The sequence below is a fragment of the Phaeobacter sp. LSS9 genome, assembly GCF_003443595.1.
In the GTDB taxonomy this organism is placed as follows: Bacteria; Pseudomonadota; Alphaproteobacteria; order Rhodobacterales; family Rhodobacteraceae; genus Phaeobacter; species Phaeobacter piscinae.
Genome location: NZ_CP031956.1, coordinates 2327687 through 2384140 on the forward strand (window position 1 = coordinate 2327687; position 56454 = coordinate 2384140).

General features: G+C 59.9%; 55 protein-coding genes and 1 pseudogene (2 of these 56 only partly in view). 29 read left to right on the forward strand and 27 right to left on the reverse strand.

What is annotated here, in order from left to right:
• The 6 genes from D1820_RS11205 to D1820_RS11230 all read right to left on the reverse strand — a co-directional run.
• A protein-coding gene (locus D1820_RS11205) for a pitrilysin family protein (RefSeq protein ID WP_118069059.1) crosses the window boundary here: on the reverse strand, positions 1–213 show its 5' portion. 1212 nt of this gene lie to the left of the window's left edge; 213 of the gene's 1425 nt are visible here — the first part of the coding sequence; its start codon is at positions 211–213; the stop codon falls past the left edge of the window.
• A gap of 293 nt (positions 214–506) precedes the next feature.
• Positions 507–1022, reverse strand: coding sequence for a DUF3035 domain-containing protein (locus D1820_RS11210; protein WP_118069060.1), 516 nt, complete (start codon positions 1020–1022; stop codon positions 507–509).
• A 53-nt stretch (positions 1023–1075) separates the two neighbouring features.
• Positions 1076–1558, reverse strand: a complete 483-nt coding sequence (gene lspA, locus D1820_RS11215; RefSeq protein WP_040170172.1) for a signal peptidase II — start codon at positions 1556–1558, stop codon at positions 1076–1078.
• Positions 1559–1629: 71 nt separating this feature from the next.
• The gene (purH, locus tag D1820_RS11220; protein WP_118069062.1) at positions 1630–3219 is read right to left on the reverse strand and encodes a bifunctional phosphoribosylaminoimidazolecarboxamide formyltransferase/IMP cyclohydrolase; all 1590 of its coding nucleotides are present in this window, start codon (positions 3217–3219) and stop codon (positions 1630–1632) included.
• A gap of 23 nt (positions 3220–3242) precedes the next feature.
• Positions 3243–4985, reverse strand: a complete 1743-nt coding sequence (locus D1820_RS11225) for a heparinase II/III family protein (protein WP_118069064.1) — start codon at positions 4983–4985, stop codon at positions 3243–3245.
• Between the two features lie 133 nt (positions 4986–5118).
• On the reverse strand, positions 5119–6384 hold the full coding sequence (locus D1820_RS11230; RefSeq protein ID WP_118069065.1) for an RsmB/NOP family class I SAM-dependent RNA methyltransferase: 1266 nt from the start codon (positions 6382–6384) through the stop codon (positions 5119–5121).
• Between the two features lie 89 nt (positions 6385–6473).
• Between D1820_RS11230 and D1820_RS11235 the strand changes: the two genes are divergently transcribed.
• Complete coding sequence (locus D1820_RS11235) at positions 6474–6677, forward strand: DUF1674 domain-containing protein (protein ID WP_118069067.1); 204 nt, start codon at positions 6474–6476, stop codon at positions 6675–6677.
• A 23-nt stretch (positions 6678–6700) separates the two neighbouring features.
• Positions 6701–7036 carry a putative quinol monooxygenase gene (locus D1820_RS11240; RefSeq protein WP_118070152.1) on the forward strand — a complete coding sequence of 112 codons (336 nt, stop codon included), beginning with the start codon at positions 6701–6703 and terminating at the stop codon, positions 7034–7036.
• Between the two features lie 3 nt (positions 7037–7039).
• On the opposite strand, the gene dapB is transcribed toward D1820_RS11240, so the two are convergent.
• Complete coding sequence (gene dapB, locus D1820_RS11245) at positions 7040–7861, reverse strand: 4-hydroxy-tetrahydrodipicolinate reductase (RefSeq protein ID WP_118069069.1); 822 nt, start codon at positions 7859–7861, stop codon at positions 7040–7042.
• 114 nt (positions 7862–7975) lie between these two features.
• On the opposite strand from dapB, the gene rbfA reads away from it, so the two are divergent.
• From rbfA to rpsO, 6 genes are all read left to right on the forward strand, one after another.
• Positions 7976–8371, forward strand: coding sequence for a 30S ribosome-binding factor RbfA (gene rbfA, locus D1820_RS11250; RefSeq protein WP_040170160.1), 396 nt, complete (start codon positions 7976–7978; stop codon positions 8369–8371).
• Complete coding sequence (locus tag D1820_RS11255; RefSeq protein ID WP_254683303.1) at positions 8368–9126, forward strand: phosphodiester glycosidase family protein; 759 nt, start codon at positions 8368–8370, stop codon at positions 9124–9126. The genes rbfA and D1820_RS11255 overlap by 4 nt, the downstream gene beginning before the upstream one ends.
• A 131-nt stretch (positions 9127–9257) precedes the next feature.
• The gene (gene truB / locus D1820_RS11260; protein ID WP_040170158.1) at positions 9258–10163 is read left to right on the forward strand and encodes a tRNA pseudouridine(55) synthase TruB; all 906 of its coding nucleotides are present in this window, start codon (positions 9258–9260) and stop codon (positions 10161–10163) included.
• 43 nt (positions 10164–10206) lie between these two features.
• Positions 10207–10725: a DUF1643 domain-containing protein gene (locus tag D1820_RS11265; protein ID WP_118069071.1), complete on the forward strand. Its 519-nt coding sequence runs from the start codon at positions 10207–10209 to the stop codon at positions 10723–10725.
• 102 nt (positions 10726–10827) lie between these two features.
• Positions 10828–11874 (forward strand): calcium-binding protein, encoded by a 1047-nt coding sequence (locus D1820_RS11270; RefSeq protein WP_118069072.1) that lies wholly within the window; start codon positions 10828–10830, stop codon positions 11872–11874.
• A 212-nt stretch (positions 11875–12086) separates the two neighbouring features.
• A complete protein-coding gene (rpsO, locus tag D1820_RS11275; RefSeq protein ID WP_024098682.1) occupies positions 12087–12356 on the forward strand; it encodes a 30S ribosomal protein S15 in 270 nt (89 codons plus the stop codon).
• An 84-nt stretch (positions 12357–12440) separates the two neighbouring features.
• Here the strand turns inward: rpsO and D1820_RS11280 are convergent, their stop codons facing one another.
• Entirely contained in the window at positions 12441–14057 is a 1617-nt protein-coding gene (locus D1820_RS11280; protein ID WP_118069074.1) for a class I SAM-dependent methyltransferase, read from the reverse strand.
• A 353-nt stretch (positions 14058–14410) separates the two neighbouring features.
• On the opposite strand from D1820_RS11280, the gene pnp reads away from it, so the two are divergent.
• Positions 14411–16549: a polyribonucleotide nucleotidyltransferase gene (gene pnp / locus D1820_RS11285; RefSeq protein ID WP_040170150.1), complete on the forward strand. Its 2139-nt coding sequence runs from the start codon at positions 14411–14413 to the stop codon at positions 16547–16549.
• A 185-nt stretch (positions 16550–16734) separates the two neighbouring features.
• On the forward strand, positions 16735–17388 hold the full coding sequence (locus D1820_RS11290) for a glycosyltransferase family 25 protein (protein WP_254683304.1): 654 nt from the start codon (positions 16735–16737) through the stop codon (positions 17386–17388).
• Between the two features lie 89 nt (positions 17389–17477).
• Here the strand turns inward: D1820_RS11290 and D1820_RS11295 are convergent, their stop codons facing one another.
• A complete protein-coding gene (locus D1820_RS11295; RefSeq protein ID WP_024098686.1) occupies positions 17478–18128 on the reverse strand; it encodes a peroxiredoxin in 651 nt (216 codons plus the stop codon).
• A 322-nt stretch (positions 18129–18450) separates the two neighbouring features.
• Between D1820_RS11295 and D1820_RS11300 the strand changes: the two genes are divergently transcribed.
• Complete coding sequence (locus tag D1820_RS11300; protein ID WP_118069077.1) at positions 18451–19890, forward strand: aldehyde dehydrogenase family protein; 1440 nt, start codon at positions 18451–18453, stop codon at positions 19888–19890.
• A 75-nt stretch (positions 19891–19965) separates the two neighbouring features.
• On the opposite strand, the gene D1820_RS11305 is transcribed toward D1820_RS11300, so the two are convergent.
• The gene (locus D1820_RS11305) at positions 19966–20439 is read right to left on the reverse strand and encodes a glyoxalase superfamily protein (RefSeq protein WP_040170142.1); all 474 of its coding nucleotides are present in this window, start codon (positions 20437–20439) and stop codon (positions 19966–19968) included.
• Between the two features lie 360 nt (positions 20440–20799).
• Here D1820_RS11305 and D1820_RS11310 point away from each other — a divergent pair, with 360 nt between their 5' ends.
• Both D1820_RS11310 and D1820_RS11315 read left to right on the forward strand, forming a co-directional pair.
• Positions 20800–21303: a VOC family protein gene (locus D1820_RS11310; RefSeq protein ID WP_118069079.1), complete on the forward strand. Its 504-nt coding sequence runs from the start codon at positions 20800–20802 to the stop codon at positions 21301–21303.
• 70 nt (positions 21304–21373) lie between these two features.
• A complete protein-coding gene (locus D1820_RS11315) occupies positions 21374–22231 on the forward strand; it encodes an alpha-1,2-fucosyltransferase (protein WP_118070156.1) in 858 nt (285 codons plus the stop codon).
• Between the two features lie 12 nt (positions 22232–22243).
• Here D1820_RS11315 and D1820_RS11320 read toward each other — a convergent pair whose 3' ends face one another.
• Positions 22244–22897 (reverse strand): RluA family pseudouridine synthase, encoded by a 654-nt coding sequence (locus D1820_RS11320; protein ID WP_014881379.1) that lies wholly within the window; start codon positions 22895–22897, stop codon positions 22244–22246.
• A 138-nt stretch (positions 22898–23035) separates the two neighbouring features.
• On the opposite strand from D1820_RS11320, the gene D1820_RS11325 reads away from it, so the two are divergent.
• Both D1820_RS11325 and D1820_RS11330 read left to right on the forward strand, forming a co-directional pair.
• Positions 23036–23449 (forward strand): nuclear transport factor 2 family protein, encoded by a 414-nt coding sequence (locus D1820_RS11325; protein WP_118069080.1) that lies wholly within the window; start codon positions 23036–23038, stop codon positions 23447–23449.
• A gap of 116 nt (positions 23450–23565) precedes the next feature.
• A pseudogene (locus tag D1820_RS11330) lies at positions 23566–24060 on the forward strand (SGNH/GDSL hydrolase family protein); the annotation flags it as partial.
• 108 nt (positions 24061–24168) lie between these two features.
• On the opposite strand, the gene rarD reads toward D1820_RS11330, so the two are convergent.
• The 9 genes from rarD to D1820_RS11375 form a co-directional block, all read right to left on the reverse strand.
• Complete coding sequence (rarD, locus tag D1820_RS11335) at positions 24169–25062, reverse strand: EamA family transporter RarD (RefSeq protein WP_118069082.1); 894 nt, start codon at positions 25060–25062, stop codon at positions 24169–24171.
• A gap of 181 nt (positions 25063–25243) precedes the next feature.
• Positions 25244–27694 carry an FAD-dependent oxidoreductase gene (locus D1820_RS11340; protein WP_118070157.1) on the reverse strand — a complete coding sequence of 817 codons (2451 nt, stop codon included), beginning with the start codon at positions 27692–27694 and terminating at the stop codon, positions 25244–25246.
• 108 nt (positions 27695–27802) lie between these two features.
• Complete coding sequence (locus tag D1820_RS11345) at positions 27803–28831, reverse strand: GlxA family transcriptional regulator (protein ID WP_118069084.1); 1029 nt, start codon at positions 28829–28831, stop codon at positions 27803–27805.
• The gene (locus tag D1820_RS11350; RefSeq protein WP_118069085.1) at positions 28812–31259 is read right to left on the reverse strand and encodes an FAD-dependent oxidoreductase; all 2448 of its coding nucleotides are present in this window, start codon (positions 31257–31259) and stop codon (positions 28812–28814) included. Before D1820_RS11350 ends, D1820_RS11345 begins: the two co-directional genes overlap by 20 nt.
• Before the next feature lie 16 nt (positions 31260–31275).
• A complete protein-coding gene (locus D1820_RS11355) occupies positions 31276–31647 on the reverse strand; it encodes a GFA family protein (RefSeq protein ID WP_118069087.1) in 372 nt (123 codons plus the stop codon).
• Positions 31644–32273, reverse strand: coding sequence for a LysE family translocator (locus tag D1820_RS11360; RefSeq protein WP_118069089.1), 630 nt, complete (start codon positions 32271–32273; stop codon positions 31644–31646). The genes D1820_RS11355 and D1820_RS11360 overlap by 4 nt, the downstream gene beginning before the upstream one ends.
• Positions 32273–32869: a helix-turn-helix domain-containing protein gene (locus D1820_RS11365; protein ID WP_371311701.1), complete on the reverse strand. Its 597-nt coding sequence runs from the start codon at positions 32867–32869 to the stop codon at positions 32273–32275. Before D1820_RS11365 ends, D1820_RS11360 begins: the two co-directional genes overlap by 1 nt.
• A gap of 173 nt (positions 32870–33042) precedes the next feature.
• Positions 33043–33498: a GAF domain-containing protein gene (locus tag D1820_RS11370; protein WP_102897945.1), complete on the reverse strand. Its 456-nt coding sequence runs from the start codon at positions 33496–33498 to the stop codon at positions 33043–33045.
• A 95-nt stretch (positions 33499–33593) separates the two neighbouring features.
• Positions 33594–34766 carry an acetyl-CoA C-acyltransferase gene (locus tag D1820_RS11375; protein WP_118069090.1) on the reverse strand — a complete coding sequence of 391 codons (1173 nt, stop codon included), beginning with the start codon at positions 34764–34766 and terminating at the stop codon, positions 33594–33596.
• A 93-nt stretch (positions 34767–34859) separates the two neighbouring features.
• On the opposite strand from D1820_RS11375, the gene D1820_RS11380 reads away from it, so the two are divergent.
• The 3 genes from D1820_RS11380 (at position 34860) to D1820_RS11390 (ending at position 37472) form a co-directional block, all read left to right on the forward strand.
• On the forward strand, positions 34860–35204 hold the full coding sequence (locus D1820_RS11380; protein WP_096872824.1) for an STAS domain-containing protein: 345 nt from the start codon (positions 34860–34862) through the stop codon (positions 35202–35204).
• Between the two features lie 34 nt (positions 35205–35238).
• Positions 35239–35685 (forward strand): ATP-binding protein, encoded by a 447-nt coding sequence (locus tag D1820_RS11385; protein WP_118069092.1) that lies wholly within the window; start codon positions 35239–35241, stop codon positions 35683–35685.
• Positions 35686–35897: 212 nt separating this feature from the next.
• Complete coding sequence (locus tag D1820_RS11390; RefSeq protein ID WP_118069094.1) at positions 35898–37472, forward strand: gamma-glutamyltransferase family protein; 1575 nt, start codon at positions 35898–35900, stop codon at positions 37470–37472.
• A gap of 90 nt (positions 37473–37562) precedes the next feature.
• Here D1820_RS11390 and hspQ read toward each other — a convergent pair whose 3' ends face one another.
• On the reverse strand, positions 37563–37889 hold the full coding sequence (gene hspQ, locus D1820_RS11395) for a heat shock protein HspQ (RefSeq protein WP_014876215.1): 327 nt from the start codon (positions 37887–37889) through the stop codon (positions 37563–37565).
• 245 nt (positions 37890–38134) lie between these two features.
• Here hspQ and D1820_RS11400 point away from each other — a divergent pair, with 245 nt between their 5' ends.
• From D1820_RS11400 to D1820_RS11410, 3 genes are read left to right on the forward strand one after another with little or no spacing between them, the layout of a single operon-like run.
• Complete coding sequence (locus D1820_RS11400; RefSeq protein WP_118070161.1) at positions 38135–39070, forward strand: tetratricopeptide repeat protein; 936 nt, start codon at positions 38135–38137, stop codon at positions 39068–39070.
• Between the two features lie 27 nt (positions 39071–39097).
• Entirely contained in the window at positions 39098–39739 is a 642-nt protein-coding gene (locus tag D1820_RS11405) for an LON peptidase substrate-binding domain-containing protein (RefSeq protein WP_118069095.1), read from the forward strand.
• Entirely contained in the window at positions 39736–39942 is a 207-nt protein-coding gene (locus D1820_RS11410; protein WP_102897950.1) for a Trm112 family protein, read from the forward strand. The genes D1820_RS11405 and D1820_RS11410 overlap by 4 nt, the downstream gene beginning before the upstream one ends.
• 90 nt (positions 39943–40032) lie before the next feature.
• Here D1820_RS11410 and D1820_RS11415 read toward each other — a convergent pair whose 3' ends face one another.
• Positions 40033–41259: an FAD-dependent monooxygenase gene (locus tag D1820_RS11415; protein WP_118069097.1), complete on the reverse strand. Its 1227-nt coding sequence runs from the start codon at positions 41257–41259 to the stop codon at positions 40033–40035.
• A gap of 89 nt (positions 41260–41348) precedes the next feature.
• On the opposite strand from D1820_RS11415, the gene D1820_RS11420 reads away from it, so the two are divergent.
• From D1820_RS11420 to D1820_RS11435, 4 genes are all read left to right on the forward strand, one after another.
• On the forward strand, positions 41349–42677 hold the full coding sequence (locus D1820_RS11420) for an amidase (RefSeq protein WP_118069099.1): 1329 nt from the start codon (positions 41349–41351) through the stop codon (positions 42675–42677).
• Between the two features lie 108 nt (positions 42678–42785).
• Positions 42786–43964 (forward strand): aminotransferase class I/II-fold pyridoxal phosphate-dependent enzyme, encoded by a 1179-nt coding sequence (locus D1820_RS11425; protein ID WP_118069101.1) that lies wholly within the window; start codon positions 42786–42788, stop codon positions 43962–43964.
• Between the two features lie 114 nt (positions 43965–44078).
• A complete protein-coding gene (locus D1820_RS11430) occupies positions 44079–47240 on the forward strand; it encodes a DNA translocase FtsK 4TM domain-containing protein (protein WP_118069102.1) in 3162 nt (1053 codons plus the stop codon).
• Between the two features lie 64 nt (positions 47241–47304).
• Positions 47305–47892, forward strand: coding sequence for an outer membrane lipoprotein carrier protein LolA (locus D1820_RS11435; RefSeq protein WP_118069104.1), 588 nt, complete (start codon positions 47305–47307; stop codon positions 47890–47892).
• Between the two features lie 69 nt (positions 47893–47961).
• Here D1820_RS11435 and D1820_RS11440 read toward each other — a convergent pair whose 3' ends face one another.
• From D1820_RS11440 to D1820_RS11450, 3 genes are all read right to left on the reverse strand, one after another.
• Complete coding sequence (locus D1820_RS11440; RefSeq protein ID WP_014881399.1) at positions 47962–48549, reverse strand: hypothetical protein; 588 nt, start codon at positions 48547–48549, stop codon at positions 47962–47964.
• 127 nt (positions 48550–48676) lie between these two features.
• Positions 48677–49465, reverse strand: a complete 789-nt coding sequence (locus tag D1820_RS11445) for an exodeoxyribonuclease III (RefSeq protein ID WP_118069105.1) — start codon at positions 49463–49465, stop codon at positions 48677–48679.
• A 280-nt stretch (positions 49466–49745) separates the two neighbouring features.
• Complete coding sequence (locus tag D1820_RS11450; protein ID WP_024098715.1) at positions 49746–50432, reverse strand: response regulator transcription factor; 687 nt, start codon at positions 50430–50432, stop codon at positions 49746–49748.
• Between the two features lie 195 nt (positions 50433–50627).
• On the opposite strand from D1820_RS11450, the gene ribA reads away from it, so the two are divergent.
• Positions 50628–51716: a GTP cyclohydrolase II gene (gene ribA, locus D1820_RS11455; protein WP_118070163.1), complete on the forward strand. Its 1089-nt coding sequence runs from the start codon at positions 50628–50630 to the stop codon at positions 51714–51716.
• A 35-nt stretch (positions 51717–51751) separates the two neighbouring features.
• The gene (locus tag D1820_RS11460; protein ID WP_118070165.1) at positions 51752–52243 is read left to right on the forward strand and encodes a L,D-transpeptidase; all 492 of its coding nucleotides are present in this window, start codon (positions 51752–51754) and stop codon (positions 52241–52243) included.
• 27 nt (positions 52244–52270) lie between these two features.
• On the opposite strand, the gene D1820_RS11465 is transcribed toward D1820_RS11460, so the two are convergent.
• Positions 52271–52927 (reverse strand): YggS family pyridoxal phosphate-dependent enzyme, encoded by a 657-nt coding sequence (locus tag D1820_RS11465; protein ID WP_118069107.1) that lies wholly within the window; start codon positions 52925–52927, stop codon positions 52271–52273.
• A 112-nt stretch (positions 52928–53039) separates the two neighbouring features.
• Positions 53040–53981, reverse strand: a complete 942-nt coding sequence (locus D1820_RS11470; RefSeq protein WP_118069109.1) for a porin — start codon at positions 53979–53981, stop codon at positions 53040–53042.
• Positions 53982–54261: 280 nt separating this feature from the next.
• Here D1820_RS11470 and D1820_RS11475 point away from each other — a divergent pair, with 280 nt between their 5' ends.
• Positions 54262–54750, forward strand: a complete 489-nt coding sequence (locus D1820_RS11475; protein WP_040170090.1) for a DUF3576 domain-containing protein — start codon at positions 54262–54264, stop codon at positions 54748–54750.
• Between the two features lie 105 nt (positions 54751–54855).
• Positions 54856–56454, forward strand: the 5' portion of a protein-coding gene (leuS, locus tag D1820_RS11480) for a leucine--tRNA ligase (protein WP_118069111.1). 975 nt of this gene lie beyond the right edge of the window; the window shows 1599 of its 2574 coding nt (coding positions 1–1599); the start codon lies at positions 54856–54858; the stop codon falls past the right edge of the window.

The window sequence follows — 56454 nt, forward strand, 5'->3', positions numbered from 1 at the left end:
ATGGTCTTCGATCACCACGACCTGCATCCCATTACCAAGGACAAAGCTGGTGACCATATCGCTCGCGTCGGATTGAGCGGCAGTGTCCTGCGCCTGCGCGCCCTGAACCAGCCCTGAGGCTGTCAAACCAGCACTGTCCAGAGCAACAAGGGCCGCGACAATGGCGGTGGCCCGGGTGATCCGCCGGATCACAGGCTTCATAGGGGGGATCATTCGGTGATCTCCTTTTTGCGGTACGCCACCGGCACCACAAGCACCGGTCGCGTCAAAATAGACTCATGCAGCCGGTCAGATCCCGCAGCCTGCCCTGACGGGCGATGCAGCGCGACCCTGTCCGTGTGGTCTGCGGTGCAACAGAAACAAGTCCGATCCAACAACATATCAATGGCAATCAGCCCGAAAACCGGACCGACATCGCTAACGTCAAACTACGCTCTGGAGGGGCATGTGCAAGAGAAATGGCGTTTTTGTGATCGCCCGGAGCCGCTGGTTCGGCCTGTTCGGCGTTACTCTGCCGGTGGGGCTGACGGTGTCTCAAAACCCGCACGGCGGAAACGTTCGCTGACCTGATCCGGCGCGATGGCCTCGCGCTTGTAGGCCTCCTGGTAGCGGTCGACCGGGAACAGTTTGAACCGCGCGGTGCGGTTTTCACGCTTGCGTTTCTTCGCATCGCGCGCCGCGAGATCCGCGCGGACGTCGGGGTCGACGCCATAGCGGCTCACGGCGGTGACCAATGCGCCGTCGCTGGCGGGAATGCCCTCACCGGGCACCAGCGCAGCCGGGTTGCCGCCAAGCACGGCGACGGCTTCACCCTTGGGGTTGCGGTCGGTGAGATTGGCCGCGCCGGGTGTGGGCTGTGGCAACGCCTGATAGCTGGTCGGCTCGGCCAGTGGCTTGGCAGGCAGGACCATGAATTCATCCGGGCCGGTTCCGGCCGGGCGCAGATCGCGCAACCCTTTTTGCCCGCAGGCAGATACGGCCAGCGCGCCCATCAGAACAATCACACCAAAAGGGATCCGCATGACCCGTTACTCCTGCCTGTTTGAGCCGCTTTTATCGCATTTCCCCAGCGAGGTCACGCAGGGTTTTTCTGCCGCCCGTCAAATAGGATCAAGCCGGCCGCACCCGCAAAGATGAAGATGTCCGCCACGTTGAAGACAAAGGGATTGTTGATGCCGCAGCAGGACATATTGAGGAAGTCCAGCACATACCCGTAAAGCAGTCTGTCCACCACATTGCCAAGCGCGCCGCCGATCACCAAACCGGCTGAAAGCTGCATCATGCGCGCATTGGCAGGCAGCCGCGCGATCCAGACCACCAGCACCACGCAGATCACAAGTGACAGACCAATAAGAACCCACCGCGTAGTATCAGTGCCATCGCCGAACAGACCGAAATTGATGCCGGTATTCTCGCCATAGCGAAACCGCAGCAGCGGTGGCAGCACATCAATGCCGCCGCGATTGGCCACATCCATGACCCGCACCACCAGATATTTGCTGATCTGATCGGCAAGCAGCGCCAGTATCGCGGCCCAGATCATCACTTTGGCTCGCATTGTGCGGCCCCCTTTGCCCGGAATTTGAGGCGAGATCGGGCCAAACCCGGCCCGATCTGCGTTAGCCGCGTTTAGTGTCGGAAGTGACGCATGCCGGTGAAGACCATTGCCAGTCCTGCGTCATTGGCGGCCTTGATGACCTCATCGTCGCGCATGGAACCACCGGGCTGGATCACGCAGGTGGCACCGTTTGCCGCAGCTTCCAGAAGACCGTCCGCAAAAGGGAAGAATGCATCGGAGGCAACCGCAGACCCTTTTGCCAAGCTCTCCGGCAACTCCAGCGCATCAGCCATCCGCTGCGCCTTCACGCCTGCAATGGTGGCGCTGTCCAGGCGACTCATCTGGCCGGCGCCGACACCAACGGTCTGGCCAGATTTGACATAAACGATGGCGTTGGATTTCACGTGTTTTGCAACCTTCCAGGCAAACAGCAGATCCTGCATCTGCTCATCGGTCGGGGCCTTCTCGGTGACCACCTTCAGGTCGTCCATGGCCCGGTGACCGACGTCCTTGTCCTGCACCAGCATTCCGCCAGACACCTGACGGGTGGTCAGACCCGTGTCCTGCGGGTTGGGCAGACCATCCGTCAGCAACAGACGCAGGTTCTTCTTGGCGGCAAAAATTGCCTTGGCCTCATCCGAAGCACCGGGGGCGATGACCACTTCGGTGAAGATCTGCACGATCTCTTGCGCGGTTTCGCCGTCCAGCGGCTGGTTCAGAGCCACAATCCCGCCAAAGGCAGAGGTGCGGTCGCAGTCGAAGGCCTTTTGGTACGCATCTTTCAGCGTTGTACCACGGGCAACACCGCAGGGGTTGGCGTGTTTGATGATCGCCACGGCCGGGCCATCAGCGGGTGCAAACTCGCTGACCAGTTCAAAAGCCGCATCGGTGTCGTTGATGTTGTTGTAGGACAGTTCCTTGCCCTGCACCTGCTGCGCGGTGGCGACGCCTGCGCGGGCGGAGCCATCAAGGTAGAAGGCCGCCTGCTGATGCGGGTTCTCACCATAGCGCAGGGTCTGCGCCAGCTGTCCTGCCACGGCACGGCGGCGCGGCGCCTCAAGATTCAGTGCGCCCGCCATCCAGTTTGATACTGCCGCGTCATAGGCGGCCGTACGGGCGTAGGCATTCTGCGCCAACCATTGACGGAATCCATAAGAGGTCTGCCCATCATTGCGATCCAGCTCTGCCAGCAGCGGTTCGTAATCCTCGACATCGACCACAACGTTCACGAACAGGTGGTTCTTGGACGCCGCACGGATCATTGCCGGGCCGCCAATATCAATGTTTTCAATGCAGGTGTTGTAGTCGCCGCCCTTGGCCACGGTGTCCTCAAACGGGTAGAGGTTCACCACCAGCAGGTCGATGGCGCCGATCCCATGCTCTTCCATCGCGGCCACATGTGTGTCGTTGTCGCGCAATGCCAGCAGCCCGCCATGCACCATCGGATGCAGCGTTTTGACCCGACCATCCATCATTTCCGGAAAGCCGGTGATTTCGGAGACATCCTTGACGGTCAGCCCTGCGTCGCGCAGCGCCTTGGCCGTGCCGCCGGTTGAGAGCAGCTCAACGCCGCGTGCCGCCAAGGCCTTGCCCAGGTCGATCAGCCCGGTCTTGTCGGATACGGAAAGCAACGCACGGCGTACGGGGTGAAGGTCAGTCATGGCAGGGCAGGTCCTTTTCAGGCTCAGTCGGTTAACGCGGGATCATCCCGGTTCAGGTCTCGCACGGCAACGGCAGTCTCCTGCGCCTTACTGAGCGTCCACCGGATGCGCGTGGCATAGTTCATTGCCCGCCCGGAGAGAACGATCTGTTTTGCCGCACGCGGCTTCAAGCGGGTTTTTTCCAGGTATACGCTGGGTTCCAGCTTCAACTCGCAGGTTCCATCATGACGGAACACCCAGATCTCCCCGCTCTTGAGCGCCATGGATACTGCTGCGCCCCCCAAGTCAAGGGCTGCGTCCACATCCGGGTGCAGATGCAGCCGGATCTCAAAGCCAATACCGCCCAGCGAATGGGCGTCCATCGCCTTGTCGAAACGACGTTTGTTGCGGGTATCCAGCGCCAGCAACATGTCCTCACCAGCCAGACCACGGCCATCCACCGCCAGTTCAAGCGTGCGCGCATGGGTCAGGCCGAAATGGCGTTCATAGCCATTGTGCCCGCCCTGAAAGCGATAGCCGTCTTCCAGATCAGAAACATCCAGCAGCACGTTGTCGGGCGCCTCGGTCATGATCTCATGGCCGCTGCCGCGTTCCGGCGGGGCCAGTCGGGCGCTGGAATGCCCTTCGATACAGAGCGTGGAATGGGACGGTGTTGCCCGCCCCGCTCGGCGCCACTCAACACCAAAGGTTTCGCCCGAGCCGCAGTTAACGATCAGCGGGCGACGACCGGATGTCAGCTCAAACGCCAGGGTGGAGGCATGACCATTCCAAGAGGCGCGCCCCGTCGGCGGCACAGACGCATCAATGATCACCGAAGTGCGCCGCCCGGACAGGCGGGCATAGCCCATCGCCAAACCATCGGCGTGGCGCGTGGTGACATGGCTTGCCGCAAGCGCATGATCCAGCCGCCCCTCCAGCCCGCGACCACCGCCGTGGAACCGCGCGAGACCGCCATCCGCATGACGCAATGTGCGCAGGGTCGGTGCGATCCGCTCAATCGCGGCCAGTTGCGCGGGTGGAACGCCGCGTCCGGCATCCTGTAGCGCAGCCGCAGCCCAGGTCAGCAGGGTAAAGACCTCCAGCAGCTCCTCAGGATTGCGGGTCGGCAGGCCTCCCTGATCATCAATCTGGCTGGCGCATTCCTCTGCCAGGGCCTTCAGAGCGGGATCGACCTGATCCTCATGCCCCTTGAGCGCTAGCCCCGCGTAGATCAACCCGGTGAGTGCCTCAAAGCGGGGCAATCCGGGGGAGGCCCCTTGCCAACGGCGGGAGAGGAACCAGGTCTGGCGGGACAGGGCCCCGAAGAAGGCCTCCGATTGTTCGGCGGTGCGGGCCGCCAGCAGGAACAGCGCGTGGTTGATCCAGCGGATCACCCGACGACCGGTCAGATCCGGCGACCAGCCCGGCCCGCTGCCGTTGCCATGGGTGTCGATCCATCCCCAGACCCAGAGCTGTGCCTTTTCCCGGGCCCGAAAATCACCAACAGCGGCCAGATCATCAAGCCAGGCAAACCCGTGCCGTTCTGCATCAAAAGCGAGATCGGGCGCCACCACATCCCAGAGCCCGGTGGTCGGCGATTCGACGAGGTAACCCGCAAACAGAAGATTGCCCGCCACCAGTTGACGACCGCGGGCAAAGCTGCCGATGGTGCGCGGCTCAGGCTGCGACACAAAGGCCGTGGCGCCGGGCTGCCGTCGCGCGCGCCGTGCGTAAAAGCGGTTCAACAGGCGGGTGCCGCGCCGCGCCATTCTATCGTATCGGGACATGCTCTCTTGCCTCACGCCAGAGATTTTTTCCGGGGCGTTTTGCGCTGAGCATAGCGAGGCTTACAGGCCAAGTCACCGATAATGCGGCAGGCGACCAGATGGCCGGGCGGCGAAGGACCGCCGAGACCTGAGGTCAGGCCGCGCCCTTGCGCAATTCCGCCATGTAGAAACCGTCCATACCGCCCTGATCCGCCCAGTAATCAGGTCGCAGACGCAGACCGCCTTCTTCTGTGATCCAGTCGGGGTCGATGCCCGCGACCGTGTGGATCCGATCGCCGACCGACATATCGGGAAACATCTCAAGCGCATCTTCAACCTGGCATTCGCCCTCATCCGGCAAGAGCGAACAGGTGCAGTAAATCAACCGTCCACCCGGTTTCACCAGGCTCCAGGCATGGGCAAGCATCTGTGCCTGCAATTCAATCAGCGCGCCAAAGCCACTGCCATCCTTGGCATGGGGCAGGTCCGGGTGACGGCGGATCGTGCCCGTTGCGGAACACGGCGCATCCAGCAGGACGGCATCATATTGGCCGGTCTGTTCCAGCGCATCACCGACAACCACCGTGGCGCTGAGGCCGGTCCGGTCAAGGTTCTCCGACAGGCGCGCCATCCGACCAGCGGATTGATCCACGGCCGTCACATTCGCGCCAGTGGCTGCGATCTGCATCGTCTTGCCCCCCGGCGCCGCGCAGAGATCCAGGACCGATTCGCCCGGCTGTGCCGCCAGCAGCTGCGCAGGCAGCGCGGCAGCGGCATCCTGTACCCACCAGTCACCCGCCTCAAATCCCGGCAGGCCAGAAACCTGAACCGATCCATGGAGACGGTAAGACCCGGTTGGCAGGCGGGTTGCCTCCAACGCCGACAGATCGGCACCAGGTTTCGCCGACAGATCAAGCGGCGCGCCCGCCAGATGAGCCGCCTCAATCGACAGCATCGCAGGTGCGCCCCAGGCCTGAGACAGTGGGCTGCGCAGCCATTTCGGCAGGCGCGGGACCCGCAGCTTGGCCCATTCAGCAGGCCCCTGATCCGCCACCTTGCGCAGAACCGCGTTGACCAGTCCCTTCAGCTTACCGTGGCGGCGGTGACGCGCGATGATGTCCACCATCTCGTTTACCACCCCATGTGCGGCCCCGCCCTGACACAGTTCGACGGTGCCAATACGCAGGGCGTTGTGGACTGTCAGCGGCGTCGATTTCTTCAGATGTTTCTGCAGGATCCGGTCCGCGCGCTCCAAATTGCGCAGCGTGTCTGTAGCCAGTCGCTGACTGCGCGCCCGCTCCTCTGCCGGGAGCTTGTCCAAGGCGCCAGCGGCATAACATTCAGACAGCAGCTTGCCCTCTCCGAGCACCTGATCCAGCAGATGAATAGCGCGGCGGCGGGCTTGGCTTGCGTTGGACATGCGGGTCTCCTGATAGAGGGCAGCGGCGCGATGGGTTGTCGCCGCCGGACGCGGGCGTATATCATAGAACGACAACAAGGGAACCCGGCATGAGTGACGCTGACAAAACCAAAATCGATCCGGCAGCAGATCTGCCGCCCGCCGCCCAGCGGGCGCTGGCGGAAGCCGCAGAACGGCGCAAGGCCGCTGAGGCCGAGGCGGCCAATCGCCCGGTTGAGCTGGGCGGTCGCGATGGTCCCGATCCCGCGCGTTACGGCGATTGGGAGAAAAAAGGCATCGCCATCGATTTCTGACGGTGTCGCCGCAGGAGGCCTGCATGATCATCGAGATCCGCCGCTACAGACTGCACCCCGGCAAACGCGAAGCCTTTATTGACATCTTTGAACGGGTGAACAGACCGGCATTGCGCGACGCGGGCATGCTGGTTTTTGGCCCGATGCGCGATCTTGAGGATCCGGATGTCGTCCACTGGATGCGCGCCTTTGCAACGCTATCAGACCGCGAACGCATCAAGGATGACTTCTATGACGGGCCTGTCTGGCTGAAAGAGCTGGAGCCCCAAGTGATGCCATTGATCGCCCATTTCGAAGCTTCGGTGCTGGAAACCACCGAAGGGTTCGAGACGTTCAGCGGCGCCGCATCCCTGCTCTGAGGATCAGAGGCCCAGCACATCCAGCATGTCGTATTGACCGGGTTGCTTATCCTGCCCCCAAAGTGCGGCCTTAATCGCGCCGCGGGCAAAGATCGCACGGTCCGTCGCCAGATGGCGCAGGACGATACGCTCTCCCTGGCCGGCAAACAGCACGTCATGTTCCCCGACAATATCGCCACCCCGAATGGCGCTGAAACCGATATCACCGCGCTTGCGCGCGCCGGTGATGCCATCGCGCCCGCTGTCGCTGACATCTGAAAGCACCACGCCGCGCCCCTCCGCAGCGGCTTCGCCCAGCATCAACGCGGTGCCGGAGGGGGCGTCGACTTTGTGATGGTGATGCGCCTCAATCACTTCGATATCAAAATCCTCATCAAGGGCGGCGGCGACCTTTTTGGTCAACTGGGCCAGCAGGTTCACGCCAAGGCTCATATTGCCAGCGCGCATCTGCACCGACCGGCGCGAGGCCGGTTCCAGCTGGGCGATCTCTGCGTCGCTCATCCCGGTGGTGCCAATGACATGGACAACACCGGCCTCGGCCGCCAACCCGGCAAAGGCAATAGTCGCCGCTGGGCTGGTGAAGTCGATCACGGCCTGCGCCTTGGCAAAGGCAGCAGCCGCATCGTCGGTCACTGTCACACCGATTTCAGAGCCGCCCATAGCCAGCCCGACATCCTTGCCGACCCAATCGTGGCCTGCCCGCTCCACCGCGCCGATCAGATGCGCGCGGGGATGATCCGCAACCGTCTTGATCAGCATCTGCCCCATGCGCCCAGAGGCGCCGGTGATCACGATGCCGGGTGTATCCGTGCGGGAAGCTGTCATGTCAGGGGTCCTTAGGTGTTGCGCTGGATCGCGGGTGGTCTGTTTCGGGCTGGTTTTGTCCTAACCGCTTGTGCTGCGCTTGGCAAAGCCCCGCTTTCGGCATAAATCGGATATATGGCTAAGAACAAACTCCAAGAGGGCTCAGGGCCCTCACAACGTCAGCTCCGCGTCGGCGAATTGATTCGCCGCGCCTTGTCCGAGATCTTTGCACGCGGTGACCTGCATGATCCCGAATTGAACCGGCTGTCGATCACCGTTGGTGAGGTTCGCACCTCGCCCGATCTGCGTATTGCCACGGCTTATGTGCTGCCGCTTGGCGGCAAGGGGCAGGAAGACACGCTCAAACTGATGGCCCGCAACAAGGGCGAACTGCGTCGGATGATCGGCAAGAAGCTGGCACTGAAATTCACGCCGGAACTGCGATTCCAGCTGGATGACACCTTTGACCGGATGGATGACACCCGCCGGATGCTGTCGCAGGACGCGGTGCGCCGCGATATCGGCGAGTGATTCGCTGGGCGGTGGCTGTGGTGTTGGCCCTTTGGGCTGCGCCCGCGGCGGCGGTGGACTGCCGCGACATCGCCTATGACGGCAATCGCTACACGATCTGCGAGGTCGACGTGGCCGAAGATGAGCTGCGCCTGTTTCTAAAAAACGACGCGGGCGAGATCTACGGTCATTTCTCGACAATCGAAAACGATCTGACTGCCAAGGGGCAGAGTCTGCCCTTTGCCACAAATGCCGGTATGTACCATCGCGACCGATCGCCCGTCGGATTGTACCGGGACAGCGACGGCGAGGAGATGCGGCTGATCACAACCCCCGGTCCGGGCAATTTCGGACTGTTGCCCAATGGGGTGCTGTGTATCGGCGCTGCCCGCACGGATGTGATCGAAACGCTGACTTTCGCCGAGACAGAGCCATCGTGCCGCTATGCCACGCAATCCGGCCCGATGCTGGTGATCGACGGCGCGTTGCACCCGCGGTTTCTGCCGGACTCGACCTCGTATTTCATTCGCAACGGCGTCGGCACCAGCGCCGACGGCCAGCGCGTGGTCTTTGCCATCTCGCGGAACGCTGTGACGTTTCACCAGTTTGGCAGCCTGTTCAGGGACCATCTGAAGCTGCCAAGCGCGCTCTATTTTGATGGCAATATATCGCGGCTCCACGCGCCGCAGATCAACCGCAGTGATGCCGGTTTCATGATGGGGCCAGTGGTGGGCGTGGTGGCAGACGGCACCAAGAGCGACGCGGCGACCAACTGAGCCAACCACACGCGTTGGACCAGCCCGCGCCGCAGTTGGCCGACGGTTTCGCCACCTCCCGCGATTGACAGCCCGGGATGGCTGGGCTACCTCGCGCGCCTCTCTCACCGACGATGACATTGGGGTACGATATGGGACGCAAACGCAAAGGGCGCGATATTTCCGGCTGGCTGGTGGTCGACAAGCCTGCGGGGCTGACGTCCACTGCGGTTGTCAATAAGGTCCGCTGGGCCTTTGATGCGAAGAAGGCAGGCCATGCCGGCACATTGGATCCCGAGGCAACCGGCGTTCTGGCAGTCGCCCTCGGCGAAGCCACCAAGACCGTGCCTTATATCACCGATGCGCTGAAGGCCTACACCTTCACCGTGCGTCTCGGTCAGGCGACCAATACCGATGACGCCGAAGGCGAAGTGATCGCCAGCAGCGACACGCGGCCAAGTGATGAGGACATCGTGGCGGCGCTGCCGCAATTCCTTGGTGATATCATGCAGGTGCCACCAAAATTCTCAGCGGTGAAAATCGACGGCCAGCGCGCTTATAAGCTGGCGCGCGACGGTGAAGACATCGAACTGGCCGCCCGCCCATTGTGGGTTGAGGAGCTGATCCTGGTGGATCGTCCTGACGCTGACCATGTCGTGTTGGAAATGACCTGCGGCAAAGGCGGCTACGTGCGGTCCATCGCGCGGGATCTGGGCGCCGCGCTTGGGTGTCAGGGCCATGTCAAATGCCTGCGCCGGATCTGGTCGGGGCCGTTTGACGCGGAGGATGGCATCAGCCTTGAGACGTTGGATGAAATGGCCAAATCGCCGGATCTTGATGGCTATCTGCGCCCGCTTGAAGAAGGGCTCGCCGATCTGCCGCAGCTGACCTGCACACCTGAAGGCGCGGCCAAGCTGCGCAATGGCAATCCCGGAATGGTGCTCGCCTCCGATGTTGAATACGGCGAGGAAGCCTGGGCCTCACTGGATGGTCTGGCTGTTGCGGTTGGACACTACAAGGCCGGCGAGCTGCATCCCAGCAGGGTCTTCGTCCGCTAGGCTGCGGTTGACAGCGGCGCGAGGTCTGGGCACGACGGGCACCATGATCCATCGCAGCCACACCAAGGGCGACGCGCCTTCAAACGCGGTCTATTCCGACTGCGAGCAGTATCGATATAGCCTCAGCCGGATCTGGGATCCGGCGGGGACACGGGTGATGTTTGTGATGCTCAACCCGTCCACCGCAACTGAGGTGCAGAACGATCCAACGATTGAGCGCTGCGAAAGACGCGCGCGCACCTTGGGACATGGCGGATTTCGCGCCACCAATATCTTTGCCTTTCGGGCCACCGATCCGCGCGACATGAAACGCGCAGCGGACCCGGTTGGCCCTGATAATCTGGGAATAATTCTGGAGGGTGCGGCCTGGGCGGATCAGGTGATCTGCGCCTGGGGCACCCACGGCGCGTTTCGTCAGCAAGGTGATCAAGTTGCGGCGGCGCTTGTCGAAACCGGTAGGCCGTTGTTTCATCTCGGACTGAGCAAGGCCGGTCATCCCAAACACCCGCTCTACATTCGCTACGACCAGAAACCTGAACCCTGGCGGCCCAAGTCGGCATAAGATCTTGCTAACCATCGCTTTCGATTTGGTTTGATATACAACCATTGCGTGTTCAATACTAATCATGCGGGTGTTCCGCGTGTTTGGTAAGGGGTCGCCGGAATGTTGATGCTGGCTGCAATGTTGGGGGTCGCCGCTGTTGGTGGCATCTTGTTGATTGACGAGGGGGGCGATGACCCGGACAGCCCCGACACCCGTGAAGGCAGCGACGATGATGCCGCAAAGGGCAGCACCGGTGAAACCGTCTCTCTTGACGCATTGGTCTCGACTGGGACCGCTGCAAGCGATCAGCTTGGCGGTGGTGATACAGATGATCTTCTGCAAGGCCTTGCGGGCCATGATCAGCTGAACGGCTACGCCGGCGATGACGGCGTGCAAGGCGGCGACGGCAATGACACACTGCACGGCGGTGAGGGGGACGACACACTAGAGGGCGGCGCCGGGGATGATCTCCTACACGGAGACTATGGCGATGATCTGCTGGCCGGGGATGATGACGATGACAGGCTGTTTGGCCACTTCGGTGAGGATTTGCTTGACGGTGGCGCAGGCGATGATCAGGCTCACGGCGGTCAGGACAATGATACGCTGGTCGGGGCTGACGGGCGCGACGCGCTGCACGGGAACGACGATGATGATCATCTAACAGGTGGCCAGGGACAGGACACGCTGTTCGGCGGCACTGGCGATGATCGCCTGGTCGGCAATGATGATGGTGACACCACGGATTATCTGAACGGTGGTGACGGCGATGACACGATACTTGCCGGGGCCGGTGACATTGTGACCGCTGGCACTGGCGCCGATAGTATCCTTGTTGGCGCTGGTGATTTTTATGTCAGCGAGGACACAAACGGGGACAATACGGACCCCACCGCTCCCATCGATCTGTCCGATTTCAATAGCAATGAGGACCAGCTGGTTGTCATCTGGGACAAATTCGGCTCTGACACACCTGTCGTTGACGTGAGCAGCAATCCAGATAGCCCCGGTGAGCATATCGTGACCATCGACGGCGAGGAGGTGCTGCGCGTGACCGGACCGGCGGAACTGGCAGCCTCCGACATACTGGTCGTAGATCAGGACGCCGCGATCCGCTTTGGCGTGATGGCCAATGAAGCTGGCAGCGGCGGGCTAACGCTCGGCTAATCCAGGTCTCGTCAGGCCGACATCCGCTGCGCTGACTGAAACCACTCCTCAAAACCTTTTGCTATTTCCGAAGAACCTGCGTATACGCGCGACCTGTTCAACGGCACTGCGACTTTCTACGGAAAACTGCGTTGCCCGAGACGCCTCCATGGGCCTGTGCTGGACGACATCCCGGCCTGCGCCATTCACACAAACCTTCAAAGGAGACCCCGATGTCGATCACTGCTGAAGAAAAAGCCCGCTTGATGAAAGAATTCGCAACCAAAGACGGCGACACCGGTTCCCCGGAAGTCCAGGTTGCAATCCTGACCTCGCGCATCAACACCCTGACCGAGCACTTCAAAACCCACAAGAAGGACAACCACGGTCGTCGTGGCCTTCTGAAAATGGTTGCTCAGCGTCGTAAGCTGCTGGACTACACCAAAGGCAAAGACGTGGCCCGCTATCAGGACCTCATCAAACGTCTCGGCATCCGTCGCTAAACGCGACGACCAGACGGTTGAAGATCAACGCCCGCGCCTTTTGGCTGCGGGCGTTTTTCGTTGCACTGGCTGATCTGCGGGCTGCTAGGCGACGGCGCCGCGCTGTGACGTAGCGGCCGTCGGATGGGCCGTCTCCGCTTGCGATGGTGCGTTCTTGACCAAGCTCACGCCAAGACCTGCAAGAATGTCCAGGCGCCGCGCTGCAAAAGCATGGGCGCGGGCGCGCAGGACAGCAAGGTTTTCCTCAGCCAGCTCCAGCACCCGGCCATCCTGTTCCAGCCGCTGTCCCTGCGGCTCAAGAATTCGCCAGACGAAGCTCGCCCAATCATGTGGCGCCTGATGCCCCTCGCTTTGAGCCAGAAGGAACAGCTGCTCCATTCGGTCAACCGCGACACCGCCCCCCGTCACCGGGGATGCCAGGAATCCCAGACGCTCGCTGTCCTCAGCATTCTTGCAAACCGCCATATTGAAGTCGCGGCACCGCGCAATCCGATCCGCATATCCCGCTTGCGGCAAACAGGGCACGATATAGCCCGCACCGGTCAGAATCGTCAGCATCCGCGTAATGTCGCCCCAGGTCATATCTGAGAACACCCCTTGCTCCAGCAAGGCACGAACGGTGTGCTGCCCATCGGCCAAAGCCTGCAAAACAGGCTCGTACTGGCTCGCTTCCAGCGCGATATCGCCCTTGCGCCAGCTGATTTTCAACGGGCCGGTTCCATAATGGCGCGCCAGCGCGAAGGAGGTCTGAAACCACCCCCCGACGCCGCCACGTTGTGTCTGTGGCAGCCACCCCCGTACAAAAACATCTGCGCGGAACTGCTCGTTTAACAGAATGTCACGCAATCCCTCGCGCCTGATCACATTGCTTTCTTCTGCGAGCAGCGCCTGCTGTGGCGCGCTGAGGCAGATATCGTCGATGTGATCTAAAGGATTCGCCGCCCCCATGAACTCCAGTTTTGCCTGCGCCAGATCTTCTGCAACATCGGCAAAATGAAACGGGGTCCAATCCTTGTTGAAGAACTCATGCGCCAAGTAGTTTCGCGACATCGATTTCATCTCGCTCAGCCGGGTCAGCTGGCCCGGATTGGATGCAAAGAAACCAGCCCCGGCCTGTTTCAATTGCTCGGCAAACCCCAAGGCTTCGTCAATGCGCTGCTCCAGCGGCCCGCTGCTCTGCGCCGCGCGATCTGCCAGCAACCGGCGCAATGGCATCGACGGCGCCCAACCCGGTTGTGTGTTGTAACTGATATAGACCAGCCCACCCGGTTTCAGACGGCGAGCGATGAAGCCGGTGATCCGTTCCTGATTCTCGCGAGAGACCCAGCTGTAGACGCCATGGAGCGCAATCACGTCAAAGCTGTTTGGCAGGGTTGCCTCCTCCTCGAAATCCTCAAAGGACCTTTCGTAGAAGGTGACATTGGGCACCGCGGCCTCCCGCGCCAGTCGATGTGCGCCAGCGATATGCGCGGGATTGAAATCCATGGCATGTACATCAACATGCGGGTTTGCAGCGGCCAGCAGATTGGCGGTGAACCCCTGCCCACAGCCCAACTCACAATAGGTTAGTCGGTTGTCATCCAACCCATGCCGATGCCCCCGCGACAACGCAGCAAACGCCAAGCGCGATGGCGTCATCTCATGAAAGAAATCATGTGTATAGTCGAGCTCGGCAACATAGCCGGAGGTCCAATCGTTCATTCAGCACCTGTTCATTCGTGGTGGGGGCGACGGCGTCTTGCCCTTCTGGGGTGCGCAAAGTTTTCATAAAAACGCTGAGGATCTGGTTAACGCACCGGTATTTTTGGAACTCGCCGTCGGCGCTGGTGCGCCCTGCGGTATGGGGCGTGGGGCGAAATCTCTGAGAACCGGCATCACCAGCGCTTGCCCTTTCAATCTGTGCAAAAATCCTGTAAGGGCGGCCTATCTGAGACGTGCTGCCAAGACCCCGGCAGTCGAAAGAAAGATAGAGAGGGGTCGGCGGCAATGGGGCCGCCACATCAAACGGGAGACCCGGGATACGCCCGGGAGTGCTCCCAGCTAGGATAAGCTGAATGTTTAACGTTACAAAGAAATCGATGCAGTGGGGCGAAGAGACGCTCACACTGGAGACCGGCAAGGTTGCCCGTCAGGCTGATGGCACCGTGATTGCCACCCTGGGCGAGACCTCGGTCATGGCAAATGTCACCTTTGCCCGCCAGCAGAAACCGGGTCAGGACTTCTTCCCTCTGACCGTCCACTACCAGGAAAAATACTACGCTGCGGGCAAGGTCCCCGGTGGTTTTTTCAAGCGTGAAGCACGCCCCACCGAAAAAGAAACGCTGACTGCGCGTCTGATCGACCGTCCGATCCGCCCGCTGTTCGTCCCCGGCTTTAAGAACGAAGTTCTGGTGATGTGCACCGTGCTGAGCCACGATCTGGTCAACGATCCTGACATGGTCGCCATGATCGCAGCCTCTGCGGCGCTGACCCTGTCCGGCGCACCCTTCATGGGTCCAATCGCAGCTGCGCGCGTTGGTTTTGAGGGCGGCGAATACGTTCTGAACCCGACTGTCGACGACATGCAGGACCTGCGCCTGAACCCTGATCAGCGTCTGGATCTGGTTGTTGCCGGCACCAAAGATGCCGTGATGATGGTTGAATCCGAAGCTTACGAGCTGACCGAAGCTGAAATGCTGGGTGCGGTGAAATTTGCTCATGAGCAGATCCAGCCGGTGATCGACCTGATCATTTCCCTGGCAGAAGACGCGGCGAAAGAGCCGTTTGACTTCCAGCCGGCGGACTATTCCGAGCTGTTCGCTGTCGTGAAAGCCGCTGGTGAAGAGCAGATGCGCGCTGCATTCGCAATCACCGACAAGCAGGAGCGCACCGCCGCTGTTGCCGCTGCCCGCGACGCGATCAAAGCCTCGCTGACAGAAGAACAGCTGGAAGATGCCAACCTCGGTTCCGCTCTGAAGAAGCTGGAAGCTGGCATTCTGCGTGGCGATGTCGTCAAGACCGGCAAGCGAATCGACGGACGTTCAACCACTGACGTGCGCGCCATCGAGTCGGAAACCGGCATGCTGCCGCGGACCCATGGTTCTGCGCTGTTCACCCGTGGTGAAACTCAGGCGCTGGCCGTGACCACGCTGGGCACCGGTGACGATGAGCAGTTCATCGACGCGCTGCACGGCAACTTCAAATCCAACTTCCTGCTGCACTACAACTTCCCTCCCTATTCGGTTGGTGAAGTGGGTCGTGTCGGCTCCCCGGGCCGTCGTGAAATCGGTCACGGTAAGCTGGCATGGCGCGCGCTGCAGGCTGTTCTGCCTGCGCCGACCGACTTCCCCTACACCATCCGCGTGGTGTCGGAGATCACCGAATCGAACGGTTCCTCCTCGATGGCATCGGTCTGCGGTGGTTCGCTGTCCATGATGGACGCCGGCGTTCCGCTGAAGGCACCGGTTGCCGGTGTGGCCATGGGTCTGATCCTGGAAGACGACGGCTCCTACGCGATCCTGTCGGACATTCTGGGCGACGAAGACCACCTTGGCGACATGGACTTCAAAGTGGCGGGTACCGACAAGGGTATCACGTCGCTGCAGATGGACATCAAGGTTGCAGGCATCACGCCTGAGATCATGGAAAAAGCATTGGATCAGGCCAAAGACGGCCGTCTGCACATCCTCGGCGAAATGGCCAAGGCTCTGTCGGAAACCAATGCGTTCTCCGTCCATGCGCCGCGCATTGAGACCATGCAGATCCCGACTGACAAGATCCGTGAAGTGATCGGCTCCGGCGGTAAGGTCATCCGCGAGATCGTGGAAACCTCCGGCGCGAAAGTCGACATCAACGACGACGGCGTGATCAAGATCGCATCGGCCGACGGCACCGCCATCCAAAAAGCCTATGACATGATCCACTCGATCGTGGCAGAGCCGGAAGAAGGCGCCATCTACACCGGTAAAGTTGTGAAGATCGTCGACTTCGGCGCCTTTGTGAACTTCTTCGGCAAGCGCGATGGCCTGGTACACGTGTCCCAGATCGAAAACCGCCGCCTGAACCACCCTTCGGACGTTCTGAAGGAAGGCCAGGAAGTGAAAGTGAAGCTGCTGGGCTTTGATGATCGCGGCAAGGTCCGCCTGTCCATGAAGATCGTGGATCAGGAAACCGGCGAAGAGATCAAGGCTGAGAAGAAAGAAGACGCAGAATAATCTGCCTCTTGTTTTGAAAACAGTTGGAACCCCGCCAGAGATGGCGGGGTTTCTTCGTTTTCGGGTCCGCAGGCTGCGGCCTCCCTCTTTTCACCGCTGGGCAAGATCGCTACCTCTGGCTTATGCGATCCTATATCATTCATATGGCAGGTGATCAGAAACGCGCCCCAAATGTGGCACGGCTGATGACCGAGCTGCCACAGCCGGAGGTCATTGAGGCGGTCAATGGCCGCGCGGTTCTGGAGGCAGGCGGGATCACCGTGCGCAATGGCGACCTGCACCAGCCACGTTACCCCTTTGCGCTGAGGGCTGGGGAGATCGGCTGTTTCCTCTCCCATCGCAAATGCTGGCAGAAGATCGTCGACAGCACCGATGAGTTCGGCTTGATCGTCGAGGATGATCTTGCGTTGGACCTGACGATCTGGCGCGATGCCATCGCATTGGCCGAAAATAGCGCCACCACCGAGAGTTTTATCCGGCTGCCTGCCAAACACCGCGAAACCGCGACGCAGTTTATCGCGACCGAGGGCGAAGCGCGCCTGTTCCTGCCAAGACGCATCGGATTGCAAACCGTCGCGCAGGTGGTGGGAAAAGCCGCGGCGGCGCGTCTACTGGCAGCCACAGAGACGCTGGACCGTCCGGTTGACACCTTTCTCCAGATGCACTGGGTCCATTGGCAAATGGTCCACACGATCTGGCCCAATGGCGCATCAGAACTGACGGAGGAATTGGGGGGCTCAACCATCCAGTCGCGCCCCACAGGAGGAAAGATCGCGCGCGAAGTGAAACGCGCGCTCTACCGGAGCCAAGTCGCCCTGCGCCCACAAAAACACTCGTAGTGGAGCCATAGAAAAAGGGGCCGGTCGGCCCCTTTTCCACAACGGTCAGTTCACAGGGGCACGACGCCCCGTTTGGATGTTTCAGTCGGTTATTCCGGCGCCTTGGTTTTGCGCAGATAGGGGAAGATCGTCTCGAACTCACCGAACTTGGCTTTGGCGTCCTCATTCGACACGCTTGGCGGGATAATCACATCTTCGCCGGGCACCCAGTTCGCAGGGGTTGCCACGCCTTTGCCCGACATCTGCAGACCGTCCAGAGCGCGCAGGATTTCGGCAAAGTTACGTCCCACGGTCATCGGGTAGGTCATCGACAGCTTCAACTGCTTGTCCGGACCGATGATGAAGACGGAGCGCACAGTGGCACTGTCTGCAGGGGTGCGGCCATCGGGGAGATAGGCCTCAGCAGGCAGCATGTCGAAGGCCTTGGAGACAGCCAGACCCTCATCGGCGATGATCGGGAAACCAGCGCTGGCCTTGCCGTAGCTTTCGATATCGCCCTTCCATTTCTTGTGATCCTCGACGCCGTCAACGGACACGCCGATCACCTTGGTATTGCGGGCGGCCCATTCGTCAGCCAGCTGCGCCACAGCCGAAAATTCCGTGGTGCAGACAGGTGTAAAATCTTTGGGGTGGGAAAACAGGATCGCCCAGCTGTCGCCGATCCAATCATGAAACGAGACGGTGCCCTGATCGGTTTCTGCGGTGAAATCTGGAACCACATCATTGATACGCAAACCCATGGGTCTCTCCTCTGCTGTCAAATGAATACTCTCTGGTCGATAACCTAACCACTCAACGCGCAGGTTAAACCCTTGATCGGGTGCAAGTCGCTGAAAAGATCAAGCCATGCGTAAATCTGACCCGTCCGGGACATACGTGTACGTCAATCGATGAGACCGCGCAGCCATCCCAAAACAGCGGTAAAATAGCGGATTTTTATCCACTCCTATAATTTGATCAAATTATTCATTCCCCCCTTGCCCATCCGAAACACCGGTGACAGAGTGTCGGCGAATTGCGGGGTTTTGCCCCGTCACACCCTGATACCTGGGAGATCGACAGATGATCGAGAAACGTGATTTTTACATCAACGGCCAATGGGTCGCCCCTGCTGCACCCAATGATTTCGAAGTGATCGACCCCTCGACCGAGGCCCCCTGTGCCGTCATTTCCCTGGGCGATGCTGCAGATACCAATGCCGCTGTCGCCGCAGCCAAGGCCGCCCTGCCGGGTTGGATGGCGACACCGGTTGAAGATCGTATCGCGCTGGTCGAAAAGCTGATCGAAGTCTACGAGAGCCGCACCGAAGATCTGGCGCAGGCGATGAGCGTCGAGATGGGGGCGCCCATCGACATGGCCCGCACTCAGCAGGCAGGCGCAGGCAGCTGGCATCTGCGCAACTTTATCAAGGCGGCGAAGGCGTTTTCCTTCGATGCTCCTTTGGGCGACCATGCCCCCAACGATCGCATTATCCATGAGGCTGTAGGCGTCGCTGCGTTGATCACGCCATGGAACTGGCCGATGAACCAGGTCACGCTGAAGGTTGGCGCCGCAGCCATTGCGGGCTGCACCATGGTTCTGAAACCTTCGGAGCAAAGCCCGCTCAACGCGATGATCTTTGCCGAAATGATGGACGAGGCTGGTTTCCCTGCTGGTGTCCTCAATCTGGTGAACGGTGACGGCGCCGGCGTGGGCACCCAGCTGTCCAGCCATCCCGATGTGGACATGGTGTCCTTCACCGGATCGACCCGCGCCGGTACTGCCATTTCCAAAGCTGCGGCAGATACCCTGAAGAAGGTTCATCTGGAGCTTGGTGGCAAGGGCGCCAATGTGATCTTTGACGATGCCGACGAGAAAGCGGTCAAGCGCGGCGTGCTGCATATGATGAACAACACCGGCCAAAGCTGTAACGCGCCAAGCCGTATGCTGGTTCAAAAAGGCATCTACGACAAAGCCGTCGAAGAGGCCGCCGCTGTTGCCAACAAGGTAGAGGTCGGCCCTGCCTCCAGCGAAGGTCGCCATATCGGCCCAGTGGTCAACGAGCTGCAGTGGGGCAAGATCCAGGATCTGATCCAGAAAGGCATCGACGAAGGCGCCCGATTGGTAGCAGGCGGCACCGGTCGCCCCGATGGCCTGAACCAAGGCTTCTATGTCAAGCCAACCGTATTCGCCGACGTGAACAACCAAATGACCATCGCCCGCGAAGAGATCTTTGGCCCGGTGCTGTCGATTATCCCCTTCGAGAGCGAAGAGGACGCAATCGAGATCGCCAATGACACGCCCTACGGCCTGACCAACTATGTGCAGACTCAGGATCCCGCCCGTGCCAACCGCATGGCCCGCAAGCTGCGCGCCGGTATGATCGAGATGAACGGCAAGTCGCGTTCCGCTGGGTCGCCGTTTGGGGGCATGAAACAATCCGGCAATGGCCGCGAGGGCGGCAGCTGGGGGATTGAGGATTTCCTGGAGGTGAAAGCCGTCGGTGGCTGGGCCGACGCGTAACGCCCGACACCAATCTGCGAACCCGACGAAAAGAGCCGCCCCTCAGGGCGGCTCTTTGGTATTTTCGCGCGGGTTTCAGGTGAAACGGCTCCAATCAGGCAGATCAAGAACCAGCTGAGGCACACCATCTGAGGTCCGCTCAACCGAGCGGCCGTCCCATCCAATGGTGCCGCTGATCCGCTGACGCATTGCGGAGAAACTGTCGAATTTCACCACATCCACCGGCTCTTCCAGATGCAGGGTCACGCGTCGGCGTGCGCCCTCACCAAAGACCTGCAGCCCGCGCAGCTCAGCGGTGAAGGCCTGACCAAGGTAGCTGCCCCGCAGGGTCTGCCCGACACGCAGGGTCTGCTGTGGAATATTCGGACGCGGTCTGTCCGCCTTGGCGCTGATCGTATTCCAGTCTTTGTAGCCATATTGCCGGGCCACCATCTCAAGCGCGGCGCTATGTGACAGGGTGAGATTGCGGGCCTGCAACTGCTGTCGCAGATTGCGGGCCTGTTGCTTCAGGCTCCCAACTGTAGGGAGATCTTCTGGGTTGGTCGTCATGCTTGCCTCTTGTCCAATCAACAAGATGCGCCGAAAACATGGAGCCCGCATTGCCATTGGCGCATCACATCGATGGGCGAAAGACAGGAAATCTATTGACGGGGGTTCACCATGGTCGTGTTGACCGCGAGCGGCAGGGCCCCGACCCTGCCTCAGCCTTAGGCCCTTCCACCCGCCATGGTCAAGACCTTAGCCACCTCGTGTCTGTGGTTGAGTGGCTGTCTATCAGCCCTGCCGAGTTGAAAGTGGCCACGTCCAAGCCGCATCAAGAGAAACAACCAGGGAGGTCATTTACCCCTTGATCTAAACCTGACTTGAGCTCGCAGGGTGGGGAAAACGATTGTTCAAAGGAGACACCGAATGATCCATCAGAAGCCTGTCCACGCCGTTAAACCCGGTATCAACACCAATTTGACCGGTATCTACGAAACCCACCTGCCGGTGAAAAACCTTGAGGTTTCAATGGCCTATTATGGGGAGACCATCGGGTTGGCGCTTGCGCGTCACCTACCCGAGCGGCAGGTCGCTTTCTACTGGGTCGGCGGGCAATCTCAGGGGATGCTTGGGCTTTGGGCGGGTGGCTCCGCTCCGATGGGTATGCGGTTGCACATGGCGTTTCGCACCACGGTCTCAGCACTTGATGGCATTTGCGACCGGCTGTCTGATGCCGGGATCACGCCGCTTGATTTTCACGGGTCCCCGACGACAGAGCCGGTGGTGCTGGGCTGGATGCCCGCGCTGTCAGTCTACTTCAGGGATCCGGACGGGCACTCGATTGAGTTTCTGGCACCGATGACAGACGATCCAGATTTGGATTTTGGCGTTGAAAGCTACAGCGACTGGCAGGCGCGATCCGGCGGATGAACCTGACCGGGACTGGTCATAGCAGTCGATGGCGCCTATCAACGCGGTATATCGCTCCGAGGGACCAACCATGATCATCACCCGCCTGCATGGCCGACTGGGCAATCAGATGTTCCAATACGCTGCCGGGCGTGCGCTGGCGGATCGGCTTGGTGTGTCAGTTGCGCTGGACAGTCGCGGCGCCGAGCTGCGCGGTGAGGGCGTGCTGACGCGCGTCTTCGATCTTGATCTGGCGACACCGGATATCCTGCCGCCGTTACGCCAACGTGCTCCGCTTGGTTATGCGCTATGGCGCAGTTTGGGCCAGCATCTCGGCGCCGGGCCGAAGCTGCGCCGGGAGGCAGGCCTGGGCTACAATCCGGGTTTCGCGGACTGGGGCGACAACAGTTACCTGCACGGCTACTGGCAGAGCGAGCGCTATTTCACACAAAGTGCCGAACGCATTCGGCGCGACTTCACCTTCCCTGAGTATTCAAATCAGCAGAACGCGGAGATGGCGGCGCGCATCCACGAAACCAATTCAATTTCGCTGCACGTGCGCAGAGGCGACTATCTGACCCTCGCCGCGCATGTGCTTTGCGATCAAGCCTATTACGAGGCCGCACTGGCGAAGGTTCTGGACGGGTTGGAGGGACATCCAACGGTCTATGTCTTCTCGGATGATCCACAGTGGGCAAAGGAAAATCTCCCTCTGCCCTGTGACAAGGTGGTGGTGGATTTCAACGGCGCTGATACCGATTATGAGGACATGCGCCTGATGAGCCTGTGCAAACACAACATCATCGGCAACAGTTCGTTCTCCTGGTGGGCGGCCTGGCTGAACCAGACGCCGGACCGCCGCGTGGCCGGTCCCACCAAATGGTTCGGCGATCCGAAACTGAACAATCCCGATATTCTGCCGCCAGACTGGCTGCGCATCAGCGTTTAGGCAGTGCCGACCTCAGAACGGAGCCTTGACGCGAAACTTCATCGATTCGCCACTGTCAGGATGTTTGATCCGCAGCTCCTCCGCATGCAACATCATCCGCGGGTGATCCAGCGCGCGCCCCTCTGCATAAAGCGGGTCGCCCAGAATGGCGTGGCCTAGAGACAGCATATGTACCCGTAGCTGATGCGACCGCCCGGTCTTTGGCGTCAGGCGCACGCGGGTTGCGGTGTCTTCGTATTTCATCACCCGCCAGTCGGTCACGGCCTCTTTGCCAGTGTCATGGCAGACCATCTGGCGCGGACGATTGGGCCAGTCCACGATGAGCGGCAGATCTACGGTGCCGCTGCGCGGTTCAAGCCGACCGTCAAGTCGCGCCACATAGGCTTTCTTCGCACTGCGCTTTTCAAACTGCATGGACAGATGCCGCTGCGCATGAGGAGTGACACCGAAAACCATCACACCTGAGGTATCGCGGTCCAGTCGGTGCACCAAAAGCGCCTCCGGAAAGGCAGCCTGCAGCCTGCTCAGCAGACAATCCGCAAGATGTTCCCCCCGCCCCGGCACGCTGAGCAGACCATGGGGTTTGTTCACCACTAGGAGCTGGGCATCGTGATGCAGGATGTCTAGGGGATCCATCGGCGGAGTGTAGTCGCTAGAAACTGTCATGCCCGCGTCCCTAGCGGCCCCTTGCCTGCAGGGCAAGGTATCGCGACGTCGCGCTTGCCGGTGCTTGGGGGGACCGGCAGGGTGGTGACATCTTCACATTCGCGTTGTTCGCGGTTTCCCTGGTCTGAAAGGTGACGCATGACTCATCCAACCATCAGCAGGCTGCAAGAGGTCGTCGCCAAGGGTGATGACAGTCAGATTGCAGATCTCCTGGCCGAAGACGTGCAGTTTTTGCCACCGACCTATTGGAAGACCTGGACCGGTCGCGCTCCGGTCGCGGCCATTCTGGGGCATGTCGGTCAAGTTTTCAGTGATTTCCGCTATCGTCGCATCATGGGAGATGGCGATGACTGGGCGTTGGAATTCCAATGCAAGATCGGCGAATTCGACGCGGTTGGCGTTGATCTGATCACCCTGAATTCAGACGGGCTGATTGCTCAGTTCGAAGTGGTGATGCGCCCTTACAAAAGCATCGGGATCTTGCGGGACGCAATCATGGCGCGGGTCACCTCGGATCCCAGGTTTCTGCAATATCAATCGGCGCTCAGCTGATCGGCCTGGACCATATCGCCCGGATCGTACTGCTGCCGTTGCTGGTCGTGCAGGCGGTCAACGTACGGCGCAGGGCCCTGCGCCTGCCTGAACCATGGGGTCCACGGTTTGGACAGATGGGGCGTGGCGCCCCCCTGCGTCTGTTGATTGTCGGCGACAGCTCCGCCGCAGGGGTTGGTGTCGGCCGGCAGGATGACGCGCTTTGCGGCCAACTGACAACGAAACTGGCCGAAGGGCGGCATCTGACTTGGCGATTGGAGGCGACAACCGGACATCGCAGCGCTGATGCACTGGCGCGGGTCCGCGCATTGCCACCACAGACATTCGACGTCGCTGTCTTGGCGCTTGGCGTAAATGATGTGACGCGGCTTACACGACGGCGGCGGTTTCACATGGAACAGTCAGCCCTGATCCGACTTCTGCGTGACCGATTTGGGGTCACGCTGGTGATCCTGTCCGGTGTCCCGCCGATGGCGGATTTTCCCGCCCTTCCCAACCCGCTGGCCTGGGTGCTGGGCCGGCATGCGACGCGGCTGGACCAAGTTCTTGCCAAGCTGGCCGCGCAAGATCCAAATGTCGTACACCTGCCCTTCACACTGCCGCCCGATCCCACGCTGGCCGCACATGACGGGTACCACCCTTCGGCCATGGCTTATGCGCTTTGGGCTGACACTCTGGCCCAGACAATCAACGCCGAACTGTCGGGGCCTTCCGACCCGTCAGGCGCGACGCATCTGGCGCAGCAGAGAAACGGAATAGATCACCAGCGCGAGCCAGATCATCGGGAAGGCGATCATCCGCGCGCGGCCGAACTCCTCACCAAAGACAAAGACCGCCGCCAGAAAGATCATCGTGGGCGCGATATATTGCAGAATACCGATCGTGGATAGACGCAGCAGTTTGGCGCCATTGGCATAGGTGATCAGCGGCACCGCCGTCACCACACCACACCCCAGCAACAGCGCGGTATCGCTGAAGTCGCCGCCAAAATGGGCACCGCCAGTGACCGTCAGATATCCCAAATACAGCAGTGCAGGGGGTGTCAGGATCAGCACCTCCAACATGAACCCCTGATTGGGACCAACCGGTAGAGATTTCTTGAAAAACGCGTAAAAGCCCCAGCTGAGCGTTAGCCCAATCGCCGCCCAGGGCAACCGACCCGCATCCAGGGCGAGCACCAATACCGCCAGTGCTGCCAAACCGATTGCGACCAATTGGGCAGGCGACAGCCGCTCGCCCAGCAGCACAGCACCAAGCATGACGCTGAACAGCGGGTTGACATAATAGCCAAGAGCCGCATCCAACGCATGGCCGGTCGCGATGGACCAGACATAGATGCCCCAATTCACCGAAATCAGTGCTGCTGTTACCGCGCCCATCATCAACACTTTTGGGGAGGTAAGCGCCGCGCGCAGGTCGCGGGTCCGCCGCAGAATGATGAGCAGAACACCCGCAACAGGCACTGACCAGATCACCCGATGGGCCACCACTTCCGCTGCCGGCATATGCGCCAGCGCCTTCATATAGAGTGGCAGAAAGCCCCACATCAGATAGGCGGAAACGGCAAAGGCGAGGCCCTGTGGCGTGTCTTTGTTCTCAGGCTGCGGTGTCATCGTAAAATCTCCCTGAGCCGGGTTTATGCAGGTCGGCCGACAATGAACAGGGGGGATACTGCCAAAGGCGTTGATGTCATCGTTGGGCGGCAGCTCTATTCCTGGCCGTAGGGAGGATGCGCGATTATCGCACGCATCTTCCCCTTTGACGCGTTATATCATGTCACAAGATCGGGCGTTTCTATTGCTTCACCCGCTCTGATTTCGGGTCATACATCGGCTTCAGCGAGACCTCGGCCTTCACCTTCACACCGCAGACGTCAATCTCATAGCTTGAGCCCAGCACATCCGCTACACTTTCACCGTCACACGGTACGTAGCCCATACCGATGGCGGCACCCAGCGTATGCCCGTAGTTACCGGAGCTGAGGTAACCCACATATTTGCCGTCACGGATGATCGGCTCGTTGTGGAACAACAGCGGCTCGGCGTCGGTCAGTTTGAACTGAACCATGCGGTTCTTTGGGCCAGTCTCCTTACGCTCCAGCACCGCAGCCTTGCCAATGAAATCCGCATTGTCGGTTTTCACCGCAAAGCCCAGGCCGGCGTCGATCACATGGTCCTCGCAGGTGATGTCGTGGCCGAAGTGGCGGAAGCCCTTCTCGATCCGGCAGCTGTCCATCATGTGCATGCCGCAGAGCTTCAGCCCCATGTCCTGGCCTGCTTCCCAGAGGGTCTCAAAAGCGTGGCCGGCCATGTCGGCTCCGACATAGATTTCCCAGCCCAACTCGCCCACATAAGTTACGCGGTGGACACGGGCGAGGCCCATGCCCAGCTCGATTTCCTGCGCGGTGCCAAAGGGGTTCACCGCGTTGGAGAAGTCATTGGGTGAGACCATCTGCAGCAGCTTGCGGGCGTTCGGGCCCATCACCGCCAGCACGCCCTCGCCCGCGGTCACATCGGTGATCACCACACGGTGGTCGCCCACATGACGCATCATCCAGGTCTGATCTGCCAGACGGGTCACCGCCGGGGTCACCACCAGATAGGCGGTCTCCGACAGGCGGGTAACGGTCACATCGGCTTCAATGCCGCCGCGGTTGTTCAGGAACTGGGTGTAGACGATCTTGCCCGCCGGCACCGACAGGTTGGCGCCGCAGATGTAGTTCAGGAAGGTTTCGGCATCCGGACCTTCGACGCGGATCTTGCCAAAGGAGGACATGTCGTACATGCCGATATTTTCGCGGACTGCCCTGTGTTCTGCTGCCGAGTTTTCGAACCAATTCTGGCGTTTCCAGCTGTATTGGTATTCGCGCTCCTGGCCTTCGTTGGCAAACCAATTGGCGCGTTCCCAGCCGCCGATTTCGCCCATCACCGCGCCCTGTTCCAGCAAGTGATGGTGGAACGGGGTACGGCGCACGCCACGAGCGGTGGCCTTTTGGCGGTAGGGGAAGTGGTCGGCGTAGAGCAGGCCCAAGGTCTCTTTGGAGCGCTCATACAGGTAGTGTTTGTTGCCTTGGAACGGCTGCATACGGGAGATGTCCACGTCGCCAAGGTCGAACGGTTTCTGGCCGTCTTCCATCCACTGCGCCAGCGCCATACCAGCGCCACCTGCCGATTGGATGCCGATTGAGTTGAAGCCTGCCGCGACCCAGACATTATCCATCTCAGGCGCCAGGCCGAGGTGGTAGGCGTCATCCGGGGTGAAGCTCTCCGGCCCGTTGAAGAAGGTGTGGATGCCTGCCTCCGCCAGCATCGGCATCCGATTGCAGGCGGCTTCCAGGATCGGCTCGAAGTGGTCGAAATCCTCAGGCAACTGGTCGAATTCGAATGTGTCCGGGATGCCGTTCATCGCCCAGGGTTTGGCGTTCGGTTCAAACGCGCCGAGCAGGATTTTTCCCGCGTCTTCCTTGTAGTAGGCGCATTCGTCCGGCACCCGCAGCACCGGCATCTGGGTCAGGCCGGTGATGCCTTCGGTCACGATGTAGAAGTGTTCACAGGCGTGCAGCGGCACGTTGACGCCCGCCATACGGCCAACCTCGTGGCCCCACATGCCGGCGCAGTTCACCACCATGTCGGCCTCGATATGGCCCTGCGACTGGCCGTCGTCGCTGGCCCAGTCGACGCCGGTGACACGGCGGCCCTCCTTGGAGATGCCGGTGACCTTGATCCGTTCCTTGACCAGCGCGCCGCGTTGACGCGCGCCCTTGGCCAAGGCCAGCGCGATATTGGCCGGATCCCCCTGCCCATCCTTAGGCAGCCACACGCCTGCAGTCACATCGCCGACATTCAGGTGCTCATAGCGGGTTTTCACTTCCTCGGGGGAGATTTCCTCAACCTCGACACCGAATGCGCGCGCCATGGCGGCCTGGCGGAAGATCTCTTCCTTGCGCTCTTCGGTCAGGGCTACTGTGATCGAGCCGCAGCGTTTGAACCCGGTGGCAACGCCTGTTTCCTCTTCCAGCGCGCCGTAAAGCTCCTGGCTGTATTTTGCCAGTTTGGTCATGTTGGCGGTCGCGCGCAGTTGGGCGATCAGACCCGCGGCGTGCCAGGTCGTGCCCGAGGTCAGCTGTTTACGCTCCAGCAGCACAACGTCCTTCCAGCCCAGTTTTGTCAGGTGATAGGCGACCGAGCAGCCAATCACGCCGCCGCCGATGATGACCACGCGGGCCTTGTTGGGAAGATCGCTCATCATGTGCCTCCTGAACTTGACTGGACGAACTGCATGGCCGGATCCTGCCATATCAAGGCGACAACAAATGCATCAAAAACGCCAGTCTGCACGCTCTATTCTCCACCGCTATCCTGTGGATTTTCGACGCTGCTGGTGTGACTGAGACACGCGCCGTGATTTGCGCAGAGCAAAGGGTGTCATGCCAAAAAACGCCTTATACAGGGTCGAAAACCCATTGGAGAACCCGCAGGCCAAACCGATCTCACGCACGCTCATCGTGGTGTTCAGCAAGAGGTTATTGGCCTTATTCAAACGCATCTCCCGGTAGAAACCATTGGGTGTCGTGCCGAGAAAGGTCTTGAACTTGCGTTCCAGAGATCGGGTCGAAATCCCGAGATGGTCAACGATCTCATTGATCGGCAGCGGTTCCTCTATGTGCTCCTGCATAACGTGAATGGCCTGATCAAGGTCCGCATCGCCGGTGATCGTTGGTTTCACACCCGAAAACGGCTGCAACGACGCGAAGTCCCGCACCTTGTCGTGCAAGAGGATATTCGCAACCGTCACCTGCGCGGCTGCCGTGGTCAGCTGTCCGATCAGGGCCAGAACGATGTCCACCGTCGCCCCCATCCCGGCACAGGTCACCACCTGCCCATCTTCACTCGCCAGCGCGAAATTGGCGTCGAACAATCCAATGCGTTCACGCATCAAGTTGGTGTTTTCCCAATGCGTCGTGTGCTGGGCTCCGTCCTTGCCACTGTCACGGATATACCGGCTGGCGGCCTCTGCCAGCAGATAGACCTTGGCCCCGCGCGTGCGGTAGGTGCTGATCAGCGATCCCATCGACAGCGCCGGACAGTCGGGATCCGTATTGCCCAAAACAAACACGCAATCGGCATCTGCTTTCGCCGCGAAAGGCTCCGTCTCGACATAAGCGCCAGCACGGCATCCGACCCGCCCGCCCCCAGCAGAGCGCATTGTCCAGGAGAACGGTGGCTGGGCGAGCACACGATTGGCCAGCCGCAAGGGCTCCACCACAGCAGAAAACTCAGTGAGCACAAAACCTTCCGTCAGGATGATATCGACCCGCCACTGACGTCCCCCCGGGGGTACCCCCCCGGAGGTCACAGATGCCTCAGGCGCGGAGCCGGTCATTGTCCGGATCCCACAGCGGTTTGTCGTCCTGAACTACAGCGCGGTATTTCTCGCCATAGATCTCGACCTCCAACTCGGTACCCGGCACCGCTGCATCGCTACGCACCATGCCCAGCGCGATTGAGGCGTTCACGCGATACCCCCAATCGCCGGAAGTGGTCTCTCCGACGATCTCTCCATCCTTCCAAATGCAGGACATATAAGGCGCATCCGCATCGCCAGCCTCAACGATCAGAGTGACAAAGGACTTCTTGACGCCCTGCTGTTTTTCACTCTGGATCGCGGCCTTGCCCGGGAAGTCTTGCGGCTTGTCCAGTTTAACAAACCGCTCAAGCCCCCCTTCCAGCAGCGAATAATCGGTGCTGAGGTCACCTTTCCACGTGCGGTAACCCTTTTCGATCCGCAGAGAGTTCAGCGCGTACATGCCGAACGGCTTGGCGCCGCCTTCGATCAGCGCTGCGTAAATGTCGGTCTGATGTGCGTTGGCGCAATGCACTTCCCAGCCCAGCTCACCGGCATAGGACACCCGCGCCAGGAAGGCGGGTTTGCCCGCGACGGTGGCTTCTTGATGGGTCAGCCAGCCAAGCGACAGATCGGCGTCGGAGATATCCGCCAACAGCTCCCGCGATTGCGGGCCCGTCACAATCATCGTCGCACATTCCGTGGTGTGATCCGTCAAGCTGAGACCAGCGGGCAGCGCCTTCTTCAAGATCTCAAAATCATGCCACTGAGCCGAGCCTGCGGTGATCATGGTGAAGTGATCCTCACCGTGACGCATGCAGGACATCTCCGTCAGGATGCGACCGCGATCATCGGCAAAATAGACGAGGTTCATCCGGCCTACTTTAGGCAACCCACCGGTTATCAGGCCGCGCAGGAATTCGGCGGCACCTGCGCCGCTCAGATTAAAGCGAGAGAAGCCCGGCAGATCCAGCACGCCAACACCATCGCGCACGGCTTCGCATTCTTCCTTGATCCGCTGCTGCCATGGGCCAGAACGACCCCAGGTATGGGTGGCGTCCTCAGACGTGTCGTCTCCGGGCTTGGCAAACCAGTTGGCGCGCTCCCAACCGTTGTAGGCGCCCATGACACCTCCCAACTCCTTGATCTTGGTATGAACCTGGCTGACCTTCTTGTCGCGCGCAGCGGGCCACTCGTGATACGGGAAGTGCATGGCGTATTCATTGCCGTAGACTTCCATACCTTTCTGGTCGCAGTAATCCTGATCGGTGTAGTCGGTGTAGCGGCGCGGATCGACCGCCCACATGTCCCACTCCGTTTGACCATCGACGATCCATTCCGCCAGCACCTTGCCAGCACCACCGCCCTGGGCGATGCCGAAGGTGAAGACGCAGGCCTCAAACGCGTTATCGACGCCCGGCATCGGGCCGATCAGCGGCAGGCCATCGGGCGCATAGGGGATCGGGCCGTTGATCACGCTGGACACACCGGAGGTGGCCATCAGCGGCACACGATCCATGGCGTCGGTCACGATATCCTCGATCCGGTCCAGATCGTCTGACCAGAGCTGGAATGAGAAGTCGTCCGGCATCTGGTCATCTTCGGTCATCCAGTGACCTCGGCAGTTCGGTTCATAGGGGCCGAGGTTATAGCCGTTCTTCTCCTGCCGCAGATAATAAGAGACATCCACGTCACGGATTAGCGGGAGCTTCTTGCCATGCTCCTTGCTCCAGGCTTCGATTTCCGGAATCTGCTCGGTTAGCAGATATTGGTGCGACATCACCATCATCGGCACAGTACGGCCGCCATAGTCCTTGAACCATTCACCCACCCGTTGGGCATAGTAACCTGCGGCATTCACCACATAATCACATTCGATATCGCCCTTGTCGGTGTGCACGATCCAGGTTTTGTCTTCCTTCTGCGTCACACCCGTTGCCGGGCAGAAGCGGATAATCCTGGCTCCCATGTCGCGCGCACCTTTGGCCAGCGCCTGCGTCACCTGTGCCGGATCGATGTCTCCATCGGTGGGATCATACAGTACCCCTTCCAGATCGTGGGTTTCCAGAAACGGGTAATGCTCCTTGGCTTGCTCAGGTGTCCACATCTCCATCTCAATGCCCTGATACCGGCCCATGGAACAGGCGCGTTCGAACTCCTGCATCCGTTCCTTGGTATGTGCCAGACGGATGGACCCGGACTGGTGGTAGTTCATCGGATAATCGACTTCCTCCCCCAGACCCGCATATAGTTCGGTCGAGTAGCGCTGCATGTTCATGATCGCCCAGGACGTCGAAAAGGTCGGGACATTGCCCGCCGCATGCCATGTGGAGCCTGCAGTCAGCTCATTCTTCTCAAGCAGCACGCAATCCGCCCAGCCTTTCTTGGCCAGATGATAAAGCGCCGAACAACCGACGACACCGCCGCCGATGATGACCACACGGGCCTTTGTTGGAAAATCAGACATGATGCCTCCCTCGTCGTCAGTCCTCTTGCGGCACACCGTCCGCAATGTCGTAGTAGTCGCCCTTGGAGGCGGTGAAGATGTGTTTTTCGACGCTGAGACCGGTGTTCCCGTCGACAGCGCCCAGTGCAAAGCTGATGGTGTCCTCGTCCGTGCCCTTCCAGAACAGGAAAGAACCGCATCGCGGGCAGATGCCGCGTTTGGCTAGCGATGTTGCCTCAAACCAGCGGACCGGGCCCGTGATCATGAGGTCCACGTCACGCACCTGTGCAGAGGCCCAAATGCCGCCCGATTGCTTGCGACATTGGGTACAATGGCACATCGATGCGCCGCTCGGTTCTGCGGCGGTTTCAAAACAAACGTCACCGCACAGGCAAGACCCTGTGATCATCGCGCATCCTCCAGATCAGGCACGCTGGTCGATCCCAAGAGCACCCCATAGACAATGAAACAAATGGCCAGAAGACGCCGGATCCACAGGTTGAAGACCGCCTTCATCGCCGCCTGACCCATCGCAACACCAAGCAGCGTGAACCCCGTATAGCTCAGCGTTGTGAGGATCAGCGCGGTGGGCATGATCACCAGCATCTGATCCCAGATTGGCACGCTTGGTTCGACAAATTGCGAAAACGCTGCGAGATATCCGGCAACACTCTTAGGGTTGATCACCGCCACAGCCAGAGCATGCAGATAGACATGGCGCGCAGGTCGCTCCACTGCCGGAGCTGGCCGTGTGGCGTTGCGCCATCCGCGCACGCCCAGATAGATCAGGAATGCCGCCCCGATCAGCTTGGCAATCAGAAACACACTCGGCGAAGCAGCAATCAGAGCCGTCACGCCGATCGCCGACAGCAGCAGAAACAAGGTTGCCTGTGTCAGAATGGCCAGGAGGCCGACCATCGCCCGCCAGAACCCCAAGCTCATTCCATTGGAAATGCAATTCACGGCATTTGGCCCGGGTGTGGTGACGAAGACCACCCAGAACACAGCAAAGAGGGTCCAGGCGTCAAAACTCATCAATACACCGGCGGCGCGATAACCCAGACCGCCACAGCAGGCACGTCATAGGGGTTGGCCCATTGGTAGGCTTCTTCCTTGATCCGGAAGCTATCGCCCGGCCCAACGGTGAAGCTGCGGCCCCCGATCACCAGGTCCAATTGCCCGGCAATCATATAGCCGACCTCCTGTGTCGGACGATCCGCCGGGACCTGCATTCGAGAATGCGGGCGAAAGGTGGAATGCACCATCTCGAAATCGTCGGTCAGATCCGGTGACAGCAACTCCTCCATCAGGCCTTCCTCACCAGACCCCATCGGGCGACGCGCTCCCGCACGGACGATATACCCCTGCTCTGCGACCGGTGCCGCCGAATGGGCAAACAGCATCGACATCGGCACGTTCAAAGCCTTTGCAATCTCGCGGAGGTCCGAAATCGACGGTTCCGACATATCCCGCTCAACCTGGCTCAGCCAACCGACGGATCGACCTAGACGCGCTGCAAGCTCCGCAAGCGTTGCCCCTCGCGCCTTGCGCAAGGCGCGCAAATCCGCCCCTAGGCTTGCCGGTTGTGGAGATTGATCCGTCACATAGCACCTGTGAAAATTATCGCTCATTTTTCACGATGCAACGTATTCATGAAATTTCCAAGGATTTTTTCACGAACATCACTTTACATACAAAAGCCCAGCACACTCTAGGCGCCGGGCTCTGTCATCTTTCCGTAAATACTCTGGGGTGAGGCCCTGAGGCCCTGAGGGCCGAGGGGCAAAGCCCCTGCCGCTGCGAATCAGCTTGGAGCGAAGACCCGCTTCAGGATCGCAGTGATCTGTTCTGCATCATCCCCAGTAAATGCCTCGGGCTGGTCGCTGTCGATGTCAAAAACCCCGATCAATGCCCCATCACCGTTCCAGACTGGCAACACCAGCTCAGAGCGCGTCGAAGAAGCGCAAGCGATGTGGCCAGGAAACGCCTCGACATCGGCCACCAGCTGAACCTCGCCGGTCCGGGCCGCTGCGCCGCAGACCCCCCGGGAGAACGGGATCTGCAGGCAGCCATGACCACCCTGATACGGGCCGATCTTAAGCAATTCCGGTGCCACCACCCGATAAAACCCGGTCCAGTCAAACCGCTCATCACTGTGATGCACTTCGCAGGCCACGGTGGCCATCAGCGCGACCTCGTCGGTCTCGCCCTCGGTCAAAGCAGTGATGGTTTTGGCCAGTGTTTCGTAATCGACCTGCATGGGTAGCCCTCCTTCAACGTCGCTGAGGGGGCTGTCTGCCCCCTCTTGACCTGCCGGTCAATTCACCCCCGAGAGTATTTTTTGAAAGGTGACAATCACATGCGCTCAATCGCGATGGCCGTGCCCTCACCGCCACCAATGCAAATGGCTGCGATGCCGCGCTTCAGGCCGCGTTTTTCCAATGCGTTCAGCAATGTCACGATGATACGCGCGCCGGAGGCTCCGATCGGATGACCCAAAGCACAGGCGCCGCCGTTGACGTTCACTTTGTCACGCGGCAACCCCATTTCATGCATGAAAGCCATTGGCACGACGGCGAAGGCTTCGTTCACTTCCCAAAGATCCACATCGCCAACGGTCCAGCCGAGCTGCGCCATCAGCTTTTGTGCTGCTGGAACAGGAGCGGTTGTGAAGAGGCCTGGCGCCTGGGCGTGACTGGCATGCCCCATGATACGGGCGCGTATGGTCAGGCCTTGCGCTTTCGCAGCATCCTGGGAGGCCAGCAGCAATGCGGCGGCGCCATCCGAAATCGACGAAGCATTGGCGGCAGTCACAGTGCCATCCTTGCGGAAGGCCGGTTTCAGCGTCGGGATCTTATCCGGGCGTGCTGATTTGGGCTGCTCATCCGCGTCCGTAACAGTCTCGCCCTTGCGGGTTTTGACGGTTACCGGCGCGATCTCGTTATCAAAGGCACCGCTTTCCTGTGCTGCCAGCGCATTGGACAATGATGTCAGCGCGTAGTCATCCTGTGCCTCCCGCGTGAACTGATAGGTCTCCGCACAATCTTCGGCAAAGGTGCCCATCAGGCGGCCCTTATCATAAGCGTCTTCAAGCCCATCCAGGAACATATGATCGACCACCTGCCCATGCCCAAGCCGCGCGCCATTGCGCATCTTTGGCAGTAGATATGGTGCATTTGTCATGCTCTCCATGCCGCCCGCAATCATGGTGTCCGCCTGACCCAACGCGATCTGATCATAGGCCATCATCGCCGCTTTCATGCCGGAGCCGCACATCTTGTTCAGCGTGGTGGCCGGCACCTCTTCGCCCAAGCCAGCTGCGAACCCTGCCTGCCGCGCTGGGGCCTGACCCTGGCCTGCGGGCAAAACACACCCCATCAGGACTTCATCGACAGTGGTGGCCCCTGCCCCCGCGAGCGCGGCGCGCATTGCAGCGCCGCCCAGCTCAGCGGCTGCGACGCCGTCGTACATGCCCTGAAATCCGCCCATGGGGGTGCGGGCCGCGCCTGCGATCACAACAGTTTTCATCTAATATTCCTCCTAATGTCGAAATAGTGCATACAAAATCGTAAGGATTGGCGTCTAGGCTGATCGTCAACACATATTGACGCGGGGACACTCATGAGCCTGACCAGCACAACAGCCGATGGCACCCAGATCGTGACCGTCAATGCCGAGCGCATTGATGCAGCCATGGCTATCCAATTCAAAGAAGATATGCGCGCGACCACCGAAAACGGCCCTGATCGTGTCATTCTCGACCTGTCAGAGGTGAAATTCATCGATTCCAGCGGGCTTGGCGCTATCGTGGCGGCTATGAAGCAACTGGGTCAGGGACGAAAACTGGACCTTGCCGGGTTGACGCCGATGGTCGACAAAGTGTTTCGACTGACGCGAATGGATACTGTTTTCGATTTATATGCGTCGCTGGGCGATGCAACGACCGCAACCCACATCGATTCTTGAACCCACGCGTGTTTTTACGCGGAGCGAAAAGACCATGGTAGAAACCTTTTCCTGCACGTTCACGGCTACGGAACTGGATGCCAGATCTGGCGTACAGGACATCGTCGCACGGCTGCGCACCATGGGGATCCCGGATCCCCGCGTGGACGAGGTTCAGATCGCTCTAACCGAGGCTGTGAACAATGTCGTCGAACATGCCTACGCCGGGATGGATATCGGTGACGTGCGTATTCGCTGCAACCTGCACCCCGACCAGTTGTGGATTTCCATTGGCGACGGTGGTGCCCCCTTCAAGAACGACGAGCTGCCCTTGGGCACGCCACATGACCTGACCGTTGATGCCGATCAGTTGCCCGAGGGCGGCTTTGGCTGGCTGCTGATCCGGGAACTTACCTCCGACGTGCAGTACAAGCGCGACGACACGGGCAACAATCTCTCGCTCTGCTTCGAAATCAAGATGCGCAACGCCAACAGCGCCTGAACAGCACGCGCAGACACGAGGGGCAGCCTGACAGGCAACCAAGCAGGTGCGCGACTACACGCCCAAGACTCACAGGCACAGGATCTTACGCAGACCGCCAGTTTGTGATGCGCCCTCCGAACGTCCCACCCGTCCCATCAACATTGGCAGACGCTTTGTCGTTGCCTTTGCCTCTGTGCGATCTAATCTGCCTTCCAATCACAGGAGGCATCATGCGCGATTTTCATTTCCCGGGGCGATCAGCTGTATTCGCTGAAAATGGCGTCTGCGCCACATCTCATCCGCTGGCAGCGGGCGTGGCGATTGACATCCTGAAGCGAGGTGGCAATGCCATGGACGCCGCGATTGCGGGTGCTGTATTGCTTGGCATATGCGAACCGCAGATGACTGGGATCGGCGGCGATTGTTTTGTTCTTTACTCACGCCCCGGCGCAGCGGTTCAGGCGATGAACGGCTCCGGGCGTGCGGCGGCGGCTGCCGATGCGGCAGGACTGCGGGCGACCGGGCTGACGACCGTCCCCTTGACCAGCGCACATGCCGTAACGATCCCCGGTGCGGTTGATGCCTTCTGCACGCTCTCCGATACGGAAGGGCGGCTTGGACTGGATACGCTCCTTGCACCCGCCATCCACTATGCCGAGGCGGGGGTACCGGTTGCCCCACGCGTCGCCTTTGACTGGCAAAGTGATGCGGAGACCCTGCAAGGCCGTGCGCGCGACCACTACCTCTTTGATGGGACACCACCGAAAATCGGCCAGATGTTTCGCGCAGCAGGGCAGGCCGAAGTGCTGCGTCGGATTGCCAAGGACGGCCGCGATGCCTTTTATACCGGCGAAATTGCTGAGGATATGATAGCTGCGTTGCAGGCGCGTGACGGCGTACAAAGCGCGGATGATTTTGCCAACACCAAGGCCGAACTGACCCTTCCCGTTGCCGGAACTTACCACGATATCGATCTGGTTGAACATCCGCCCAACGGCCAGGGTGCCACTGCCATTCTGATGCTGAATATTCTCAAACATTTCGACATCGCCGGAATGAATCCCTTAGGTGCTGAGCGGGTTCACATTGAGGCGGAAGCCGTGAAGCTGGCCTATGATGCCCGCAATCGGTTTATTGCCGATGCCGATCACACCGACCGATTGGATCATATGCTGGCCCCTGAGACGGCAGCGCGACTGGCTGAGTTGATCAATCCGAAACGAGCAATGGCGGCCGCCGCCCCACTGAGCGAAGCGGTGCACAAGGACACCATCTATATCACCGTGGTCGACAAGGACCGCATGGCCGTCTCGCTGATTTATTCGATCTTCCATGGCTTCGGGTCGGGAATTGCCTCTGACAAATTTGGCATCCTGTTACAGAACCGGGGCGCCGGTTTCACCTTGGAGGAGGGCCACCCCAATATGTTGGCAGGAGGCAAGCGTCCGATGCACACCATCATCCCAGGAATGCTGCGCAAAGAGGGCGCTGTGACCATGCCCTTCGGCGTGATGGGCGGGGCGTATCAACCCAATGGGCACGCGCGGTTTGTGTCCAACCTGACGGATTTCCGGATGGATCCACAAGCAGCAATCGATATGCCCCGTGCCTTTGCGGATGCTGGCCAGCTGAAGGTCGAACGAGGTTATAGCGATGCGGTGCGTCAAGAGCTCGCCGATATGGGCCATAACGTTACGATCCCGGAGACAGCGATTGGCGGTGCTCAGGCGATTCAGATTCACAGTTCGGGAATTCTGGAAGGCGCCAGTGACGCACGCAAGGATGGCTGCGCCCTCGGGTATTGAACCGCCCTCGGCAGCCGATCATCAGAAAGAATAGTGATCTTCGCAGCGGCATGTGCTGTTGCGGAGATCCAATCCCCAACGGCATCGACCCTAGTTCAGCTGATAGTGCAACGCATAGCTGCCGTCGTCAAAACTGCCAAACATCTCGGGGATATCAGGGTGGCCCACAGGTTCGCCGGAATAATCCGCAATCAGGTTCTGTTCAGACACATACGCCACATAATATGTCTGATCGTTCTCTGCCAGCAGGTGATAATAAGGCTGATCCTTCACTGGACGGCTGTCCTCGGGGATCGCCTCATACCATTCTTCTGTATTGGCAAATTCAGGATCGACATCGAACACGACACCGCGAAAAGGGTGTTTGCGATGGCGGACAACCTGTCCCAGATTATATTTCGCGCGCGTTCTAAGCATGAATGCTGTTCCTATCGCCTCATGATACTCTGCCACAAGGGAAAATGTCGAATCCGCGACAGGCTTTCGGCGGAAACACTCTGTCCTTCACGATAGGACAATGCTGCTGCCCCCACTGCCAGGTATTCAGCGCCCGTGAAACCCTCGTGATTGCGAAGCGCCTATAGGCTTTGCGCAGATCGGCCCTTGGTTTCTGGGCGGCCAGCTTTCATATAGGGGGCAAGTTCGAAATGGAGAGCAAGCGCATGATCGATATTCTTGGCGGCGCGGGAGATATGGCCCCCGCAGGTGATCTGGTCAAAGACGTGACCGAGGCAACATTCATGCAGGATGTCGTCGATGCCTCAATGCAGGCGCCGGTGATCGTGGATTTCTGGGCGCCCTGGTGCGGCCCCTGCAAGACCCTTGGCCCCGCATTGGAAGCCGCCGTGACCAAAGCCAAAGGCGCGGTCACAATGGCAAAGATTGACGTGGATCAGAACCAGCGCCTGGTGCAGGCGCTGTCGCAGCAGGGTTTGCCGCTGCAGTCGATCCCCACGGTTGTCGCCTTTGTCCAAGGTCGACCAATTGACATGTTTCAGGGCGCTGTGGCCCCATCCGAGATCGATGCGTTCATCAAGCGTGCCGTTGAAGCAGGCGGCGGTAGCGCAGATGGCGGTCTGGGCGATGCGATCGAAGCCGCAGAGCAGATGTTGACCGATGGCGATGTGGCAGATGCCGCACAGACTTTTGCCGCTGTTTTGGGCGAAGATGACAAAAACGCAGCTGCTTACGGTGGTCTGGCTCGTGCCCATGTTGCCATGGGCGACCTGGATCAGGCAGAGGCCGTGCTGAATGGCGCCCCGGCTGAGATTTCCGACGCCGCAGAGATCGAGGCAGCCCATGCCCAGATCGCCCTCGCCCGGCAGGCCGAGAATGCCGGACCGGTGGCCGAACTGCGCGCAACCGTGGAGGCCTATCCCGAAGACCATCAGGCGCGGTTTGATCTGGCGCAGGCATTGCATGCCGCAGGTGAGACAGAGGCCGCCGTGGATGAGCTTTTGACGCTGTTCCGCAAGAATCAGGACTGGAATGACGGCGCCGCAAAAGCACAGCTGTTCACGATCTTTGATGCGCTGAAACCAAATGATCCGATCGTTCTGAATGGTCGGCGCAAACTCAGCTCAATCATATTTGCCTAAGGCAATGTCAGCGCTACAGTCCCTAGTATGATACAGGCCGCTGATCTGCCCGATACCCTACCGGTGTTTCCTCTGCCCGGGGCGCTATTGCTGCCCCGTGCCCGCTTACCGTTGCACATATTTGAGCCGCGCTACCTGCAAATGCTGGAAGATGCGTTCAAGACGTCGCACCGGTTGATCGGCATGGTCCAGCCGTTCCCCTCGAAAACGGAAGAGAGCCCCCTTCACAGTATCGGCTGTGCGGGGCGTGTGACCCAGTTTTCAGAGACCGAGGATGGACGTTATCTGATCACCTTGTCTGGGGTGTCGCGCTTCCGCATCAAAACCGAGGTCAACGGCTTCACCCCTTACCGGCGGTGTGAAGTCGACTGGGGCGATTTTAATCGCGATCTGGGTAAGGTTGAAGCCGACGAGTGCTTCAACCGGTCAGGGTTTCTGGACTTGCTCGAGCGCTTTTTCGAATCGCGCAGCCTGTCGACAGATTGGGAAGCACTGAAGGACGCCGAGGACGAGCTGTTGATCAATTCCCTGTCCATGATGCTCGACTTCGATCCCGAGGACAAACAGGCCTTGCTCGAGGCACCCTGCCTTGCCACAAGGCGCGAAACCCTGGTCACATTGATCGAGTTTGCCCTGCGCGGCGGCTCGCATGAGGAAATTCTGCAATGAGCACTGAACCGTCTTCTACCGATACCGTGGCGGCCTCGTTTGATCGCCGGATGCTAGAGGCATTGGTCTGCCCGCGCACCCAGACGGTTCTGGAATATGACGCATCTGCACAAGAGCTGATTTCGCGCGCCGCCAATCTGGCCTTCCCAATCCGCAACGGGATCCCAGTGATGCTGGAAGATGAAGCCCGCGTGCTGGACTAACTCCCGCGTTTCTTATTGAGGCATCCTGCAATGTGACGGAGGCCGGGTTTGATCCACCCGGCCTTCGTCACATTGAATCGTATGCCAGGATCAGATCGCCCGCCCCTGCAGCAGGCGGGGCAGATCGCCGGTCAACCCTGCGGCCTCTCGAATAAAGTTTTTCCGCAGCCCCGGGATCGCACCAACCACGCCCATACCAATGTCGCGCCCCAGACGGAGCAGCGGATTGTCGCTGGAAAACAGCCTGTTGAACATATCGGTGGCGGCTGCGAGGCTGGCAGTATCGAAACGACGCCACTGCTGATATTGCGCCAGCACCAAGGGTGAGGCGATATCCTCGCCACGGCGCTTCGCCTCGGTCAACACCTCCGCCAGGGCGCCAACATCGCGAAGACCCGCATTGAGCCCCTGCCCGGCAATCGGATGGACCCCATGTGCGGCATCCCCGACCAGCGCCAGCCGCTCTGACACGAACGCATTCGCCAGTGTCAGGTTCAGCGGATAGGTGAACCGGTCCCCGGCCAGACTGATCTCGCCCAGAAAATCACCAAAGCGCGGACGCAGGGCCGCCAGATAATCCGCCTCTCCAAGCGCCTGAATGGACCGGGCCGTGCTACTGCGTTCACTCCACACGATTGAAGACCGGTTACCCGGTAGCGGCAGGATGGCCAGAGGCCCAGGCGGCATGAAGAACTGATGTGCGACACCGTGGTGGGGCTTTTCATGTTCAATCGCACAGACTAACGCCGTCTGCCCGTAGTCCCATCCCGTCCGTCTGATACCGGCCCGTGCTGCAGTCCCGCTGCGCCGACCATCCGCGCCAACAATCATGCCAGCACGCAGTGTGTCGCCAGACGCAAGCGTGACGGTCACACCGCTGGTGTCGACCTGCTGCGCGACCACTGTCTGCTCATCCACCAATGTGATCGCGGCGTTGTCTTCTATGGCGCTGCGCAAGGCCCGGCGCAGATAGCGATCCTCAATCATGTAGCCCATCGGACCATCTTCGATCTCGGCGTGGTCGAAATGCATGAAAAACGGCGACGGCCTCTGCCCGGCCCTGCCGTCGGTGACCTTGATATCCAGCATCGGCTGCGCCTTCTCTGCGACCTGCGACCAGACGCCGATCTGATCCACCAGCCGCTGCGAGGCCAGCGCCAGGGCATAACTACGCCCGTCGAAGCCATCATCGTCGCGCAAATCTCGGGGAAGCGCATCAATCAGGGTCACGCTGTGCCCGGTCTGTGCCAGCGCCAAAGCAAGAGCCGGACCATTCAGGCCACCGCCCACAATCAGGATGTCAGATGTGTTTTTCATGCCCCGCAATATGCGCCTGCGATTGGGATTGTCCATGGGGCGCGGTGCCGCTACCGTCGCCCCATCCCGTGCAATTTGGAGAGGCGCATATGCAAGAGTGGCTGACGCAGACCGCGGCGAATTTGGGCCGTGGCATCGAGGCGGGCGATATCTGTCCGGTTGCCCTTACCAAAACCTATCTCGACGCGATCGACGCACATCCGCATCGTGACCGGATTTACACCGTCGTGACCCATGACCGCGCCCTCGCCGAAGCAGAAGCCGCCAAAGTGCGCGCAGCAAATGGACAGCGATTGTCGCTATTGGACGGTGTTCCGATCAGCTGGAAAGATCTGTTTGACAGCGCCAGCATAGTGACCGAATCCGGGTCTGATCTGCTGGCCAACCGCATACCTGATCGCGATGCGCTGGTGCTGCGGTCTGCGACCGCGATGGGCGCTGTATGCCTTGGCAAGACGCATATGAGCGAGCTGGCGTTCTCCGGGCTTGGCCTCAACCCGGTGAAGGCGACACCGCCTTGCATTCATGACGACGCAGCCGCGCCCGGCGGGTCATCTTCCGGTGCGGCGACCTCTGTCGCCTTTGGGCTTGCGGCCTGTGGAATCGGCTCTGACACTGGGGGTTCGGTGCGTATTCCGGCGGCGTGGAACGATCTTGTAGGGTTAAAGACCACCTCTGGCCGGATAAGCCTGGAAGGGGTCGTCCCGCTCTGCCTCAAGTTTGATACGGTTGGCCCGCTGACCCGATCGGTTGAGGATGCAGCGCTCTATCTCGGCATGTTGGAGGGCAGCCATGGCCCCGATCTGAGAGGGGCAACGTTGGCGGGGAAGCGATTTGCCGATCTGTGGACTGTCGCGCAGCAGGATCTCGCGCCTGAGATCGCAAGCGCCTACAGCAAGGCCCTGGATCAGTTGCGCGCCGCCGGGGCGGAGATCATTCCGCTAGAGGTGCCCGTGCTGGAAGACGCCATGGCCCTAAGCGCAGTCCTGTTCACATCCGAAGCCTACGGTCTGTGGAAGGATGTGATTGAAGCAGCCCCGGATCTGATGTTCCCGGAGATCCTCGAACGCTTCCGCTCCGGTTCGGGCTTCAGCGGTCCGGATTATGTCGCAGCTTGGGCCAAGCTGGAACAATTCAGAATGGACTGGGATCTGGCCACCGCAGGCTTTGACGGGATCCTCTGCCCGACCTCCCCCATTCTGCCGCCGAATGTCGCACGGCTCCAAAGCGATCATGACTACTACATCCATTCGAACCTGATGGCGCTGCGCAATACCCGGATTGGGAACCTGATGGGTCTCTGCGCCCTGACGCTGCCAACAGGGGTGCCATCCTGTGGGCTGCAGATCCTCGGCCAGCCCGACTGCGAAGAGGCGCTTTTGCGGATTGGCGCTGCGGTGGAGCGAGCGTTGGCGTGAAAGCCACATTTCGCCAAGCCCGGTTTTGCGTGGCTGGACGCAGCGGGATCGGCTCTGTAGTTTGATTACAAACGGGGCACTAACGATCCCGGACCTGAGGCCAGATATATGAATTTTCCGGAGCGGTTTTCAAACCTGCCGCCATATGCGTTTCCGCGCCTGCGGGCGTTGCTTGACCACCACACGCCGGGCGGCGACGTGGTGCATATGACCATTGGCGAACCCAAACATGATTTCCCTGCCTGGGTTACCGATGTCATCGTCGAAAATGCCGCCGGGTTCCGAAGCTATCCGCCAAACGAAGGCAGCGCCGAGCTGCGCGGTGCCATCAGCGACTGGATCAAGCGCCGCTATGATGTGAGCGTTGATCCAATGACCCAGGTGATGGCGCTGAACGGCACCCGTGAGGGTCTCTACAACGCCGCAATGGCATTGTGCCCGGAGCAGAAAAACGGCGCAAAACCCGTGGTTTTGATCCCTAACCCGTTTTATCAAGTCTACATGGTTGCGGCGATCTCCGTCGCGGCTGAGCCTGTTTTTGTACCTGCCACGGCAGATACCGGCCATCTGCCCGACTATGCCAGCCTATCGCCGGACGTGTTGAACCGCACCGCCGTAGCCTACATCTGCTCCCCCGCGAACCCGCAGGGCGCTGTTGTCAGCCGGGCATATTGGACCCAGTTGATCCAGTTGGCGGAACAGTATGATTTTCGCATCTTTGCCGATGAATGCTATTCTGAGATCTACCGCGATACCGCGCCTGTCGGCGCATTGAGCGTGGCGCAGGAGCTGGGGGCAGACCCCGAACGCGTCGTTCTGTTCAACTCGCTCTCGAAGCGCTCCAATCTTGCTGGTCTGCGTTCAGGTCTGATTGCAGGTGGCCCGGATACGATGAAGCGCGTGCATCAGCTGCGTGCCTATTCCGGCGCCCCTCTGCCCGCGCCATTACAGGCGGCCGCGGCCCGCGTCTGGGCCGATGAGGCGCATGTTGCCGAGAACCGCGCACTCTATCAGGAGAAATACCGGATCGCGGATCGGGTCTTTGACGGGCTCGATGGCTATATGGCGCCAGAGGCGGGGTTTTTCCTCTGGCTACCGGTCGAAGACGGCGAGACAGCCGCGCTTAAACTATGGCAAGACACTGGTGTGCGGGTCCTGCCCGGCGCCTATCTGGCCCAAGGTGACGGCACCGCAAATCCCGGCAAAGGCTATATTCGTGTAGCGCTTGTTGCGCCCGCGAAACAGACAGAGGCCGCCCTGCACACGTTGCGCAGCTGCCTGTACTGACGTACCCATTGCATGCGCCCCGTTCAGAGGGGGCGCCAAAATAAGAAAAGTCATGGGGACAAAACCCGCGCCAAAAGCGGGACACCCCGACGGACAAGATGAAACGAGGTAGGCATGGCATTTCAGACGCGCAGCCGTGATCCATTGCTGGACAGTACGATGCAGGCGGCCATTGAGAAACGCGGCAAGGAGCTGATCGGCGTCTTGCTGATCGGGCTGGGCCTGATGGTTGCCCTGATGATCGGCAGCTATTCCGCAGATGATCCCAACTGGATGGTGTCAACAGATGCCCCGGTCCAGAATATGCTGGGCCGCACCGGTGCCTCTGTCGCCTTCATTCTGATCACCCTCTTTGGCAAGGCCAGTTGGGCAATTGCGCTGTTTCTGACCGTTTGGGGCGGACGCTGCGTGCTGCACCGGGGGGAGGATCGTTTTCTGTGGCCATTGCTGCTGTCGTTGCCCTGGCTCCTGTTGGTCTCCCTGCATCTGGAAACACTGGTCCCCTCGGAAGCGTGGAAATCAGCCCATACTTTTGGCCTGGGTGGTATGATCGGGTACACGTTCCTTGGCATGTTGCTGGCACTGCTGCCGGTCGGGTTGATCTTTCTCGTCAAATTCCTGTCGCTGCTGACGGCGCTTGGCATGGTCAGCCTCGGCGCGACCGTGCTCGGCTTCACCCGACCCGAGGTGACGCGCGGCCTGCGGTTTGTGCTTGTTGGCCTCATCCTGATCTATGGTGCGATTGCGGGTCTACTTGGCCGGGGGGCCGCCAGTGGCATGCAGGCGGCGCTCAGCTATCGCAGCCGTCGCGCCGAACGCACAGCGGCCGCTGTCGCCATGGCCGATGTTGTCGACAGTGCTGAAACCGATCCGCAGATGTTTGAACCGATGGACTTCGACGATGCCCCGATGGCCGCACCGCCGCTGGGTGCCCCGTCACTTGGGCCAGCTGCTGCGCCCCATGCTCGGGTAGAACCAGCCTTTGAGGCCGCGCAGGAAGACGCCGCCGAGCCGGTTAAGGAAAAGACCGGACTATTTGCCCGCGTGCCAAACCTTATCCGCCGGGCAGATCCCGTCATGCCAGAACCGGAGCTGGTTGAACCAACCCTAAGCGATCTGGATGCCGCCGCAGATCTGGACGGTTTGCCCGGCGATGAACGGATCGCAGAGAAAATCGCCAGCGCGGTGCGTGTACGCCGAGCTGCTGATGTCGCCCCCGAAGTGGATTTCCCGCTGACCAAGGGCCGGGGACGCCGACCTGAACCGCTGATTTTCAATCCCAACCAGGCAAGCGACGGCCTACCGCCGGAGCCACCGTTGACCGGCGCATCCTTGGACGCCATGGGCGCGGCACTGGGGGCGACCCCGCCTTTGCCCCCCGCGCCTGAAACCAGCTTTTCCACCGCCATCGATCCGCATCAGGATTACGATGACGGCGCCTATGATCATCCTGCTGTCGTATCATCCGAGTCGCAGCATGACAGCTCTCCGGAGTTCGTTGATCATGTCGCATCGGAAGATCTGCCACATGCGCCCGCCGTCACCTCAGGTGCTGCACAGGTTCTGCGCCGCACGCCGCAGTCAGCGCAAGCTGCCACGGACACTGCGGCAGCCGCTGTACCTGTATCGCCGCCCGTAGCGCTCCCTGTGGCAGAGCCCCGGCGGGCTGTTGTGGAACAGCCGGTGCGCAAACCACCACAGCCGTCGACGCGCGCCAAGGCGGAAGCACAACCGCCCTTGGCGTTTGAGGACACCAGCAGTGACTTTGAACTGCCGCCGCTCTCTCTCCTGACCAGTCCGGCGCAAATCGAACGTCATCATCTGAGCGATGAGGCTCTGGAAGAAAACGCCCGGATGCTGGAATCGGTGCTGGATGACTATGGCGTAAAGGGAGACATCGTTTCGGTGCGCCCCGGTCCCGTTGTGACCATGTATGAACTGGAACCGGCACCCGGCCTGAAGGCAAGCCGTGTTATCGGCCTCGCGGATGATATCGCCCGCTCGATGTCGGCGCTCTCTGCGCGGGTTTCTACCGTGCCCGGCCGCACAGTGATCGGTATCGAACTGCCAAACGACAAACGCGAAAAGGTGGTTCTGCGTGAAATTCTTGCCTCGCGCGATTTCGGTGATGGCACCCATGCGCTGCCGCTTGCGCTTGGCAAAGATATTGGCGGCGACAGCATGGTCGCCAACCTCGCCAAAATGCCCCACCTGCTGATCGCAGGGACCACCGGCTCGGGCAAATCCGTGGCGATCAACACGATGATCCTGTCTCTGCTTTACAAGCTAACACCGGATGAGTGCCGCCTGATCATGATTGATCCCAAGATGCTGGAACTTTCCGTCTATGATGGTATCCCGCACCTGCTGTCACCGGTGGTGACCGATCCGAAAAAAGCTGTCGTTGCCTTGAAATGGGTCGTCGGCGAAATGGAAGACCGCTATCGCAAGATGTCGAAAATGGGCGTCCGCAATATCGCAGGCTTCAACGGCCGGGTAAAAGAGGCGCTCGACAAAGGCGAAATGTTCAGCCGCACGGTGCAGACCGGTTTTGACGATGACACCGGCGAGCCGGTGTTCGAGACCGAAGAATTCGCCCCCGAAGCCCTGCCCTATATTGTCGTCATTGTCGACGAGATGGCCGACCTGATGATGGTTGCTGGCAAGGAAATCGAAGCCTGCATCCAGCGCCTGGCACAGATGGCACGGGCCTCGGGCATTCACCTGATCATGGCCACGCAGCGGCCGTCGGTCGATGTGATCACCGGCACGATCAAAGCCAACTTCCCGACCCGGATTTCCTTTCAGGTGACCTCAAAAGTGGACAGCCGGACCATCCTTGGTGAGATGGGCGCCGAACAGCTTCTTGGGATGGGCGACATGCTCTATATGGCCGGCGGCGCCAAGATCACCCGTTGTCACGGTCCCTTTGTGTCAGATGAAGAGGTGGAAGAGGTCGTCAATCACCTCAAGCAATTTGGCCCGCCTGAATATATCGGCAACGTGCTGGACGGTCCGGACGACGAGAAGGCGGACAACATCGACGCGGTTCTTGGGCTCTCAACCGGAGGCAACACCGATACCGAGGATGCCCTCTATGACACCGCAGTGCAGATTGTGATCAAGGATCGCAAATGCTCCACCTCCTATATCCAGCGCAAACTCGCCATCGGCTACAACAAGGCCGCACGTCTTGTTGAACAGATGGAAGAAGAAGGCCTCGTTTCCCCAGCAAACCACGTCGGTAAAAGGGAAATTCTGGTTCCTGAGCAATAAATTCGGGGCGGGGCCAATTGGTCCCGCCTCTTCACATTCGTCGCAGCGTCCTTATTTAGAAGCCATGAAACAAATCGCCTACGCCATAGCGCTGACGCTCTGTTCCCCGGCTGCATGGGCAGCCGAGAAGCTGAGCCTGAATGAAGTTTCGCAATACCTGAACGGGATTTCCACCGCCACGGCGCCCTTCAGCCAGATCAACGATGATGGCAGCCTGTCGACCGGGAAGCTGTATATGCACCGCCCTGGCCGAATGCGGTTCGAATATGACCCACCGAACAAGGGCGTTGTGGTCGCAGGTGCGGGCGCTGTGCTGATCCAGGACCCGAAGTCAAATCAGCCACCGGAAACCTATCCGCTGAAGCGCACCCCGCTCTCTCTTATTCTTGCCCGGAACGTGAACCTCGGGCGTGCCAATATGGTCGTCGGCCACAGCTTTGACGGCACCTCGACCATCATCCGGGCGCAGGATCCCAAGAACCCTGAATACGGCAGCATCGAAATGATGTTTACAGGTGACCCGGTTGAGCTGCGCAAATGGGTGATCCACGATGGTTCAGGGGGGCAGACCACGGTGATCCTGGGCGGGTTAAAGACCGGCGTGAAGCTGCCATCAAAGCTCTTCAACACCAGCTCGCCCCCCTCACGCTGATAAGCCACAGACAGAAAAAGCCCCCGCCCAATAATCTGAGCGGGGGCGTTCATCTCAGGGATAGGCCGATCAGCGTGCGCGTCGACAGGTGGCGAGTTGCGTTTGATACATCTCAGCCCGGGCCTGGACCTTTCCAGCGACGCGCAACAGCCAGGGTTTGGACCGGTAGGTTCCCCGCGCATAGCCAGTGTGGCCATCGTGGTAAGCGAGGTACTGGTTACGTGCATCATAGAGCGACACGCCGTTCCGCTCCCGCGTCTGGTTCATGTACCAGCCCATAAAGTCGGTGGCGTCCTTGATGCGATTGCGTTTCGCACCACGCCGTCCAGCTGATCTGCGATAGTCGTCCCAAGTACCGTCCAACGCCTGACTATAGCCATACGCGCTGGATTGCCGCCCCATTGGGATCACCCCAAGCGCAAACCGATGCGGTGTGCGCGCATCGGAACGGAACCGGCTCTCCTGGTGGATAACGGCCATCTGTACGTGCATCGGCACGCCCCAACGTTTCTCTGTGGCGCGGAACGCCTTCAGATACTCAGGCCGCTGCTTGATGATGCTACACGCATTGTCAAGATTGCGAGGCGGAGATCCACTGCCACCGCCGCAGGATGCCACGATCAACAATAGGATCATGGCGCCTATGATTCTGCTCATTGCCTCTGCCTCTTGTAAATCACTGGGCGTATTTTGGCGGCAGTGTAGCCAATCAGGCGCGGTGTGAAAATCACTATTCCGTGGCGCCTATGGCTAGAGTGGCATTGACGACATTGCCCGACACCGATCAGAGGTCAAATGTTGCGAAAACCGGCGCGTGATCACTGGGCTTCTCCCAACCACGGGCATCACGCATCACCCGGCTGGAATGGGCAGCGTTCTTGATATCCGGGGTCGCCCAGACATGATCCAGTCGGCGTCCCTTGTCCGCCGCATCCCAGTCCTTGGCGCGGTAGCTCCACCAGCTGTAGAGCTGCCCGTCAGGAATATCGTTGCGCGTGACATCGGACCAGCCACCTGCGTCCATGACATCTGCGAAATGTTCGACCTCAATCGGGGTGTGGCTCACCACCTTCAGCAGCTTCTTGTGGTCCCAGACATCATCCTCGCGCGGCGCAATATTGAGGTCACCAACCAGAATGGATTTCTCGGGTCGTTCGGCGTTGAACCAGTCGCGCATATCGGTGAGGTAATCCAACTTCTGACCGAATTTCTCATTCACCGCGCGGTCCGGCACGTCGCCGCCGGCAGGCACATAGAAATTGTGGATCGTCACCCCGTTTTCCAACCGCCCCGCGATGTGGCGTGCATGACCTAAGCCTGCAAAATCTTTGTCGCCAACATCCTCGATCGGCAGTCGGGACAGAATTGCCACACCGTTGTAACCCTTCTGGCCGCGCGCAACCATGTGGCCGTAGCCAAGCTCGGCAAACTGCTCCATCGGGATCTTGTCCACCGGGCTTTTGCATTCCTGCAAGCACAGCACATCCGGACCTTCATCCGCCAACAGCTTGCAGACAATCGGCTCCCGCAGGCGAACCGAATTGATGTTCCAGGTGGCTAGGGTAAACGACATTGCGCGCCTCTTTCTGTCAGATCTGTGCTGTGGGCGGGATACTGCCCGCTCCGACGCGGTGATACCAGTGGCCAAATGCCTGCAAGAGGCCGCTCAATCGGCGCGCACGCCCTGCCAGCGCCAAACAGATAAAAAAAGGCCGGGCACAATGGCCCGGCAGTCCAACAGGGAGGAACATGTCATTACCCGGACATGCACGGGAACTCTCATCAGCGCCTAAGGCGCCTGTCTCAATCATCAGCATAGTCACGCGACTTGGCGATTCTATGGCGCTGACATGTCAGATTGCCAGTTTGTAGCCACCCGACTCAGTAACCAGTATACGTGCATTCGACGGATCTGGTTCAATTTTCTGGCGAAGACGATAAATATGGGTCTCAAGCGTGTGGGTCGTCACCCCTGCATTATAGCCCCAGACCTCGTGCAGCAGCACATCGCGCTGCACCACTCCTTCGTTAGAGCGGTAGAGGAATTTCAGGATATTGGTTTCCTTTTCCGTCAGACGGATCTTGCGCTCATCCTCGGTCAAAAGCAGCTTCATCGCAGGTTTGAACGTATAAGGGCCAAGCGCGAATACGGCATCTTCGGACTGCTCATGCTGGCGCAACTGGGCACGAATCCGCGCAAGCAGCACCGGAAATTTGAACGGTTTCGTGACATAGTCATTCGCGCCCGCATCCAAACCAAGAATGGTGTCTGCATCGCTGTCGTGGCCTGTCAGCATCAGGATCGGGGCCTTCACGCCCTGCTTGCGCATCAGACGGCAAAGCTCCCGCCCATCCGTATCCGGCAAGCCAACATCCAGAATGACCAGATCGTAAAGCGCCTCTTTCGCGCGCTCCATCGCGTTCTGACCGTTCTCAGCCTCAAAGACATCGAAGTCCTCGGTCATGACCAACTGTTCGCTCAAGGCTTCGCGCAGATCCTCGTCATCGTCGACGAGCAGTATTTTCTTCAGTTGGGCCATCACCTTGTCCTCCTGTGCTACTCCCAACACATGCGCAGTCCATTCCCCGATCACAAGTTATGCTGCAAAGCTTTCACGCCGACGTGTCCATCAGGCGGGAATTGTTTCACTTTCGCATCGTTTGTGACTACTTAAAGGCGGGCCACCGCAATGGTGCAGCGCCCCAAGACGTCAACGACCTCACAGGATTCCCGCATGAGTCTGATGCCCACGATGATCGATCTTCTGGCCCGCGCGCGGGTAGATTTGCGGATGGGGCTGCCGGTGGTTCTGACAACCCCGGATCAGGCGATTCTGGCCCTCGCGGTGGAGCCGTTGGACACCAAACGTCTTGCCAGCTTGCGGGCGCTCGGTCCTATTGCACTGACAGTGACAGCCCGGCGCGCTGAAACACTGAAGGCTCGGGTCTACGATGGGGATATCGCCCGTATTGCGGTTCCATCATCCGCTGATCTTAGCTGGATTCAAGCAGTTGCCGATCCGGCTGACGACCTGCGTACACCGATGAAGGGGCCACTGCGAAGCGTCAGAGACGGCGACGCAGAACTCCACCGTCTGGCCATTGCTTTGACGAAATCAGCCCGGCTCTTACCTACGGCAGTAATCTGCCCAGTGCAGCATCCGGCACAGTTCGCCCAAAGTCACGGATTGACAACCCTGCCACTCGCCGCTGTTGCACCGCTGATGGTCGAAAGCTCGCCCCTCCACCCGGTGGCCGCCGCCCGCCTGCCGATTGCCGCCGCCGAAGCTGGCCGACTGCATATCTTTCGCCCTGAAGATGGCGCCGAGGAACACTACGCCATCGAGATCGGCAAACCTGACCGCAGCCAGCCAGTTCTGGCCCGGCTGCACTCGGCTTGTTTTACCGGCGATGTTCTAGGGTCGCTGAAATGCGACTGCGGTCCGCAGCTTCATGGGGCACTGGCGCAAATGGGTGCCGAAGGCCAGGGTGTTCTGCTCTACCTCAACCAAGAAGGACGCGGGATAGGTCTGGCCAACAAGATGCGTGCCTATTCCCTGCAGGATCAGGGGTTTGACACTGTTGAGGCCAACCACCGCCTGGGGTTCGAGGACGATGAACGGGATTTTCGCCTGGGCTCTGCCATCCTCAAGGAGTTGGGGTTTTCATCGGTGCGACTGCTGACAAATAACCCGAACAAAATTTCTATGATGGAGAAAACCGGCATCACCGTTGCGGAGCGGGTTCCGCTTAAGGTTGGGGAGACCGCATTCAACCGAGGCTATCTCGCAACCAAAGCCGCCAAGTCAGGTCACATGCTGTGAGACCCTCGATGGCGCGTGCTTTGGGGCCGATGGACATGGTGCTCACACGGCAGGGGCTGCGCTTTGCCGGGCGCCTCCTGCCCTGCACGATTGGGCGCGGCGGGCTGACCCGCAACAAAGCGGAGGGCGACGGGGCGACCCCTATCGGCAGCCATGAGATCGTGGGAATGCTCTACCGACCTGACCGTATGACCCAGCCGACAGACTGGGCGGAACCGATCGGACCTGGTGATCTGTGGTCCGACGCTCCCGGTGCGGTTGACTACAACCGCCACGTCCGCGCGCCATACGCCGACAGCCACGAAGCTCTGAGGCGGGCCGACCCGCTGTATGATCTGATCCTAGTGACGGATTGGAACTGGCCAGATGCCGAACCGGGACGCGGATCGGCAATTTTTCTGCACCAATGGCGCCGCCCCGGATATCCGACCGAGGGGTGTATCGCCTTCTCACGAAGAAACCTGCACTGGCTGGCCAGACAGATTGCCCCCGGAACGCGCCTTATCGTGCCGCCGCTGGCACAGTGACACGGCTTCGAGTTGGCATGCCAGCCCCTAGATCTCGTAGGCGCGGGCCCCAAAAATAGCGGATCCAACCCGAACATGAGTCGCGCCCAGGGCTATAGCGGTTTCGAAGTCACCGCTCATGCCCATCGACAGACCACTCAGACCGTTTCGGGCCGCAATTTTACCCAATAGGGAAAAATGCAGGCTTGGCTCTTCATCAGCGGGTGGAATGCACATGAGACCTTCCACGATGAGATCCATGTCCTGACACTCGCGGATAAAGGCATCCGCCTCACGCGGCGGGATACCCGCCTTTTGTGGCTCTTCTCCGGTGTTCACCTGAACAAATAACTTGGGGCAGTGACCCAACTCCTGTGCCAATCGGGCGAGAGTTTTTGCCAATTTCGGCCGATCCACAGTGTGAATATTCTGAAACAGTTCCATCGCCTGCCGCGCCTTGTTCGTTTGCAGGGGTCCGATAAGATGCAGATCTAGGTCTGAGTAGCGGGCCGAAAAATCCGGCCACTTTCCGGCAGCCTCCTGCACGCGATTCTCGCCAAAACAGCGATGCCCTTCGTTCAGAACGGCCTCAACCCGGTCATCGGGCTGAACTTTTGATACGGCAATCAACTGCACCGATCCTGTGGGGCGATTGGCGTTTTCTTCGGCGGAACGAATGCGGGTTTGAATGTCCTGAAGCGACATGGGGCAGTCTCACTGTGGTCATCTGTTGCCGCAGACAAACACGGTTTCTGCCCAAAAGAAAAGGGCGAGCTCGTAAGAGCCCGCCCCAAGAACCGTAGTGGTTCAGGTCAGCTTAGAAGCTGAACTGAGCACCGAAGTCGGCACGCATCTGGCCGTCGGCGTTGCCGGTTTTGCTTTCGCCGATACCGCCACGCAGGGAGACGCCGCCGCCCAGGTCGTGGATCACGCCCAGACCGATGTTGCGGGTGTCGCCGTCGCCGGAGCCGTCGCCGTAAGCGAAGGTCAGGGTGGTTGCGGAGCTTACGTCGTAAGCAGCGGAGATACCGTAGAAGGTGTCGGATTCGTTGACTGCTGCAACAGATTCGTCACCAACGATCAGGGTACCGGAGAATGCACCCCAGGAACCGCCGAGGGTCAGGACAGTCATGTCGAAGTCTGCAGCTGCACCGTTGTCGGTTTCACCATATGCCAGAGCGGCAGTGATGTTGCCAAAGGTGTAAGCAGCGTGGATGTCGAAACGGTCGCCGTCGCCACCGTTCGCTGCCTGGTCGTAAGCAGCTGCAACAGCGAAGTCACCAACAGCGTAACGTGCGTATACGCCGTTTACGCCTGCGCCACCGGAGGAGTAACCGATGAAGTCATAGTCAGCACCGGAGTACTGGCCCATGAATGTTTCCAGGCCCGGCTCGTTGCCGTAGTAGTTGGGCAGGTTGTCGATTGCGCCAGCAACGTTGCCTACGTCAACACGCAGACCGCCATACTCAACCGAGAAACGCGCGCCGTTCAGGCCAGCTGCGTTTGCTTCGCCGGAAGCGGCATCTTCGTCAGCCTGCATACGAACGCGAGCGGAGAACTTCACGCCTGCGTCGGTTTCAGCGGATGCGTCGATGTTCATACGGAAACGGCTGACGATCACGGTGTCGGAAGTACCACCAACGGTGCGGTCTTCAACGTAACCAACACCAAAGCGGCCGTAGCCACCGAACGAAACGTCTGCTGCTGCAACACCAGCGGTGGCGACCAGCGCAGTCGAAGCGAAGAGAATCTTTTTCATGTTTTTCCCTCGGGTTTAAATGTCCAAGCTCAAACAGGCGCTGAGTGGCACAAGTCTGAGTACGCCCTCCGTTTCGCTCTTTTTGGGGTCGTTGCGCAAGCTTGGGCGCAGACCGCAAAACCTTTCGGCCCGAAGTTGATGCAACCATGTCACAGTATCTTAACCCCAGCGGCATCAACGGCTTCGCACAGAGAGAGTCTATTAAAGAATAGGCTTGTTGCCGCCCTATCGCTTGGCTAGGACTAGTCCGCAACCGGAATAGCAACGGATCTTGCCCATCATGCGCTGGCTTACGAAACTTGGACTCATCTCGCTTCTGGCTGTCACAGCCAGCTGTGGCGCATTCGGCGGCAAGAACCGCGGCGGCCCGTCGACCTACAATGAGAATGTCATTGGCGGCAACCCACGAGACCCAGAGAACATCGAAGGCACAACAATCTGGGATGCCTTCAAACCGACAAAGGCGGAGCAGATCGTTCAGGTGAACCGTTACCTTTGGACGGCGACTTTGGATGTGCTGGATTTCCTGCCGTTGCAGACCGTTGAACCCTACACCGGGGTCATCGTCACCGGCTACGGCACGCCTCCGGGTGGCGGGCGCGCCTATCGCGCCACAGTGCATATCAAGGACCCGGCACTGGACGCCCGCTCGCTGAATGTCTCGCTGCAGACCCGCAACGGTCCCGTCAGCGCCAGCACCGCACGCGCGATTGAGGATGCGATTCTCTCACGGGCGCGGCAGCTTCGGATTGCTGATCGCAGACTCTGACGCGACGCATCCCCTCATTCTGCCCTCTGGAACAGGCGGGCAAACATCACTATCACAAGCGCCAGGCCCCAAACCTGGCGTTTTTATCTACGAAGGACTGCTCTGATGCCCCGTTATGTTGCCCCGGAAATCGAAGCGCGCTGGCAGGAGGCCTGGGAGAAGGCCGGGATTTTTCAGGCAAAACGCTCTGCCGACAAGCCAAAGTACTATGTGCTGGAGATGTTCCCCTACCCGTCGGGCAAGCTGCATATGGGGCATGTGCGCAACTACACGATGGGCGATGTGATCGCGCGCTACAAGCTCTCAACCGGGCATAGCGTTCTGCACCCGATGGGGTTTGATGCCTTTGGTATGCCCGCTGAAAACGCCGCAATGGCGAGCAGCGGCCACCCCAAGGACTGGACCTACGCGAATATCGACACGATGGTCGAGCAGATGAAACCGCTGGGATTGTCGCTGGACTGGTCGCGGATGTTCGCCACCTGTGACGAATCGTACTACGGCCAGCAACAGGCGCTGTTCCTCGACTTCCTTGAAAAAGGTTTGGTCTACCGCAAGAACGCTGTGGTGAACTGGGATCCGGTCGACATGACCGTGCTGGCAAACGAACAGGTCGAAGGCGGTCGCGGCTGGCGCTCCGGCGCGCTTGTCGAACGGCGCGAGCTGACACAGTGGTTTTTCAAGATCTCCGACTATTCGGATGAGCTGCTGACCGCACTGGACACGCTGGAGAACTGGCCCGCCAAGGTGCGCCTGATGCAGGAAAACTGGATCGGCAAATCCCGCGGCCTCCAGTTCAGCTTTGCCCGCACCGACGGTGGTGACCCGATTGAGGTCTATACAACCCGTCCGGACACGCTGAACGGTGCGTCCTTTGTCGGCATCTCGCCCGACCACCCGATTGCCAAGGCCTTGGAAGCCGAATCGGAAGAGGTGGCAGCATTTGTTGCCGAGTGCCGTAAAGGCGGCACCACCGAAGAGGCCATCGAGACCGCCGAAAAGCTGGGTTATGACACCGGCATCCGCGTCAAACATCCGCTGAACCCGGACTGGGAGCTGCCGGTCTGGATCGCCAACTTCATCCTGATGGATTACGGCACCGGCGCGATCTTTGCCTGCCCGGCGCATGACCAGCGCGACTATGAGTTCGCGACCAAATACGATCTGCCGATCATCCCAGTGTTTGAGAACCCTGAGGACAGCTCCCCTCTGACTGAGGCTTATGTCCCGACCAAGGCGGAGAAAGTCCGCTACATCAAGGGATTCGCTGGTAACGACGAACAAACCGGCGAAGAGGCTGTAAACGCAGCCGTCGACAAGGCGGAAGCAGAAGGCTGGGGCGAAGGCGTGACCAAATTCCGCCTGCGCGACTGGGGTCTGTCCCGACAGCGCTACTGGGGTTGCCCGATTCCGGTGGTGCATTGCCCGGATTGCGGCGTGGTGCCCGAGAAAAAAGAAAACCTGCCAATCGCACTGCCCTACGACGAGGATGGCAAGGCGATCGACTTCTCCGTTCCCGGCAATCCGCTGGATCGTCATCCCAGCTGGCGCAACTGCGCCTGCCCTGCCTGCGGCAAGCCTGCACAGCGCGAAACCGATACGATGGACACATTCGTCGATTCGTCGTGGTATTTCGCCCGCTTCACCGCGCCAGATGCGGATACGCCGACCCGGATGGAAGACGCCGAATACTGGATGAACGTC

What these genes read in the sequence shown, in the direction of transcription:
- D1820_RS11385 (WP_118069092.1), top strand. Translation starts at nt 35,239, where the DNA reads ATGGTAGAAACCTTTTCCTGCACGTTCACGGCTACGGAACTGGATGCC.
- D1820_RS11415 (WP_118069097.1), bottom strand. Translation starts at nt 41,259, where the DNA reads ATGAAAAACACATCTGACATCCTGATTGTGGGCGGTGGCCTGAATGGT.
- D1820_RS11350 (WP_118069085.1), bottom strand. Translation starts at nt 31,259, where the DNA reads ATGTCTGATTTTCCAACAAAGGCCCGTGTGGTCATCATCGGCGGCGGT.
- D1820_RS11305 (WP_040170142.1), bottom strand. Translation starts at nt 20,439, where the DNA reads ATGACGACCAACCCAGAAGATCTCCCTACAGTTGGGAGCCTGAAGCAA.
- D1820_RS11360 (WP_118069089.1), bottom strand. Translation starts at nt 32,273, where the DNA reads ATGAGTTTTGACGCCTGGACCCTCTTTGCTGTGTTCTGGGTGGTCTTC.
- D1820_RS11475 (WP_040170090.1), top strand. Translation starts at nt 54,262, where the DNA reads ATGCGCTGGCTTACGAAACTTGGACTCATCTCGCTTCTGGCTGTCACA.
- D1820_RS11345 (WP_118069084.1), bottom strand. Translation starts at nt 28,831, where the DNA reads ATGACCGGCTCCGCGCCTGAGGCATCTGTGACCTCCGGGGGGGTACCC.
- D1820_RS11230 (WP_118069065.1), bottom strand. Translation starts at nt 6,384, where the DNA reads ATGTCCAACGCAAGCCAAGCCCGCCGCCGCGCTATTCATCTGCTGGAT.
- D1820_RS11370 (WP_102897945.1), bottom strand. Translation starts at nt 33,498, where the DNA reads ATGCAGGTCGATTACGAAACACTGGCCAAAACCATCACTGCTTTGACC.
- D1820_RS11295 (WP_024098686.1), bottom strand. Translation starts at nt 18,128, where the DNA reads ATGGGTTTGCGTATCAATGATGTGGTTCCAGATTTCACCGCAGAAACC.
- D1820_RS11450 (WP_024098715.1), bottom strand. Translation starts at nt 50,432, where the DNA reads ATGGCCCAACTGAAGAAAATACTGCTCGTCGACGATGACGAGGATCTG.
- D1820_RS11410 (WP_102897950.1), top strand. Translation starts at nt 39,736, where the DNA reads ATGAGCACTGAACCGTCTTCTACCGATACCGTGGCGGCCTCGTTTGAT.
- D1820_RS11210 (WP_118069060.1), bottom strand. Translation starts at nt 1,022, where the DNA reads ATGCGGATCCCTTTTGGTGTGATTGTTCTGATGGGCGCGCTGGCCGTA.
- D1820_RS11465 (WP_118069107.1), bottom strand. Translation starts at nt 52,927, where the DNA reads ATGTCGCTTCAGGACATTCAAACCCGCATTCGTTCCGCCGAAGAAAAC.
- ribA (WP_118070163.1), top strand. Translation starts at nt 50,628, where the DNA reads ATGAGTCTGATGCCCACGATGATCGATCTTCTGGCCCGCGCGCGGGTA.
- D1820_RS11430 (WP_118069102.1), top strand. Translation starts at nt 44,079, where the DNA reads ATGGCATTTCAGACGCGCAGCCGTGATCCATTGCTGGACAGTACGATG.
- D1820_RS11235 (WP_118069067.1), top strand. Translation starts at nt 6,474, where the DNA reads ATGAGTGACGCTGACAAAACCAAAATCGATCCGGCAGCAGATCTGCCG.
- D1820_RS11310 (WP_118069079.1), top strand. Translation starts at nt 20,800, where the DNA reads ATGATCCATCAGAAGCCTGTCCACGCCGTTAAACCCGGTATCAACACC.
- D1820_RS11400 (WP_118070161.1), top strand. Translation starts at nt 38,135, where the DNA reads ATGATCGATATTCTTGGCGGCGCGGGAGATATGGCCCCCGCAGGTGAT.
- lspA (WP_040170172.1), bottom strand. Translation starts at nt 1,558, where the DNA reads ATGCGAGCCAAAGTGATGATCTGGGCCGCGATACTGGCGCTGCTTGCC.
- rpsO (WP_024098682.1), top strand. Translation starts at nt 12,087, where the DNA reads ATGTCGATCACTGCTGAAGAAAAAGCCCGCTTGATGAAAGAATTCGCA.
- D1820_RS11325 (WP_118069080.1), top strand. Translation starts at nt 23,036, where the DNA reads ATGACTCATCCAACCATCAGCAGGCTGCAAGAGGTCGTCGCCAAGGGT.
- D1820_RS11265 (WP_118069071.1), top strand. Translation starts at nt 10,207, where the DNA reads ATGATCCATCGCAGCCACACCAAGGGCGACGCGCCTTCAAACGCGGTC.
- D1820_RS11315 (WP_118070156.1), top strand. Translation starts at nt 21,374, where the DNA reads ATGATCATCACCCGCCTGCATGGCCGACTGGGCAATCAGATGTTCCAA.
- hspQ (WP_014876215.1), bottom strand. Translation starts at nt 37,889, where the DNA reads ATGCTTAGAACGCGCGCGAAATATAATCTGGGACAGGTTGTCCGCCAT.
- D1820_RS11390 (WP_118069094.1), top strand. Translation starts at nt 35,898, where the DNA reads ATGCGCGATTTTCATTTCCCGGGGCGATCAGCTGTATTCGCTGAAAAT.
- D1820_RS11355 (WP_118069087.1), bottom strand. Translation starts at nt 31,647, where the DNA reads ATGATCACAGGGTCTTGCCTGTGCGGTGACGTTTGTTTTGAAACCGCC.
- D1820_RS11405 (WP_118069095.1), top strand. Translation starts at nt 39,098, where the DNA reads ATGATACAGGCCGCTGATCTGCCCGATACCCTACCGGTGTTTCCTCTG.
- D1820_RS11290 (WP_254683304.1), top strand. Translation starts at nt 16,735, where the DNA reads ATGACCGAGCTGCCACAGCCGGAGGTCATTGAGGCGGTCAATGGCCGC.
- D1820_RS11270 (WP_118069072.1), top strand. Translation starts at nt 10,828, where the DNA reads ATGTTGATGCTGGCTGCAATGTTGGGGGTCGCCGCTGTTGGTGGCATC.
- D1820_RS11240 (WP_118070152.1), top strand. Translation starts at nt 6,701, where the DNA reads ATGATCATCGAGATCCGCCGCTACAGACTGCACCCCGGCAAACGCGAA.
- D1820_RS11470 (WP_118069109.1), bottom strand. Translation starts at nt 53,981, where the DNA reads ATGAAAAAGATTCTCTTCGCTTCGACTGCGCTGGTCGCCACCGCTGGT.
- D1820_RS11435 (WP_118069104.1), top strand. Translation starts at nt 47,305, where the DNA reads ATGAAACAAATCGCCTACGCCATAGCGCTGACGCTCTGTTCCCCGGCT.
- D1820_RS11365 (WP_371311701.1), bottom strand. Translation starts at nt 32,869, where the DNA reads ATGAGCGATAATTTTCACAGGTGCTATGTGACGGATCAATCTCCACAA.
- D1820_RS11420 (WP_118069099.1), top strand. Translation starts at nt 41,349, where the DNA reads ATGCAAGAGTGGCTGACGCAGACCGCGGCGAATTTGGGCCGTGGCATC.
- truB (WP_040170158.1), top strand. Translation starts at nt 9,258, where the DNA reads ATGGGACGCAAACGCAAAGGGCGCGATATTTCCGGCTGGCTGGTGGTC.
- D1820_RS11320 (WP_014881379.1), bottom strand. Translation starts at nt 22,897, where the DNA reads ATGACAGTTTCTAGCGACTACACTCCGCCGATGGATCCCCTAGACATC.
- D1820_RS11440 (WP_014881399.1), bottom strand. Translation starts at nt 48,549, where the DNA reads ATGAGCAGAATCATAGGCGCCATGATCCTATTGTTGATCGTGGCATCC.
- rbfA (WP_040170160.1), top strand. Translation starts at nt 7,976, where the DNA reads ATGGCTAAGAACAAACTCCAAGAGGGCTCAGGGCCCTCACAACGTCAG.
- D1820_RS11280 (WP_118069074.1), bottom strand. Translation starts at nt 14,057, where the DNA reads ATGAACGATTGGACCTCCGGCTATGTTGCCGAGCTCGACTATACACAT.
- D1820_RS11300 (WP_118069077.1), top strand. Translation starts at nt 18,451, where the DNA reads ATGATCGAGAAACGTGATTTTTACATCAACGGCCAATGGGTCGCCCCT.
- rarD (WP_118069082.1), bottom strand. Translation starts at nt 25,062, where the DNA reads ATGACACCGCAGCCTGAGAACAAAGACACGCCACAGGGCCTCGCCTTT.
- D1820_RS11375 (WP_118069090.1), bottom strand. Translation starts at nt 34,766, where the DNA reads ATGAAAACTGTTGTGATCGCAGGCGCGGCCCGCACCCCCATGGGCGGA.
- D1820_RS11225 (WP_118069064.1), bottom strand. Translation starts at nt 4,985, where the DNA reads ATGTCCCGATACGATAGAATGGCGCGGCGCGGCACCCGCCTGTTGAAC.
- D1820_RS11425 (WP_118069101.1), top strand. Translation starts at nt 42,786, where the DNA reads ATGAATTTTCCGGAGCGGTTTTCAAACCTGCCGCCATATGCGTTTCCG.
- pnp (WP_040170150.1), top strand. Translation starts at nt 14,411, where the DNA reads ATGTTTAACGTTACAAAGAAATCGATGCAGTGGGGCGAAGAGACGCTC.
- dapB (WP_118069069.1), bottom strand. Translation starts at nt 7,861, where the DNA reads ATGACAGCTTCCCGCACGGATACACCCGGCATCGTGATCACCGGCGCC.
- D1820_RS11445 (WP_118069105.1), bottom strand. Translation starts at nt 49,465, where the DNA reads ATGTCGTTTACCCTAGCCACCTGGAACATCAATTCGGTTCGCCTGCGG.
- purH (WP_118069062.1), bottom strand. Translation starts at nt 3,219, where the DNA reads ATGACTGACCTTCACCCCGTACGCCGTGCGTTGCTTTCCGTATCCGAC.
- D1820_RS11380 (WP_096872824.1), top strand. Translation starts at nt 34,860, where the DNA reads ATGAGCCTGACCAGCACAACAGCCGATGGCACCCAGATCGTGACCGTC.
- D1820_RS11460 (WP_118070165.1), top strand. Translation starts at nt 51,752, where the DNA reads ATGGTGCTCACACGGCAGGGGCTGCGCTTTGCCGGGCGCCTCCTGCCC.
- D1820_RS11340 (WP_118070157.1), bottom strand. Translation starts at nt 27,694, where the DNA reads ATGAGCGATCTTCCCAACAAGGCCCGCGTGGTCATCATCGGCGGCGGC.